Raw genomic sequence first — 55,501 nt, 5'->3', positions numbered from 1 at the left:
ACGACAATCATCTGCTGCGGGCGACCTCCAGGACGGGTGGAAGGTCCTAGCGCGAGTGTCACCGGCTTCCCTGTCAACGCAGCCGCCATGTCCTCCGTCGCTTTCGGTGACGGTAGAGGTCGGCCAATCGTGACTAGGATCTCCGCATCGCGCCAACGGTCTATGCCCTCAATCGCGTTGAAGTGCGCGGTATCGACGTTCGTCCCATCAAGCTCAATCTGCTGCTCAAGCTCCTTGTTCGTAATCACGACACCGCATCTTCCGCGCGCGAGCCTGCGAACCACGCTCGCCAACCGATTGCGCTTCCTCCCGACCCGAAGCTCTTCTTCTGGTTTGCGCTTGCCTCCATCAAGTCGCGATAACGACGCTTTGCCGACCGGCAGATCAACGACTTGCACGATGCGTTCATGCGGCGCGTCGACGTTAATATCGACTTTGAGATCGATGCGGGGCAAGAAATACCTGACAATATCGATGTTCAACGTCGCGTCGAGCACGATGATCGGGAGGTCGGCCACTCGCGGATGGATGTCCCGGCGTGCATTAACACGCAAGTATAGGACAGAGCCGTCCTTGCTTAACTTTCTTTCCGTACGCAAACGACCAGTCGCTTCTTCGGCACCGGTCAACAAGTCATGAACCGCGCGCCAAATCGCAGCGCGTCGCGGCAACTGACCTTGGAAGCGATATTGCTTGAGCAATGACGCCAGCGTCTCCTCGCTGCTGTTGGGCGCCAAATTGAAATTCACTTTGCGTCGCCATTCGAGCTTGCCAGCCGACGCGGCCGAGCCGTCTTCATAACCGTCCCCAGGCAGCAAACCCGCTGCCAGTAGCGCGGACTTTCCCAGATACGCGCCTTCAGGCGACACCCTGACTGCTTGTTGAAGCCTCTCGATCAGATCGGCTAAATGGGCGGTCGCAAAATAATCAGTAGCGCCGTTCGGGTCCCTGACCGGAAATGACTTCAACTCGGCGCCAAGCCCATCTACTGCGATCCTGCCACTCGTCGACAGGCCGGATTGCCAGAAGCTCTCGTCGATCACCACGAGCCCGACCTTCTTAATCAGTTCTGGAGGCGGACTGTACGCATACTGATGTGCAGCAAATACAATGTCAGCTCGCTTCGCTATCTGCTTTTGCTTCTGGTAGCGACATTCGTGGTAGAACGCGCAGAGAATTGGCTCGTCGCCCTTGCGCGGCTTGCGGCAGGCACTCCGTTCGACATCAGCGCCGATTGCTTCAGCGACCTCCACCGCTGACAAATTCAGGCATAGCGGCTCGCCCGTCTCGACATCATCGGCCTTTCTTGATTGCAACAACGCTGCGCTGATGTCATTTGCCACGCGCCCGCGCGCTTCAGCGCCAAGCCGATGCGTTGGAACCAACATGACCACCCGATGAGGAATGCCCCGCGCCTTTGCTTCACGCACGTATCGCGCGGCGGCAATGCGCATAGTGTCCGATTTGCCCGCGCCCGTCGTAATCCGAATTGCCGAGTGCGCAGGCAGATGGTCCGCGTTGGTTTCGTCGGTAGCCCTACTCACATGAAAGCTGATCGCATCCTGGACTTGCCGGTCGAGCGCAGCCCGCAGCGTTGCGCGGGCGATATCGACAGGCACAGCGTCCGCAGCATGGCTCGATCGGTTGGGTGCGGCATCATTGATGATGACCCCGCGAACTTCACTCATGCCGTAGCGAATTCGCAGACTGCATGAGCAGCAGATCGTTCATATCGTGGCCGGGCGCTTCCGGCATTATGCGCCGCACGCGCTTCCCGGCGGAGATCCAACGTTGACAGCAGGCGTTTGCCGCGCGCTGGCCCGTGCCGCTCTCGTCGTGGTCGACCAAGATCGTCAGGCAGTCGATATAATCCAGAACCGGGAAGTTGGTCATGCCGCCTGCAGAGATCACCGACCACGCAGGGCCGTAGCCGAGCAACATGCCTGACAAACAGGTCTCAAGACCCTCTCCAATAGTGAGTTCTCCGTCGGTCGGCTCCGAAAGCCGAATGACGCCATTCGTAGTTGGCCCTAAACTAAGCCACGAACCTGCTGCCTCTGCATTGCGGGTCAATTCCCGAACGCGAACGCTAATCGGCTCCTGCGTGACGACATCCTGAACGAGCGCAAGTATCGCAGCTCTTCGCACGACGGTCGTGCTGCGCGGCGAGAGCCGATCCTCCCAGTGCGTAAATCCCAACACATCGAATGCCGCCTCTGGCACTGCGATACCGCGCTTGATCAAGTACTGCTCTGCGGGCGTGCCACGCAGCGGCGACACGCTGCTCCAGATTTTCACCGCTCTTTCTGTCTTCTGGCTATCGTCGGGTTCCGACTTTTCAGGCTTCGGCCGCGACTTGGCGTTGACTGGCGACCATGTGGGTCCCAACAGGCTCAGCGCGTAGGCGATGGCATCAGGAACCGGGCAGCAAAGTTCGACCGTGAGAAAGTCGATAATGTCGCCGCCGACGCCTTTCTCGTGGTCGTACCACAAGCCCTGTTCACCTCCGGAGACATTCAGGACCAACGACCCTTTGCGCCCCCAGCGCCACGCTCGGCGATTGCAAAGCTTGCGGTTAGGGTCACCCCGGAACGACCGGACAATGTCGGCGGCTCGGTAACGCAGTTCTGCGCGCGCGACATCATCGAGCCGGTTCATCCGATCCGGACGAACATCTGGGTAGCTCTGCGCGGTAGACTGTGCAAGGCAGTCCGCATCAGCGCCGAGAGCATCGCGCGTCATGCACTATCCTGGTCCTGGGGGTATGGGTTTGGGAATAACTGTTCAGCCTCGCAACAATTGTATTGCGGGGTCGTTCTCGGTCAGTGGCGCCGCAGACGAGTAGACGGCGCGCGAGCGTTGAGGCGGCGTGAATGACTTCGAAGGTTTGATCAGCTAGGCCGACTATGCTGCTTTGGAGGCGAAAGGCTTGTTCATCAGAAGCGATCCGCCGCCGAAAGCCCGCGCTTTGGCTCCGATCTTGCGGGCAAGCGCATCTCGCTTCTTGATAGTGTGCAGTTCGACCATAGTGTGCGGTAACTGAGAGTACGACGCCATCAGCTTCTGAAACTCTAGGCTATCTGGCGGCGGCAAGAATGGTGCAGTCAAATCAACCCCGATCCTCAACGCGCTGACGCGGAGCGCGCGGATAACTTGGCTGACGTTGATCATGATGAGACGCTCCGGAACGAAGTCGTGCGTCTCGCATGACCTTGGCAGTTCCGGCAGGAATGCGTCTACCGCCGCACAGGACACGAAGTAAGCTCGAACGCCATCACGCTCGCGGACGAGATCCATCACGCAAAGCATTGCGTCGGTATCGGTGTCAGCTTCTGCCCCGGCGACGATCTGAAGCAAGACATCGCCAGAAATGCGCACGAGTACCGCGGCATTGCTGACGCCGTAGACCTTCGCCAAAGCGGAGGTCACCAACATGGAGACCGCATCGACCGGCAAATACCAGGACGAGGCAAAAGCGTCACGAAGGCCAAAAGCCAAGGCTATCTGGCCCCGGCGGCGCATGGACTTCAGTGCTTCCTCGCCGGTATTGGTAACGTGCAGCAACTCGCTCAGCGTTAACCGCTGCATCGAAATCCTTTCCGCAATAGTCTACGCACGCCTGGCCCGAAGGACCGGCGATTTTTTCAATTGTCAGTTGTTTTGGGAAGCGCTGCCCGAGTAGCGGTAGCGCACAAAAAAAGCCGCCTTGGATGGGCGGCTGTCCGCGAGCATACCTCCGGCTCGTGTCGCATGCGAAAGTACCCCCCTCGAAATGGGTCCGTCAATCAGTTATCAACGACTTCTGCGATCGGGAGCAAGGCTCTCCACAGAAATGTGGTCCAAGGGACACTTAAATGCGGTCAATATGACCCCATTCAGCCCGGACGCCGCGCGCCTGCCGACTGGTTCGGCGACGTGGCGAATCAACTAGTATGGGCAGCCTTGGGTGACGGAGACGTAGAGTGAACGCGCAGCATAGGAAAACGTCAGGGGCTTACTACACCCCCGACGCAGTTGTCGCTACGCTGCTTCAGTGGGCCGTACGCGATCCTGCAGATCGCCTTTTGGATCCCTCGTGCGGCGACGGCAGATTTATCGCCGGTCACCAGAACGCAGTCGGCATTGAGCAGGACCCTGCCGCTGTCGGCACCGCAATTTCCCGCGCTCCGTGGGCATTGGTGCATGAGGGAGACCTGTTCGCTTGGGCGGCCAACACCAGCGAACGCTTTGAATGCGCGGCTGGAAACCCGCCGTTCATCCGATATCAGACGTTCAAGGGTGCCGCACGCGAACGTGCTCTCGAACTTTGCCAACGCCTCGGCGCAAAGTTCTCGGGCCTCACCTCTTCTTGGGCCCCGTTCCTGGTCGCCACCGCGAGCCTTCTCAAGCCGGACGGAAGAATGGCTTTCGTCGTTCCCGCCGAGATCGGGCACGCTCCTTACGCATCGCCACTGCTAGAGTACCTAGTCGGCAACTTTGGGCACGTTCACGTGATCGCTGTGAAGGGCAAGCTCTTTCCCGACTTGTCGGAGGATTGTTGGCTCCTTTATGCGGATGGCTTTGGCGGAACGACGGCTTCTTTCCTGTTCTCTGCCGTCGAACAATTTAAGCCGGGTGGCAGGCCACCAAGGAGTGGCGTGCGTGTTTCGGTGTCAGAATGGCGCTCCAGATGGAACCGCCGGTTACGACCTTTTCTCGCCCATCCTGACGCCCGCGCATTGTATGAGGAAATCGCGTTTGATCCTCATTCGCGTCGCCTGGGTGACGTTGCATCGGTCGGGATTGGGTACGTGAGTGGCGCAAACGATTTCTTCCACCTGCGGCCTTCCGAGGCTGAGCGCCACGAAATTCCGTCCGACCTCTTGCAACCGTCGGTCAGAAATGGTCGCGCCCTCCCCGCTGGCTCGCTTACGCGGGCTATAGTGAGGAACTGGGAGCGACAAGATGAACCGATGTTGCTACTGCGTCTTTCAAAGGATCAAAAGTTACCCGCATCTGTTCGACGCTATCTGGACACAGAAGCGGGCCGCGAAGCGCGCGAAGCATACAAGTGCCGTGTCCGCGACCCGTGGTTCGCCGTGCCAGACGTTCAGATCCCGGACTTTTTCCTGACATACATGTCCGGACGCGCAGCAAACCTTGTTCGCAATGCCGCGGGTTGTACGTGCACCAATTCTCTTCACGCCGTTCGTGTTCGCGACAAAACCGCGATGATTGAGATCGTCAGAAGCTGGAGCACACCGTTTACGCAGTTAAGCTGCGAGTTTGAGGGCCACCCACTCGGTGGCGGCATGTTGAAACTGGAGCCGCGCGAAGCAGCGCAGATTGTCGTATCGGCTCCAAGCCGAGCGAAACAACTGTCCTCGCCAATTTTCTCTAAAGCGGTAGAGACGATGCAACACTGGAGGCACTATGCCGCCATCCAGTGATGCGACCGATGCTGATGTTCGCGTGTGCCAATGGAGGAGCCAAGCAGAAGCACTAACTCACTTCGCGACCTACGCTGGACCGACCCAGAGCCAGCAACACATCAAGCCACTGCATTGGTACGTTGCATGTCGCCTTGTTTTGGAAGGTGGCTTCCGGCCGGAGGAAATCACTCCACGTCCCCCTTTTGTTGTTCGTAAGAAGCGAGACGAGCTTCTGTTGGAATACGATCCCAGCGCGGCACAGGGCGGGGAAGCCACTATCTTGGGTGGCCTAAAGACCAAGAACGTCGATGTCGTCGTTGAAAAGAGCGGGATTGGGCCAGTGTTAGCCGTATCTTGCAAAGGCATGACGGGTGCGTTTCGCAATCTTACGAACCGGATGGAAGAGACCATTGGTGAGTGCACAAATCTTCACATCACTTACCCTGCCCTTGTGTTTGGCTACCTCTTTGTAATCCGCGGAAACCGATTAGAAGAGGAAGCAGTGTCGCAGACCGCTCCGGATAACGCTCCAGCGGCTCGCCAATTAGCCGGAAACGACATCGCAATCCAAAAAGGCGGTGATCCGGTCGAGAGTATCATTCGCTTTCACGCGGCTTTGCGGGAGCTTACGGGCCGCCGAGGCATTCGGAATGATGTGAGCCGGTACGAAGCTGTCTCTCTGGCCATGATCAATATGTCGCAAGGCAACGTAGGATCACTGTTGCAGGAATTCCCGCCGTTGGGCAGTCCGCTCCGCATCGAAGAATTCTTCAAGACCCTCTACTTACGTTACGACGAGCGTTTTGTTTATAGTGCACCGGATCTGAAGAAAGTAACGAGACGCCTCGAATGGTCCACGGCGTCTCCTGCACTGTCGTCTTTCAACTCAGCGAAAATTGGATATGAGGCTCGCGTGACGACCTCATCAGGGCCGGACTAACTTCGCTCAATCAATGCTTCACGGAAATTCGTTGATGCAGCAGGCTCCAGGTTACGCGCTTATACATGTCTACCCCTAAGTGCGCTTCAAGCCCTCCCAAAGATATGGTCTAGCCTTAACGGCAGCGGCCCAGCGAAATCTTCAATGAGACCGTCAGGAAAACGAGCGCGCATCGGCAGCATTAGTCCTTTCTGGTAATCAAAGAGAGAACACACCCGATGGACTATGAGCGAAGGATGTATTTTGACCAACGTTTAATGCCAACGTTCTCCGCATTACTACATTCGTACAATGATGATGAGCTTGACTCTCCGTATCGATCAACGGTGCCGTTGCTAGCCCTCGTTAAGGACAAAGCGAATACTCTCAGCGCCATCTTGAATGACTGCGCGATTTCGACAACGGGAGATTTTCATTTTGAGTTCAAGGTCAGTCACCGATCAGAAGGCCGAGGCAACTCCTCACATACCGACCTCATGATAATCTCCGATACAGCTTGCGTCGCGATTGAGTCCAAATGGACCGAACCCGCTTATGCAAACATTGCTTCCTGGCTTCGAAAGGGACGCAACAAGCTAAATCGCGAAAAAGTGCTGAGTGGTTGGCTTGACTTGCTCGGCGTAGATAGTACGCCCGTTTTCTCCCAAGAAGTCACCGGATGCGAATATCAAATGCTGCACAGAGCGGCGTCAGCATATGCCACCGCGTCCCCGCTCACCTCCAACAAGCACCCGATGCTGGCATACTTCAAGTTTACATCGCCAAATTTGCAACGCCGAGCGGCGTCACCCGACTACTACAGAGCAGCGCTCGCATCACTTCACAAACGCCTGCGCTTAACTCGCTTTCCATTCCTTCTCATTGAAATAGGACTTGCTCCGACCGCACACTTTATACAATTGACCAATCCCTCCAAAGGGACCAGGGCTTCCGTCCGCACAACGTTGGAGGAAAGCCCCCTCTTCACGTTTCCAAGCTACAAGATCGAGGTGATTGCGACCTGAAGCTAACCGCGAAGCGGGCTTTCTCTTCACTACCGACGAGCCGAGGGATCGATCATGAGTCGCCATGACATAGTTCCACCAAGCGACGACGCTCCGAAGCAAAATCCGTGGCAAGAAGACAAGCTCGGATTTCGACCATTTGCTGAGCGACTATCGAGCGTGATTACTGCGCTTGAGGCACCGAACGGCTATGTAATCGGCCTGCACGGCGAGTGGGGTAGCGGGAAGTCTACCGCAATAAATTTCGTCAACGCGTTTCTTGAGAAGAGCAACGTAGAAGGCGGAAAGCAGATAGAGATCATAGATTTTCGGCCCTGGATCGTATCCCGACATCAGGACTTGATTACTGCTTTCTTTAAAGTGCTCTCCGAGAAGCTACCTGGCGCGAAGCGACCTACGTGGATCGCGCGCGCGTTGCGGCGCGTACGAGGAGCGTCTGACCCGGTTCTCAATGCGGTCGCAACGCTGGCTGTCGTCATCGATCCAAGCGGCGGCCTCGCGTCAAAAACTGCCGCAAAGATAGCCGGAACCACTCTCAACAGCGCGATCGATCAATTTCTGCAAGAGCCCTCTCTACAAGCGGCGTACGACAAACTTCAGCAGCTTTTGCGAGAGAAGCAGAAGCGATTTCTTGTCGTTATCGATGATCTGGACCGGCTCCCCAAGGATGAGATCCGTTTGTTAATGCAGATGGTCAAGACGGTGGGCCGCTTGCCAAATGTTATTTATCTTCTCTCGTACGATCGCGAGATCGTTTGGGGCGCACTTGATGATGGAGCGGCCGAAGGACGGCGCGGCCCGAACTTCGCCGAGAAGATAGTTCAGCAGGAAATTGAGCTTCCACGCCCGTTTCAAGACGATTTGCTCAAGCTGCTTGAAGCTGAAATCGAATTTCTCCCAGCTTCCACGCCCACCAGTTCCCGTTGGATGTATTTGGTCCGGGACGGCATACGAAGGTGGATCCGGCAACCACGTGACGTGCAGCGCCTCGCCAACGCGGTGAAATTTTCGTGGCCCGCACTGAAGGGAGAGATAGATCCACAAGATTTGTTGGTGATGGAAGGGTTGCGACTTTTTAACGAGCGGATTTTTGATTGGATACGATGGAATAGAGATTGGCTCTTTAGCGATGGGCGCTTCAGAATGGCCCAAGAAGACGCCCGCAAGGAAGCGATTAAAAAATTTGTTGAAGCGTTGGACGCGGAAGAACGCGAGCCAGTGCTGACATTACTTGCTGTACTTTTTCCCTCACGTAGCAAGCTCTTTGATCAAAGCAACCGCGAGTACTACGCTGAGGTTGTCCGACGACGCGGAATTGGCTGCGAAGCGGGCTATGATGCGTATTTTACTTTGTATCCGTCGCCGAACGAGGTGTCGGCGCTTGTACTGAACGAGATTATCGAGCGGCTCCATGATAGAGCCTTCCTTGTTCAAACGGGCAAGGCTTACATCGATAGAAAAGATCGCGGCAATCGGCCAATGATTGGACGGTTATTCGAGGAGCTTTCATTTCGGCTCGCAGGGCCTAACCCGATTGCCCCCTCTCAGTCTTTACTCGACGCGTTGTTCGATATTGGAGAAGAAGTTGACCAAATCGATTGGCCGCCGGGCCTTTTCTTTGCTTCTCCTCGATCATTGTGGTCGAAGCTGGTGACAGACATATTGATCGCATTGGGGCCAGCCCAAGCCAGCACTTACCTTGAGCAGTGTTTCAAATCGACCAAGTCAACATCACTATGCGCCAGCGTATTTGTGGCGCGCGCCAGGGAACTTGGAGCGATACCAGGAGGCTCGGGCGGGCCCGTGGTTATCACAGCAACGGCACTCGCGCCCCTAGGATCAATATTGATTGCCAAAATCAGGGAAGATGCTGAACTTGGCTCATTGGCTCATGCGCCACGTCCTTGGGATATTATAAGTGCGTGGAAGTACTCGGCCGATGCATCGGAGGTCAGGAACTGGCTCAGCAACAACTTCGAGCGATCGGATTTCATGGCTGCGATTACGGAAGCCTTTGTAAGCTACACGGTTGGATCGGAACCAAAAAAGTACCAGATCAGCGAACTACCTGATCCTGACGTTTTTGATCTCAGAGCGTTTCTGAGTGCCGCCAAGGGACATTTAGAACGCGATGAGCTAGCTGAAGATGCAAGAAACCGCATTCGTGTCGTTGCGCGCGAAATCGAAAACCACTTTGCTTCGACGATAGAGGCAGAAGATCGAGACGACGAGAAAGCGAGCGGCGTTAAACAAGGAGAGTAGCTTGCTCGCGCGCTAGTCTCGCGCTGGCGCGTTAGACCTCGTCTTAGGCTTAGCTGGGACTTTTTTTAAACGGTTAAGGTTCACGCTTCTTTTCTTTGATGCTTTGGCTTGGAGTTCGTGCCAATCGCTCAGATTGAACAATTCTAATACGACTTTCCCTCCCCCGGTTACCCGGAACGTCCCACCCTGCTCCAACTCTCTCTGCCCTCCATGAAAGGCTTCACTGATCGCCTTTTTTACGGTGACCGTCGAGATCGAAGCGTCCGCTGCGATTTTCTCGATGACTTTCTTGCTCGTTTTCTTCGACATCCACCGTGTAGTACCAACGATGGGCTTGAGAAGGCCAGTCCGAGAAATCAAAAAATATCGCGGTTGATTAGATTTCTCCGCGTGCAAAACCATAACCGGGTCTTGATCGTCGCCAGGTTCAATAGCAGTTAGTTTTGACTTAGAGGAGTGATCGTCGCTCGGCGGACTTTTGCCTAGTAAACGCTGCGCATCTGCAATTGCTTTAGCACTCTTTGCAGCAGCTGAGCCGCCGGAAGCTTTTTTGACTTCGTTCGCCCCTAATGCATCTCGCAACGCTGACGTAACCTCAGCATCAATGTGATGTTCAAAAGCTTCCGCAAAATCCTGCGGGCGCACTAAATCCCATACCCCCGCTGCTTTGAGTTGAAGAGCAATTCGGAACACATCATCCAGCTCGACGGCACGGGGGTTCGTTAGGCTGAGAAGATACCGCGCGAAACTCGCGATGATCCCGCTTAATTTATCCGGTCGCTTGGTTTCTTTTTTTATCGTTTCGATGTCGCTAGGCCGCAATCGGTGCAGTCTCTCAAGCGACATTCCATTCGCTTCCATCAGCGTTTACCCCTGGGCATGAGGAAGAACTCGTGCAGCTTAATACCGTATTCGGAAAAGGCTTTCGCCGCGTTAGTCAAATGATCGCTCGTACGTCCCTCGCACAGGCCATACCTGCCGGAGGAATTAGAAATCACCCATTCGCCGGATAAGCCTAGCTTCGGGTCAAAAAGGATTTCTCCTCCTATCCTACCCGGCGCAGCCTTAATCAAAGCAGGGTGTCCCAATCTTTGCTTACCCTCCATGACCGCTGAGTTGCGCAGCCGGGGCATGACGAATTCGAGTGTAGCCTCGTCAATGATCTCTTCGACGGCGAACCAGATGCGACCGTCAACATCTACCACCCATAAAATGGGCAGTTCGCAGTAGACAAAGCGCGTAACGCCAAGTCCTTTCTCCGTTACGGTCATAAAGTCTTTAAGCAGCCGAGCCGATGCCTTCGACAGCTCATGCAGGCTGTGAGGCTGCATTTTAGCTTCCAGGGGATCAACCCGGACAGGCTCCACCGCATCTCCATACTTCGCGTTTAAGGATGCATCGGCCAGGACGGGTGGGTCGGGCGTCAACTCGTCCATAAAATGCTCTGCCAACACAATATAATCTGCAAACGCGAAAGCGCAGCGGCGCAGCCTATTCTTTAGACCGCGGAATGCTCATCGGATCTCTACAGTCCACATCCACAGGGTATATAAATACCTACCACACTCCCGGAGCGGGTTCCAAGCCAGTCGAAGTTCTGCGTGGCCGCACGGAGACAGTTCAGAATCGCGCTGACCCAACCTGCCGCTACTGGGCCATTATGCGCGAAATGCGAGCGTTGGAAACCATTTACCCCTCAAACTCTCACTCGCCGACGAGATGAACTGATAATCCGTTTATTTACAATAAGTTGGGCATAAAGTTGCGAGCGCTCCGAGCGCGCCATTGTCCAGACGGCGGCCACGAAACCATTTTCAGCAGCCGACGAAACCGGGCGGAAACAATTGGCCGGTAGCCTTCCCCAAATAATCAAAGAAATTGCGGGGAAGTGTCATGATGGAAGCGACCATTGTCGTGCTGCTGCTCCTCAGCGCCGCCGTGTTTTTTGCCCACGCCTACGACGCCCTGCATACGCATTGAGAGGATCGGCGCCGCTCAATCGGCGTGCTGTCCGCGAGGCTCCGGGCCTGTGCGAGCTGCGAACCGCGCCCGCTATCCCCGCACGCCCCTCTCCCCAAACCACCGCCGGCACGCCCGGCTGAAACTCGTCGCATCCGTGTAACCCAGCGCCGCCGCCATCTCGTCGCGCGACTGGGTGCCTGCCGCGAGCATCACCCTCGCGCGCTCGCGCAGCACGGCGTCGAGCAGCGGGCGGAAGGCGCTGTTGGCTTCCGCGAGCCGCCGCACCAAGGTGCGGCGCGAGGTGCCGATCAGGCGTGCGGCCTCTTCCTCAGCCAGGCGATGCGGCAGGCGCGATGCGATCAGGTTCTCGACGATCCGCGTCAGCGCCTCGGCATCCGAGCGCGGCTTCTCGATCGCTTCGAGCGCTTCGATCGCTTTGGCGTGCAATTCCGGATCGGCAAACGGCGACCGCCGCGCGCAAAGCGCTTTCGGCACATCGAAGCGGAAAGCAGCCGCGTTGAACTTCACCGCGCAGGAAAAATGCGGCGCCAGCTGCTCCGCGCCGGCGGGCGGCGCCCAGGGAAATTCAAGCGTCGCCTGCCCGATCGAGTCCTCGAGCAGTTGCACATACACCGCGTGGACGTTGAGGCTCACCGCCAGCGCCACGGCGTGCCACAGTGGTTCGTCCATCGCCACTGCAGGAGAGATCTCGATCTGGATCGAGCGCGCGGTCTTGCGCAGCCGGTTGCGCACGAACGGCGCGCGGGTCGACCCGAAACGCGCGCCGGTGTTCAAGGCATCGGCGATGGTCGGCGCGGTCCTGGTCGCGACGTCGAGCGCACCTTGCAGCGATGTCGACCACACCGCCGCGGCCGACAGCGGCCACAGCTCGCCATGCGCCCGCGTGATGTTGGCTGCGAGCATCACCAGCGACGACACCGGCATGTGCGCGCCGGGCTGGTCGAGTACATCCTGCTGGATTGCAGTGCCCGTCAGCAGCTCGTCGCGCTCGCTCCGCGTCTTGCCGAAGGTGCGCACCAGCGCCCGCGCATAGGCGGCGGACACCGGCGTGCGAAGGGCATCGGCCTCCGATCCCTGCATTGTGTCGGCGCCCTCCCTCGCGAACGTCCGGCCGAACAGGCTTGGCGCAAAATGCCACAAAATTGGCCTATTGGGAACTGGCGGCGCAGGCCCGGCTCGCGGCATGCTCGGCACAACAAACGGCGAATGCCGACTCGAAGCGATGCTGGAGGGAATGCGATGATCTTCAAAGGCACCAACCCGGCCGGCGATCCGGTCGAATACCGGGACGGCAAGCGCTATCTGTGGATGCTGTCGTTCATCCCGCCGCTGATCCCGTTGTTGTCCTACTGGCTGTTCCTGCGGACGCATAATCCGCTGGTGACGCTGATCCCCTTCATTTTCATCTTCATCCTGATCCCGCTGCTCGACGTCGTGTTCGGCGAGGACACTCATAATCCGCCGGCGGAAGTGGTCGCCGCGATGGAGGCCGATCCCTACTACCTGCGGCTCGCGCGCATCACCGTGGTGTTTCCCTGGATCAATTACGTCGCGCTGATCGCCTTCTTCGGCACGCAGGAACTGCCGTGGTGGTCCTATGTCGCGCTGCTGCTCGGCGTCGGCACCATCAATGGCGGCGCGCTGCTGATCGGACACGAGCTCGGCCACAAAGCAGACAGGCTCAACATCATGTTCGGCATGCTGGCCAATTGCGCGGTCGGTTACGCGCATTTCCGCGTCGAGCACAATCGCGGCCATCACACCTGGGTCGCAACCCCCGAAGACCCCGCCAGCGCGCGGTTCGGTGAATCGATCTATGCCTTCGCAACCCGCGAGCTGCCGGGCGCGTTCAAGCGCGGCTGGCGCAACGAGGCCGAGCGGCTGACCCGGCGCGGTGAGCCGATCTGGTCGGTCGACAACGAGATCCTGCAAGGATTCGCGTTGACGCTCGTCGTCGCGGCCATCCTGATTGCGCTGTTCGGCTGGAAGGTCGCGCCGTTCATCGTCGCGCATCATTTCCTGGGCTGGTACGCGCTGACCCAGGCCAACTATGTCGAGCACTACGGACTGTTGCGCGAAAAACAGCCGAACGGCCGCTACCAGGCGGTCGAGCCGCGCCACTCCTGGAACACCAACCACATCGTCTCGAACCTGATGACGTTCCATCTGCAACGCCATTCGGATCACCACGCCAACCCGATGCGCCCGTATCAGTCGCTGCGCGATTTCGACGACATTCCACGGCTGCCGAACGGCTACACCGGCATGTTCGGGCTCGCCGCGATCCCGTGGCTCTGGTTCCGCGTGATGGACCCGAAGACGCTGGCCTGGGCGGGCGGCGACAAGAGCAAATTGAATCTGGGATAGCGGTCGGCAAATTCGCGATCGCGACGATCGCCCGGCTTTCCGTTCCTGCGGCTACGCGGACCGGCGCTTCATGGCGCCGATGCCGAGGAACGAGCCGTTGACAGACGGATACTGGCTGGTGAACTCGACCATGTCAAAGCTCGGCGCCTCGAACTGTTTCAGCGCCGTCCACAGCAGCGTCGTGTCCGGACAGGCCTGGGAATGGATGTCGTGATGCACGATGATGCTGGCGTGTGAGCGCACCAGCAGATGATCCTGCAATGCACCGCGCAGGCTGTGATCTCCGTCGATGAAGACGAAGTCGGGCTTCAACTGCTCGACATGCGCCGCGACCAACGGCGAGGTTGAATAGTCCTGGATGTAGACCGGCTCGATGCCGGCCTGCTGCTGCAGCAGATCGAAATAGGTCGAGATGAACGGCGTCGGCTCGATCGGATCGAGCGCGATCACGGTCTTGAGGTCGGCACCGCTGCTCCTGAGCCATTCCGTAACCAGGATGAACATGCCGCCCCAGCGGCAGCCGATTTCCATGTAGGAGGAAACGCCCGACGCGTTGCGTGCAAGCCAGGCCAGATACGGCGCGAGCTGGCTCGGATACTGCCAGAGGTGGAGGCCCCTGCCGAAGTACGGCATAAGCTCCGGGGGCTGCTCACGCAGCAGCTCGTCGTTAAGTCCCAGCGCCGGGATGAATTCCCGTTCGAGGAATTCCACGTCCAGCCGCTGAGCCGGGGTCAATGCCGCGATGGTGCCGATCGCCTGGCGAACGAACGGCGCAAGATCGGCGAAACGCTGGTACCGGTCGGCTGGAACAAACTGGGCGTTGAGCATCGGCGCAATCACACGGACGGCTGGAGGGACACGCGGAGACCCCGGTCGTCGCGCCTCCGATGATTGAACGGATGGGATATCCGTCTCGGGCGCAGAATCTCGCAGACGAACTCAAATAGTCCGGCTGGCACGAACCGTCGCTGCGCTGCCGTCACCCACTCGGGATCTTGCGCCGCACCGCCTCGACGCCGGCATCGGTGACGCGATATCGGCGGCCCAGCTCCGGGACGATCCAGCCCTTCTCGATCATGCCGGCAATGGTGCTGGGGCCGACACCTGCGGGAAACGAACGACGGTTGTGGATCGCGTCGATCGCGACCCGCTCGAGATGGGTCGCGACATGCGACGGGCGGGCACGAAACGCCTTGGCCATGATGAGGACGGACAACACCTCGGCGCGCCGCCGCACCGCCGACGCGCTGCGGGTCAGCTCGTTGCTGATCTCCAGTGCATTCTTGCCGGCCCTGGCGAGTTCTCTGAGCTTGTCGTCCTCGTCAGGGCTCCAGCGCCGCACAATCCCCATCTACCCCTCACCGCCTGGATACCCACCTCGAACCGATGCATACGCAGGCGGCGCTGATTTGCCATGTGACTTTCGGCACCTCTTGGGGTGACGTCCGAGACTATCGCCATCAAGAGGGCCGATCGTCGCGCCGGGCGAAACGGCATTCAGTGCTTGCTGGGTTCAAGCGCAATGAGCACGCCGGTCGGCTCGGGCTCGTGCGGCCGAAGCGACGTCAGCTCCGGATCGCTCCATTCGGCGAGGCTCACGACCTCACCGGTCTGCCCCGCCATGTCGGAGCTCTGCGCGGGTTCAAGCACTTTCAGTCCGCTGGTGTCGACGAAGAATGTGTGCTCGCCGAACACGCTGTTCAGCTGCGCCACAGCCGGGTGATCGTCCGGAAGCACCTGCGCGTTCAGTTGCGTCATGGTCTGTTTGACTTGTGTCGGATTAAGCTTCATCCGCTGCTCCTTGTTGTTGGTTCCGGCCTTGAGTGTTTCCCTGGCTGGTTCCTCCCCGCCCGCGCCCCACGTCCGGAGGCTTCAAGGTCTCGAACCGATCAGGCAACGAAACGTTCCGCACGCGCGACGCATTGACCGCAAGCGCGCGGGGTTCCCCGTGCATCGATGTGAGAGGTACGGCGCCGCGTCACGCCTGCCCGCCACTCATGTGGCGGTGGGCTTGCTCTTCCGGGCGAGCCCTTCCAGATGCACGCGGCGCGCGGCGGATCTGCGTGCGCGGTCTTTGGTGCGGCAGGCCCGGCAGCGCACGGCCTTGGTGAACACGTCGCCCTTGGCGGTCTCGTACCACCATTTCTGCTGCAACGGCGTCCAGACCTCGGCCACGCCGCAGTCCTTGCAGACGAAGGGTTCGGGTCGATACGTCCCGCGTTCGACGAAATCGGGGATCGAATAGCTGTTCGAGGGCGCAAGCGCGCTCGTCACGACGGCAACTTCCCCGCGCGCCAGCGCAATCTTGTAGTCGCGCCGGCGACGCTGCTCGGCGGCTTTTTGCGCCTGCAGGCGGAGCCATTCGTCGGCCTTGCGCCGCTTCGCATCGATCTCCCCGCGCTTCTGCTTGTTGCTTTTCACGTCCGCACCGTATCGTCGAGCCGAATGCTCGGGCAGCCAGACGCGGCAGCATCAAGGATGCGCTGCAGTTCGGCCGCAGGTTTGCCATGGTAGACTCAGCATTGCGGAGCGCCAGATCAATCCGGGGGAGGCCTATGTCCGATCCCGCTCCGCCGGCCGCATGTGGATGAGCGCATCGAGAACGAGGACAAGAACTGGCCGCTGCTCGTCGTTGACGAGCTCCGTCTTGAAGATCACGACGGCGTCGCGCCGCTCCGGCCTGATGGTGATCTTCTGGATCTGCGATTGGCCGGTCAGCGTAGCTCCCGGCCGAACCGGGCTCGGCAGACGAATCTCGAAGCTCCGCCCGACAATGCCGGCCACCTTGGTCCAGATCGTCTCCACGACGAGCCGCTGATAGATCGCCATGGTGTTGAAGCCGCTCGCGATCAGGCCGCCGAACGGGCCCGCCGCAGCCGCGACACGGTCGGTATGGATCGGCACCGGATCATACTTCCCGGCGAATTCCAGGATTTCGGCTTCACCGATCGTGTAGCTGCCGAGCTGGAACGTCTGGCCCTCGGTGAGATCTTCCGCATACAGCATCGCGCGCCCCCCTCTATCGCGTGACGATAGACGAATGCCGCGGGCTTTCCATTACCTCTGAAGTCGTGACTTCACACACGCGACATCGACGGCGAAGACCCAAGCGCGCGGCGCCAGCCGCGCGCTTCACCTGAACATCCCGCGTTACTGCAGGCGGGCTGCCCGCGCCTTCGCGGCCTTAACGGTATTCTCCATCAGGCAGGCGATGGTCATCGGGCCGACGCCGCGCGGCACCGGTGTGATCGCGCCGGCGACCTGCACCGCTTCGTCGAAGGAGACGTCGCCGCACACCGCGTAACCGCCGTCCGGCTTCTCGACGCGCGTGGTGCCGACGTCGATGACGATGGCTTGCGGCTTGATCCAGTTGCCGCGCACCAGGCCCGCCTTGCCCACCGCGCTGACCAGGATATCGGCCTGGCGGCAGATCTGGCTGATGCCGCGGGTGTGGACGTGGGTCTGCGTCACGGTGGCCTGCTCCTGCAGCAAGAGCGCAGCCATCGGCTTGCCGACGATGTTGGAGCTGCCGATCACCACGGCATGAGCGCCGGTGAGATCCGGCCGGATCGATTTGATCAGCCGGAGGCAGCCGAGCGGCGTGCACGGCACCAGCGCATCGTCACCGTGAAACAGCCGGCCGGCATTGAGCGCGTGCAGGCCGTCGACATCCTTCGCGGGATCGACCGCCGCCATCACGCGCAGGGCGTCGATATGCGCCGGCAGCGGCAGCTGGATCAGGATGCCGTCGATATCGTCGCGCCCGTTGAGCGCGTCGATCCTGGCAAGCAGATCGGCCTCGCTGCAATCGTCCGGCAGGCGTTCGACCGCGCCGCGGAGGCCGAGCCGCTCGGCCATCCTGACCTTGCTCTGCACATAGATCTGGCTCGCCGGGTCACAGCCGACCAAGACGACCGCAAGCCCCGGTGCGCGCGGCAGCCGGTCCAGTTCGCTAGCAATTTTGTCGATGACAATCTGGGCATGTGCATGCCCATCGAGAAGTTTCGCCGTCATGGCACCTCCGTTTCGAAGCGGTGCCCAGGCGCGCGGCGTTCAGTCTCTGCGCTCCCCGATGGTGGCCCATCCAAGCGCCAGTCGCGCAGATGGCGTGGTCATAGCCGCCCCGCCTTGCAAAGGCAAATCACGCTCGCTTGGCCGCTCCATTGGCCGTCGCACGGCGACGATTTGCCCGTATTTTCCCCAGTGGATCAGGGCTGGGCGGATCGCGTCTGGGGGTAGGATTCGGGCAAGACTTGCGATAAGCCTCGGCGCTTGCCGGGCTTTTCCGATCCCCGGCGCCATCCTTCCGGTCATCACGCCATTTCGGACATTTTCAACATGAGACATATCATCCTCGCGCTGGCGCTCCTCTGCCCGGCTGCCGTGTTTGCTCAAGGGACCACTCCAGCCCCGGCGCCCGCCGATAAGCCGGCGGCGGCCGCCCAGCCGATGGTCGGCGACAAGCCGCTGGTCCAGGTCGGCAAGAAGTCGGCGGCCAAGAAGGGCGAGAAGCCGCCCGCGCCGGGCAAGCCGCAATCGGCCGCCCAGAAGCTCCAGGCCTGTCAGGACATCGACGACGCCACCAAGGAGCGGCTGATGTGCTACGACGAGATCTTCAAGCCGCAGCCGAAGCCGAAGGCCGCCCCCGCCAAGGGCGTCAACGAATGTCGCTTCGTGAAGGAAGAGGACGAGCGGCTGACCTGCTACAACGGCTTCGCCGACAAGATTCCACGCCTGCCGCGCTAGTCACACAGCGCGGCGCCGCCGCGCGACCCGTCCGGCAACACGGACATGAAAATGCCGCCGCAAATGTTTGCGGCGGCGGATTGATTGCCGGCTGGCGGCGCGTCCCTGCCTTACCAGGTGCCGAAGCCGCCGAAGAAGCCCATGCGCGGCTGCTGCTGGGCGACGCGGTAGGGCTGATACATGCCGGGCTGCGCCAGCCGCATCGGCTGCTGCGGATGGGCATGGTAACGCGCGACCTTGCGCTTCTTGGGTGCCTGAGGCTGGGCCTGCGCCGGCTGCTCGGCCGGCTTCGCCTCGGCCACGGCCTTCTGCGCGTCAGCCTTCTCCGGCGGAATGAACTGGGCAAATGTGTTGCGGACACGAGTCTGCGCCGATGCATCACCCGTAGCCGGCGGTACGACCGCGGCAACCGCGTTCACATGTGCCGGAACGATGATCGGCTGGTTGGTGTCGTAGACCACCCGCTCCGGCAGCTTCTGGGTCGACCTGATGCGGACCATGGTCTTGTCGACGCCCGGCGACGAGATAGTCTGGCTTTGGCCGGGAATCGTGGCCTCCTGCGGCACCACAGCGTTGACGACGAAAAGCAGCGCGAGCAGCACGCCACCAACATACAGGAAATAACGCGCCACTGGCATCTTGGTAGCTCCCCCCGCGCATCGGGCGCGGTTCATCTCAGCGCGACGACATCAGTCATCGCGCGGGCGAATTCATCGTCTGCGCATGATCACCCGGACAGTCGCCATCCCGCGCTTCCGGGTCGTTCTCTAACGGTCGGCTTATTAGTTAGTTCCTGCCTGGCCGTTGCGGTTCACCCGGGAAGTCAATTCCCGGTCACTTTTTCGAGATGCAGGGTTTAGACGCGACTGGCGGTCACGACCGTGCATTTGGCCTTGTTTGCGTTAACATTGACGAACCCGATTAGCATCCGGGGATAGGTCTTGCGGCTCCGCATGGCGATGGTGTCCGGGATCAGCCGCTTGCGCTCGGTCAGCGGACTGCCGTCGCGGCGGATGAAGGCGCAGGCGATCTCGATATCCTTGACCGCGAAATCATTGGCATTGCGCAGCGTCAGGGTGACCAGTGCCTTCGAACCCAGCCCGCCACGCTGAAACGACTGCGAGGCGATCCGTAGCTTGTCGAGCGGCGAGCGTTCGGCGCCAGGCGCGGACGGCCCGGCCTCCTCGGCCGGCTGTGCGGTGGCTACGCCGACCGTGGCTGGCTCATCGGCCGCTGCGGCCGGCGTATCCCTGGGCGCATCCTTGGGCGCGTCCCTGGGCGTATCCTTGGCAGTCTGGGCAGGCGCATCCTCCGCGGCGCGGACGATGGCGGATGACGCCGGCCAGGCATCCTGATCGCCGGCGTCGCTGGGCTCGGGGAGCATGAACCACGCGCTGATCCCGGCCAGCGCAATCAGCGGCAGCAGCAGGCTGGCGTAGAGGCCGCCCTCACCGAGACGTCCGGCAGCAACATTTCGAAACGACGCCAAGCCGATCCGCATCGTCGTGCCCTCACCCCTCGACGCCCGATCCACCGCCACCGCTATTCAAGACTGCGGAGACGGCCGCAGGTCGAGCGGCCACGCGAGACCAATCGCCGACCGCCGAAATGGTTTCATTCCGGGACGACAATCTTGCGACCGGCAGCACGGAGGGATGGCATCCCAGCCGACCGCTCGCTAAATTCGCGCGCGCCCGAGAGCGAGTGCCGCGCACCCAAGCGGCGCGAGAACAACAAGGAGTTCGCAATGCCCGTCGTCGTCACCTGGGACCATGTCCATCTGCGCAGTCCCGATCCCGAGGCCACCGCGACCTGGCTGCGCGACATTCTCGGCGGCGAGATCATCCGGGGGCCCGGCCGCATCGACGTCCAGCTCGGCGGCGCCAAGGTATTCATCGCCGAGGTGACGCAGGGCGACGGCGTCAACGCGCCGCCGGTGACGCCCTACCAGGGGCTCGATCATTTCGGGCTGACGGTGAAGGACATCGACGCGGTCGCGGCCGAGATCAAGGCCAAGGGCGTCGAGTTCACCAAGGAGCCGACCACGATCCGCCCCGGCGTGCGGATCTGCTTCATCCGCGGACCGCAGGGCATCTCGATCGAACTGCTCGAGCGCGACAAGAAGTACGCATGAGATCTCTCACCGTCATCCTGGGGAGCCCGCACTTGCGGGCGTCTCCAAGGATCGACGGCCACGTTCCGGGCCGCCTCAAGCGTTACGTCATGCTGCCGGGCATGAAGCAGCGGATCGTCACGCCCATGTAGCTCTTGATCGGCCACACCATGGCGCGGCCGGCGCGGTTGGGCTCGGTGACCACGGCCTCGTCTGGGACGTCGATCCACGTCCCTTCGAGGCGCACGCGATAATGTCCGTCCTTGGATTCCCAGTCGACATCGCTGACTGCGCTGCCGTCGGCATCAGAGCAGCACGGCCCCTTGCCGCTGCGCAGACCGTCGAACCATTCCTTGAGCGGCGAATTGGCGTAGCGGCCATCGGGATCGCGCGCCTGCGCCAACTGGGCCGCGGCGACCGATGCAAGCGCGACCAGACCAAGCGGCAGAGCCACTCGCAGCCGACGTTTGCGACGGCGGGTCAGCGTTCCGGGATCGTCATACCGGCCGGCCAAGCGGCCGCCAGCTTCCATCCTGTCTGTCATATATGTTGCTCCAGCACTTACCGGCCAGTGCAACCAGAGCTATGCATTTCGCGGGCCAGTTCGATTCGCGCGCACGGTCCGCTGTCATCGCGCCGTCACACCGCCTGGCAGGAACCGAGGGTACACGGCCACTCCGGACACCCGGGAATCAACCTGCCGCATTGCACGAGGTTGCTCGCTTTGGCATAAAAAACCAATCCGGATTGCTGCGGGGCGCGGCAGCCGGGACCATGGGACATTATGAAAAACGGGCTGTACTCAATCCACGTCACCCTGCTGGACGGACGCGTCGGCAAGGGCAGCGGCGTGATTCTTTTCCGCGACGGCCAGGTTCTGGGCGGCGACGCCTATCTCTATTACACCGGCAGCTACACGGTGAAAGGTGACGCCTTCAAGGGCGAGGTCCTGGTGCAACGCCACACCACGCCGCGCGACACCGACAACCCGCTGTTCGGCGGACCGGCACCAGTCGGCATCGGCGTTTCCGGCACCTTCACCGACACCCGCGGCAACATGGATGGAACCGCCCTGGTCGGCAAAGCGAGCCTGATCTTCCGCGCAACGCTGCACTGGCTCGCGGATATCGATTAGCGTCTTGAACGTGTGGTGTTGATCCGTCATCCTGAGGAGCCCGCGCAGCGGGCGTCTCGAAGGATCGACGGCCACCGGCCGGGCCGTGCATCCTTCGAGACGCGGCTTTGCCGCTCCTCCAGCGACAAAGGCGAAGCCTTTGCGCGGGGATGACGGTGATGGAGCTGCTGACGCGCCTGTTGCCCTTCTCCCTAGCAACACCTCACGTCGCGCCGTGGGCGTCGACATAGAGCGCGTAGATCGAATGGCAGGATGCCATGTAGAGGCGGTTGTTCTTCGGGCCACCGAAGGTCAGATTCTCGCAGCGCTCCGGCAGGCGGATGAAGCCGAGCGGCTTGCCCTGCGGGCTGAACACCATCACGCCATCGAGATCCTCGGGCTTGCCCTTGAGCTGATAGACCTTGCGGCCGCCGACGTCAGTCGGCTCCGACTGCAGCGCGCCGTTGCTGCCCCAGCCGCACCACAGATTGCCGTCGCGATCGACACGGAAACCGTCCAGCGAACCCTGGTCGGCGGCGTCGATCAGTTTGGACTTGTTGGAGACGGTGCCGTCCGGATTGACGTCGTAGCTCCAGATGCTGCGGTTCGGCGTGCCCTTCCACTCGACCACATAGAGCTTCTTCTCGTCCGGCGAGAACGCCAGGCCGTTGGGGTTGACCAGATCGGTGATGACGGCGGTCAGCTTGCCGTCGGTGCCGATCCTGAACACGTTGGTGTTGTCCTGCTCGCGCTTGGCCTTGAAGCCCTCCCACTCGCCGGCGATGCCGAACACCGGATCGGTGAACCAGATCGTGTCGTCGGACTTCACCACGATGTCGTTCGGCGCATTGAGGCGCTTGCCCTCAAAGCTGTCGGCGAGCACGGTGATCTTGCCGTTCTTCTCGGTGCGGGTGATCCGCCGCGTCACCGAATGCTCGCAGCTCACGAGCCGCCCCTGACGGTCGCGGGTGTTGCCGTTGGCGAAATTGGCGGGGCTGCGGAAGACGGTGAGGCTGCCGTCCTTCTCGCTGTACTTCATGATGCGGTTGTTGGGGATGTCGCTGAACAGCAGATAGCCGCCTTCGGGGAAATAGGCCGGCCCTTCCGCCCAGCGCATCCCGGTCGCGACCTGCTCGAGCGTAGAGCTGTAGAGCCGGTATTTTGCAAAGCTCGGATCGAGGATTTCGACGGCAGGATCCGGATAGCGCTGGTTGGGTTTGAACGGGAAAGACTGTGCCATGACACGATCGGCCGCCGCGCTCGCCATGCCCGCGCCGATGCCGGCCACCAGATTGCGCCGTGAAATCATGTCGATCCTCCCCCTGCTCGTTCCGCCCCTTCAAGGGCCAGCTGAGCGAGCCGTAGGAGCGTTGCCGCGAACGGTCCAATGCCGTTCGGGCATCGATCCATGCCGATCCAATATTGATGGCCGCGGCTGCGACCCGCGCCTCAGTGATTTTGCGCTTGCCCGGGCGCCGAATTCGGCGGGGAGATACTGACGCCCGCGCTATCCAGGCGAGCTCTGCTGATTTCGTCTCATGATCTTGAGCACCAGCAGGACGGCGCCAAGCAGCAGGAGCAGCACACCGATAACGGTCGTATCGGTCGACTCGAATGTCACTCCAACAGCGGTCAGCAGACAACCGACAATGATTGAGATCAGGCCGCCAAGCTTCTTGAGCAGAAACAAACGTCCGTCACTTGTTTGTGTCACCATGGTATGCCTCATTTCCAATGATGCCCCATGTCGTTCTCGCTTAGCCTCGGCTCACCTACGCGCGCAACGATGCTACTCCCGGACGGGAAAGTTGCAATCTGTCGTTGATAGCATGTCGCGCCGATATCGGCTGTTTCAATTCAAACTGAACCCAATTGCGTCAGCCTCGCTCACTCAATCGGGCCGGCCGACAACGGCCCCAACCGCAATCCTCTCACATATTTGATGGCCGTGTCGCAGAAGTCGCCGAACCAGAATTCGGTTGTACGTTGACACGATTGAAACTTGAGCGCTGACTGCAGAATACGCATCGTGTTCTAGAACGGAGCCGATCGCAGTTCAGTCCGTTCGGCGGAGTGATGCGATGGTGTCTCACTCGCTCGATCAACGAGAGCAGCCCTATATCTCGACCGGTCACCTGCCCGGCCCGGAGATGGTGCAGTCGCTTGTGGACGACGCCCATCGACGGTTCAAGTCCAACACCGATGGAACCGCATCGCAGGTCTATCCGGCCCTCGCCCGGGTCCCGAGCGAGCTGTTCGGTGTCTGTGTGGTTGGGACCAGCGGGCGCATCTATGGCGCCGGAGACGTCGACCACGAATTCTCCATCATGAGCGTCTCGAAGCCGTTCCTGTTCGCGCTGATCTGCGAGACGATCGGGCCTGAGGCGGCACGCGACAAGCTCGGCGCCAACGCCACCGGACTGGCGTTCAACTCGCTCGCTGCGATCGAGCAGGGAAACGGGCGCACCAATCCGATGGTGAACGCCGGCGCGATCGCGACGACGAGCCTCGCGCCGGGACAATCCATCGAGGAACGCTGGCAATTCATCCACGACGGGCTGTCGCGCTTCGCCGGCCGCAACCTCCCGCTCAACGAGGAGGTCTACGCGTCGGCGTCCGAGACCAATTTCCGCAATCGAAGCATCGCTCGCCTGCTGGAGAGCTATGACCGGATCTACAGCGACGCCAAACAGGCGACCGACCTCTATACACGGCAGTGTTCGCTGAATGTCAGCGCCAGGGACCTGGCCGTGATGGGCGCGACGCTGGCCGACGGCGGCGTGAACCCGGTGACCGGGCGGCGCGTGGTCGACGCCGCCGTGTGCCACTACGTTCTGGCCGTGATGGTCACCGCCGGATTGTACGAGACATCGGGCGACTGGCTCTACGACATCGGCCTGCCGGGAAAGAGCGGCATTGGCGGCGGCATCGTCGCGGTGGCTCCCGGCAAAGGTGGTTTCGGCACTTTCGCCCCGCCGCTGGATGCGGCCGGCAACAGCGTGAGGGGCCAGCTCGCCGCAAAATTCCTGTCGCAGCGGCTCGGCATGGATTTGTTCGTATCGCAACCGGAACAGTGAACGAATGCTCACAAGATCGGCGGGTCTGCGGCCCGACCGATCTCAACCTCAATAGAGCGGAGGATGCGATGGCAACACAGACAATGTCGATCGAGGGCATCCACCACGAAGAGCGGGCATCATGGGTTCCCATGATCGCGATTGCGCTCGGTCAGATGATCATGTCGTACAACGTCGCATCGCTGCCAGTCGCCATGGGCGGAATGGTGTCGAGCTTCGGCGTGCCGCCAACCACGGTGGCAACCGGGATCGTCGCCTATTCCATGCTTGTTGCAGGGTTCGTGATGCTCGGCGCGAAACTCGCCCAGAGATTCGGCGCGGTGCAGGTATTCCGCATCGCGGTCGTGCTCTTCTTCGTATCGCAGCTCATGATGACGTTCAGCCCGACCGCCACCGTGATGATTTCCGCGCAGGCGCTTTGCGGGGCCGCGGGTGCGGTGATCGTGCCGTCGCTGGTCGCCCTGATCGCCGAGAATTATGGCGGACGCCAGCAGGCGACCGCCCTTGGCGCACTCGGCTCGGCACGGGCGGCGGCGGGCGTGCTCGCTTTCGTCGTCGGTGGCGTGCTCGGAACCTATATCGGGTGGCGTCCGGCGTTCGGCATCCTGATCGCGGCGTCGGCGATCGTCTTCATCCTCAGCTTCCGTTTGAGAGCCGACCGGGGCCGCCCGGATGTCCAGATCGACTTGGTCGGCGTCGCCCTCGCCGCAAGTGCGATCATTCTCATCAGCTTCGGATTCAACAATCTCAACCGCTGGGGGTTGGCGCTCGCCACGCCCAGCGCGCCATTCGATCTGTTGGGCGCTTCGCCGGCACCGATCATGATCGTACTCGGCGTCGTGCTCGGGCAGGCTTTCCTGAGCTGGACGCACCGGCGACAGGCCGCCGGGAAAACGCCGCTGCTCGCGCTGCAGGTGATCGATTCGCCCGAGGAGCGCGCTGCGGTCTACGGGCTCTTCGCGGTGGTCGCGCTGGAGGCCGCGCTGAACTTTACCGTGCCGCTATATATCCAGATCGTACAAGGACGTTCGCCGATCGCCACGGCTATCGCGATGATGCCGTTCAACCTCACGGTCTTCTTCGCGGCGATGCTCATCGTCAATGTCTACGACAGGCTGACACCGCGCCAGATCGGCCGCTTCGGTTTTGCGCTCTGCACCGTCGCGCTGCTCTGGCTCGCATTCGTCGTGCGCAACGACTGGAGCGAGTTTCCCGTGCTGTTTGGCCTCATCCTGTTCGGGATCGGCCAGGGCTCCCTGGTGACGTTGCTGTTCAACGTTCTGGTGACGGCCTCGCCCAAGGAATTGGCCGGCGACGTCGGGTCGTTGCGCGGAACCGCGCAGAATCTGGCGGCCGCGGTCGGCACCGCGGTCGCCGGCGCTCTCCTGGTGGGCCTCCTGAGCACGATCGCGCTCGGCAAGATCACGGCAAGCCCGGTGCTCACGAAGGAGCTGCAGAGCCAGATTGATCTCAACAACATCACCTTCGTCAGCAATGACCGGCTGCGCAGCGTGCTGGAAGGCACAAGCGGCACGCCACAACAGGTCGAGGAAGCCGTTCGGGTCAACACCGAAGCTCGGCTGCGGGCGCTGAAGATCGGGCTGTTGATCATGGCAGGGCTGGCGCTGCTGGCGGTCATTCCAGCCGGACATTTGCCGAATTACCGGCCGGGAGAGATTCCGGACGACGACGTGGCCGACAGGCGCGAACGAGCGGCCTGACCGGAGGTCCGCAGGGAGGACGACATGACGACCTATGACAACAGTTCCACGGCAGGTCTGACGGGCCTGCCGACACCGCCTCTGTGGGCGCGCATTCTGCTCGGCATCGCGATGATCGCCGCGGGCCTCCTCGTGCTCGGGGATGTCGTGTTCTTCACCGTGGTCAGCGCGATCTTCATCGGCTGGGCGGCGATCTTCGCCGGCGGGTTCGAGATCGTGCACGCCTTCTGGACCAAGGGATGGGGCGGCTTCATGTGGCAGCTGCTGCTCGGCGCCCTCTATGTTGCGGCCGGCGTCATTCTCCTGAGCCAGCCGGTGACCGGTGCGTTGATCCTGACCTATGTGCTCGGTCTGATGCTGCTTGTCTCGGGCTTCGTCCGCGTGCTGATCGGTATCGGCCACCGACAACAGGCCGGCTGGATCATGGTGGCGTCCGGAGTGTTCGGCATCCTGGCCGGCCTCGTCATCCTGACGGGATTTCCGGCAACCGGGCTGTGGGTGCTCGGAATGCTGCTGGGCATCGATCTCCTCTCCCACGGCGTCGGATGGTTGACCTACGCCTGGCTGCCTGCCGCCCGACCCGCGTAGTGGCCCGTCAATTCATCAATGCGGGATACACCGCACCGCCCTCCTTCACAGGACGATTGCGGAATCGGCACCGGCCCTGGGACAGCGGAGATTGGATATGCCACATTTGAGAATTCCGGGCGGACTCCTCGGAGTTGTCGCGCTGCTCACCGCGATCGGAGCGGATCTCGGCGTCGTGCCCGCTGCGCAGGCTCAACAGGACTCCGCGACCCTGTTCCGGAACGTCCGCATTTTCGATGGCAAGAACAACACGCTCTCCGCGCCGTCCCATGTTCTCGTCAGGAACGGCAAGATCGAGAAGATTTCGGCTGCGGCGATCGCGGCCGATGCTCAGGTGATCGAAGGCGGCGAACGCGTCCTGATGCCCGGGCTGATCGACGCACACTGGCATGCGATGCTGGTGCGCCCGACACCGGCGAGCGCGATCGCCGGCGACGTCGGCTATAACAATCTGCTCGCGGCCGCCGAAGCGACCGATACGCTGATGCGGGGCTTCACCACCGTTCGCGACATGGGCGGACCGACCTTCGGGCTCAAACGAGCCATTGACGAGGATCTCGTGGCCGGTCCCCGCATCTATCCATCCGGCGCGATCATCTCCATCACCGGCGGCCACGGTGATTTCCGGCAGCTGTCCGATCTGCCGCGCACGATCGGCGGCATGCTCAGCCGGATGGAGAAAATCGGCGGCAGCATGATCGCGGACAGTCCGGACGAGGTTCGCGTGCGGGCGCGCGAACAACTCATGCAGGGAGCCTCGCAGGTCAAGCTCACCGCCGGCGGTGGCGTGGCATCGCCGTTCAGCCCGATCGACGTTTCCACGTTCACCGAGCCCGAGCTGCGCGCCGCTGTCGAAGCCGCCGAGAACTGGGGTACCTATGTCGCCGTGCATGCCTACACGTCGGTTGCGATCCAGCGGTCGATCGCCGCTGGGGTCCGGTGCATCGAGCACGGGCATCTGATGGACGACACGACGGCCCGACTGATAGCCGAGAAAGGAATCTGGTTGAGCACGCAACCTTTCCTCGATCTGACGGCCGCAAGTGGACTTGGGCCCTCCGAGCAGGACAAGCTGCGGCAAGTGGTTGCCGGAACCGATCGGGTCTATGCACTGGCGAAGAAATACGGAATCAAGACCGCGTTCGGCACCGACATTCTGTTCTCGAAGGCGCTGGCGGATCGACAAGGTGCGATGCTGGTCAGCCTCACGCGCTGGTATACGCCGGCCGAGGCACTGATCATGGCGACATCGACCAATGCCGAACTTCTGAACCTGTCCGGCCCGCGAAATCCATATCCCGGCAAGCTCGGCGTTGTCGAGGAAGGCGCGCTGGCCGATCTGCTGCTCGTCGACGGCAATCCCATCGACAACATCAAGCTCGTCGAAGATCCCGCGAAGAATTTCATGGTCATCATGAAGGGCGGAAAGGTCTACAAGAATCTGCTCGCCGGCGAGACCAAGCGATAGACGACAGCTTGGACGATGGAGATTGGGCTCGGACGGGGGTCAAGCCCACTCTACCAAGCCCGCCCTACTCCGCGGCCTGCTCCAGCGGAGCGACGCGCGGCAGGATCATCTGGATCCGCGTGCCATTGCCCGGCGCGGAATCGAGCGACAGCCGGCCGCCGAGGCGGTTGGTGACGATGCTGTAGACGATGTGCAGGCCGAGCCCGGTGCCGCCCTGGTCACGCCGCGTCGTGAAGAATGGGTCGAAGGCACGGCGGCGCACGTCGAGGCTCATGCCGCATCCATTGTCGGCGAAGATCACCTCGACATAGTCGTTGCCGGAGGCGTGCACCTGGATCTCGACCTCGCCGGCCTTGCTGTCCGGGAACGCATGCGCCACCGCATTGAGGAACAGATTGGTCAGCACCTGGCCATACGGTCCCGGATAGGAGTTCATGATCAGGTTCGGCTCGCAATCGACGTTGAGCGTCAGATTGTGCTTGCGCAGGCCGGGTCGCAAACTCATCACCACCTGCTCGGTAAGATCGCCGAGATCGAAGGTGCGCTGATCCGAATAGTTGCGGTCGGCGGCGACCTGCTTGAACGACTGGATCAGCTCCGCCGCGCGGTTCAGATTGGCGACCAGCTGCGACGAGGCATCCCGCGCGGTGTTGAGGAAGTCGTTGAGGCTCGAGCGCCTGAGGTCACCGCGCTCGACCTGGGCGCCGAAAATCGCGGTCTTGCGCTCCAGCGCGGACGCCACCGTCAGGCTGATACCGACGGGATTGTTGACCTCGTGGGCGACGCCGGCCACCAGGCGGCCGAGTGCTGCGAGCTTCTCGGCCTCGATCAGCGAATTCTGGGTTTCCCGCAGATTGCGCAGCGCCGCCTCCGCGGAATCCCTTGCCTTGCGCATCTCCTGCTCGGAGCGTTTGCGCTCGCCGATATCGAGCGCGACCGTGACGATGTTCTCGATGTCGCCCTGCGAGTCGAGGATCGGCAGCTTGTTGACCAGCCATTGCCGCATGTTGCCGGCGGCGTCCTTGTACTCTTCCTCATAGAAGCCGAGCTCGCGTCGCGCCGACAGCACGCGCTTGTCGTTCTCGTCGGTCTTGGCCGCGCCGTAGCGCGACATCAGCTCGGCGGTGGTCTGGCCGAGCGCGTCCTGCGGCTCGATGCCGAAGATTCCCGCCATGTAGCGGTTCATCATCACATAGCGCAGCTCACTGTTCTTGACGTTGATGACGGCGGGCACCGTGTCGATCACCATCTGCAGCATGCGGCGGCCTTCGGCGATCGCGTCTTCAGCGCGCTTCTGGTCGGTGATGTCGCGCACCGTGCCCTCGTAGCGCACCACCTCGCCGTCGTCGTTGCGCACCACGGTTGCGGAATCCGACAGCCACAGCACCGTGCCGTCGCTCGAGCGGACCTGATATTCGTAGTCGCGCACCGTGCCGTCGCGCTGCATCAGCGCCTGGTACTGCTCCCGCGCCGCCGGATCGACATAGACGGTGGTGGCGATGTCGTCGATGCCGTTGATCAGGTCCTGCGGCGTGGCATAGCCCATCATCCGCGCGAGCGCCGGATTGGCGTTGAGCAGCGTGCCGCCCGGCGTCGTGACATAGATACCCTCGACCGACGCCTCGAACAGTTTGTGGTAGCTCTCCTCGGCGAGCCGCTGCTCGGCGAGCGCGCGCAATGCGGCCTCGCGCGCGCTGTCGGCATCGACCAGGGTCTGGCGGAACACCTCGGCGGCGCGTGCGATGTCACCGATCTCATTGTCGAGGTCGGCGCCGGGGATGAACGCACTCTTCTCGCCGCCCGCGACCTTGCGGATCGAGCCCGCGATCCTGGCGAGCGGGCGAACGGTGCGACGGACCACCAGCACAGAGGCGAACAGGCCGATCAGCACCCCCGCCGTGCCGAGCACGATGCTCTGCCACTTGGCTTCAGCCAGCGTCCGCGCAAAATCGCGCGACAGCACATGGCCGCGACGGGAACTGAGCTCACGCAACAGCTCGGTGACCTTCTGAATCAACACGCCTTCGGCGCCGAGCACCTCGCGGTCGATGTCGGCGATCTGGCCCTCGCGGACCGCGATCGCGCTGATCGCCTCGGCATACTTGTCCACCGCGCTGCGCAGGGCGGGATCGGCGATGGACATCGCCCGCATGTTTTGCGCGGCATGCTCGGCGGCGGAGGTATTGTGCGCCAAGAGCGCGGTGGCAATGCCGCTCTGGATCTGCGACAGCGAGCTGGCCAGCGTCGCATCATTGCTCGCGGCGACCGCCTGGTCGAACGCGTCGCGCAGCGGCGGCAGCCCAGCGACAATCTCGGCGCGGCGGCTGAGCAGCGCCGATATCCGCTCGATCCCGCTGCGATAGGTCGCCAGCCGCTGGGTGACGCCGTCGATCATGTCCTGCTGCTCGGGCGCCAGCTCGATCCGGGTCTTTTTCAGGATCTCGCTCAGCGACTGGGCCGCCTGCGTGACCTGGGCCGACTGGTTGCCGGGCTCGGTGACGAAGTCCCGCGCCGCCAGCCGCAGCTCGTTGGTGCGGCGGTCGATATCCTCTGCAATGTCGCCGACGCTTTGCAGCCGCTGCAGCTCGGCAAAGGTCGTATCGATGTGCCGGATCGCGATCACGCTGGCGGTGGACGTGATGATGATCACAGCCAGCACCAGCAGGAAGCTGCCGAACGTCAGTTGGCCGATCGAAAGGGAGAACGCGCGCGGCGCTTGCGAATTCGGCGGCAATTCAGCGGTCATGTCATCAAGGCCGGGGGGTCCAATGCACCTCAATATACGGGAAATTACGGGGATTGGGTAAACATGCTGACGGGCCCCGCCGGCCGGTGTGACCCGTGTCACCCCGGCCGGTCGCCGGTGACCGATTCCGGCACAGGACGGCGTCGGGCCAAGTCCGGCGGAATGATGCTGTTTGGCGGATCAATCCTCAGGCGGCGACAATCTTCCGTGCAGGAATCGTCATCGCGGCCACGCCGATTACGACACAGGCGAGCCCGATCCACGCCGTCGAGCCCAGCCGCTCGCCCAGGAAAACGACGCTGAGCGCGACCCCAATCGGCACCCGAAGGTAGGCCTGCGCAGTGGTGCCGACCGAACCAAGGGTCTGGATCAGGCGGAAGTAGATCACGAAGGCGATCGCCGTCGAGAACACCGCAAGCGCGAGCAAGGCGAGCAGCGAGCTGGTCGATGGAGTCAGCGTCCAGGGCTGTTCGACCGCGAGGCTGAGCGGGATCAGGATCGCGGCGCCCGCGAGCAGCGAACCCGCCGCCGGCGCCATCGGATCGAGCCCCTTGAAGCCCCGGCTGAAGATCGCGGCGCAGGCGTAGCAGATCGTGGCGGCGACGATCGCGACCTCGGCCACGATCCCCTGCCCGAGATCGCGGAATACGTCGACCCCGACGATCAGGCAGATGCCGGTCATGCCTGCAATCACCCCGATCAGCTTGCGCGGGCTGGCGGCCTCATGGCGGGTGATCGCGGCCGTGAACAGGAAGGTGAAGATCGGCGAGGCCGAATTGAGGATGGTGGCGAGCCCGGCATCGACGAAGCGCTCGCCCCAGGCGATCAGCGTCCAGGGGATCACGCTGTTGAGGCAGGCCTGGAAGATGAAGCGGCGCCAGGTCGCGCCATCGGTCGGCATCGTCACGCCGCGCATCCGCATGATGACGAGCAGCAACAGCCCCGCGATCGCGGTGCGCGCGGCGATCAGCGTGATCGGCGGGATGGTCGCTACCCCGAGCTTGATGAAGGTGTAGGAGCCGCCCCACAGGGTGGCGAGTGCGATCAGCAGGGCCAGCTCGAACGCCATATTGAGCTGGCGCGCGTCGCCGGTCGTGGGGCCAATCACGCCGAGCTCCCGGAAAGCCAACCGGTGGTCGCCGCAAACAGGCCTTCCCGGCCGTGTTCGAGATGCATCAGGTGCGTCGCCCTGGGTACGATGACGTCGGCCTTCTTCGTCGAGCCCAACGCATTCGTCAGCCAGGCCGCGTCGGCATCCCGGCAAAGGTTGTCCCATTCACCGCGGACGATCAGCGTCGGCGCCAGCACGCGGCGTGGGTCGTAAGCGAGCTGCCCGGACATCGCGGCGATGATGTCGGCCTGCGGCCCGTTTGGAATCCGGACCGCCGGCGGGTTGCGCCCGGCCGCTCCGGCATCGCTTGCCAGATAGGCCGGGCCCCATTCGGCAAGCTCCGGCTCGATCAGCACCGGCGGATGCGACGTCGGGACGTCCTCGACAAATCGCGTCAACTGATCCGCGATGGTCACCTCGCGCCATGCACCGATACTCTCGGGGAACGGCAACCCGCTCAGTTCGCGCCGGACGATCGGCCCGAACAGGACCAGGCGGCCGACGGCATCCGGATGATCGGCAGCGAACCGGCTGGCCGCCATCGTGCCCCAGGAATGCGCGACGATATGAACCGGCGCACCAGCACGCGCCTTGCGGATGTGATCCGCCACCGCACTGACCTGAATGGCGGCTTCCGCCGCGCGGCCGAGCGGCGCGATCCCGCTCGCGGGCATCGACATCTGCGGCGGCCTGCTCGAGCCGCCGAAGCCGATGAAATCGAAACCCCAGACGTCGAAGCCGGCGGCATTGAGATGGTCTGCCCAGGATCGCCCGCCAAAGCGGTAGCCGATCGACAGCGCCGACGGAAACGTCGCGCCGTGAACGTAGAGCACGGAATCGCCGGCACCCGGCCAGTGCCGCACCAGCAGCCTGTCGCCGCTGCCCGGCAGCGTCAGATGGAATTCGCGAGATGCGGGGACTTCAGGGGATATTGCCACGTCGGCTCCTTATGCACCGGGCGGCTGGCCCGGCGCGGTGACCTGACGTGGTTATATCGGCGCTTCTTGTCGCGATACTTCGATGCTCGCCGAAGTCTGTTAGCTGTAAGGACCGGGCTCAGCCCATCGCCCCGACGTCGAACACCTCGCCGTCATAGCCCGCTTCCTTGGGGATGCGGAGCTGGCGGCCGGTGGCGGTCTTGGTCATCACCGGCATCACAGTGACGATCGACTTGCCCTCACTGTCGGCGAGCGCGGCGCCGACATTCGGCTGCTTACCGAGCTTGATCAGGTTGCGCGTGGTCGGGAACGGCAGCTTGAAGCGGCCGGTCTCGCCGCCTTCCAGCGCCTCACGCGGCGACACCCAGATCGAATCGGTCGATTCCTTGCCGTCATGCGCGCCGAGCTGCTCGGGCGGCGCGGCGGCGAGGAAGAACCAGGTATCGAAGCGCTTCGGCATGCCCTCCGGCGTAATCCAGCGCGCGTAAGGCACGAGTTCGTCGAGCGCGAGCACCATACCATTGTCGACAAGCACCTTGTGGAAGGTGATCTTGCCTTCGTTCAACGCCGCGCGATGTGCGGTCGCGATCTCGTTCGCGCGCTTGGCGTCGACCAGATCCTTCGAGCCTATCGGCCGCGCCAGCAGGATGCCGCTCTCCTCGAAGGTTTCGCGGATCGCGGCAATGCGGAAACCGAGCGCGTCGGCGTCGAGCCCTTCGCCGCCCGAATAGAGTGCGGGATCGACGGCGATCTCCTTGTCGTTCTTGTCGACGCTGCCGCCGGGAAACACCAGCGCGCCCGAGTTGAACTCGATCTGGTGATGGCGAACCATCATGAAGACTTCGATTTCGCGGCTGCCGCCGTCACGCAGCAGCAGCACGGTCGAGGCAAGGCGCGGGGCAACGATCTCGGTCATTATTATCCTGCTGCACTGGATTGCGGTTGCAGATTGGCGCGGCGGTCGACCCGCGCCACGCGGGAGAGCAGATAGTCGACCTCCGCCCTCGCCTGCGCCGTGATCACGGCACCCGGCTTGCGCTGGGCGCTGGACGAGATGATGCCGCGCTTCTGCAGCACGTATTTGCGCACGGTGAGGCCGACGCCGGGCTGCTGCTCGTAGCGGATCAGCGGCAGATGCGCGTCGAACAGGTCGTGCGCCGCATCGCGTTTTCCCGCCTTGGACAGATTGACGACATCGATCAGCAGCTCGGGGAAGGCATAGCCCGTCATCGCACCGTCGGCGCCGCGCTCCATCTCGAAATCGAGGAACAGGCCGCCATTGCCGACCAGGATCGACAGCGGCCGCAGCGAACCGTCCTTCTGGAAATTGCGCAGGGTCGAGATCTTTTCGAGGCCCGGCCAGTCCTCGTGCTTGAGCATCACGCAGGACGGCGAATCCATCACGATCTTGCGGATCACGGCGGGTGTGAACACGACGGTCAAGGTCAGCGGATAGTCCTGCAGCACCCAGGGAATGTCGTCGCCGATCGCTTCCTGCGCCTGCTTGAAATAGCCGATGATCTGGTCGTCGGTGCGCAGATGCGGCGGCGGCGCGATCATGACGCCGGCAGCGCCCGCATCCATCGACTTCTTCGCCAGCGAGCGCATCGTGGCAAAGCCCGGCGCCGAGACGCCGACGATCACCTGCAGCTTCTTCGCGCGCTTGACGAAGCGCAGCGCAACCTGCTCCGCCTCCGCGGCATCGAGCTTCGGCGCCTCGCCCAGGATGCCGAGCACCGTAACGCCGTCGCAGCCGACCTCGGTATAGAAATCGGTCAGCCGGTCGATCGACGCCTCGTCGATGCGGCCGTCGTCATGGAACGGGGTCGGTGCGATCGCAAAGGTTCCTGCGGCCTGGGCGGTGAGTTTGGTCATGGGTGCCTCGTCTGTTTCCGCCCTCTATACAGCGTCATTTCCCGGCGCGCCATTGCGCATCGGGAAGCCTTCTCCCCCCGCGCCCGGGTCACCAATTCCGGCCCGATGGCGCGCATCGGACCGGAATGGCATCCGTTTGCCCTTACTTGAACCGCCGTGCGGACTTCTTGATCTCATCCTCGGAGAAGAAGATCTCCTTGGCGTGGGTGACGATGTCCTCGGCCTTCCATCCCGTGAACGGCGGCGTCCAGCCTTCCATTTCCATCATCCGCATCTCGCGGACCCCGCGCGGGCCGGAGACGCCGAGCACCTTGCCGGTCTGGTCGCCGGAGAGATCGCTGACCATGTACAGCACGGCCGGTGCGATGCCGTCAGGACCGAGCGCCGCGCCCGGGTTCTCCTTGTAGCGCGGCAGGTCCGCGGTCATGCGGGTCAGCGCGCCCGGCGCCAGCGTCCAGATCCGGATGTTGTACTTGCGGCCCTCGATCGCCAACACATTGGAGAGGCCCCAGATGCCGCCCTTGGCCGCGCCGTAATTGGTCTGGCCGAAATTACCGATCAGACCCGAGGTCGAGGACGTGTTGACGATGACGCCGCCGCCATTATCGCGCATCCATTTGAACACCGGCTGGGTGCAGCAGAAGGTGCCCTTCAGATGCACCTTCATCACCCTGTCCCAGTTGGCTTCCTTGGCCTTGTGAAAGGTCTCGTCGAGCAGGATGCCGGCATTGTTGACCAGGATGTCGGCGCGGCCGAAATGCTTGATCGCGTCGTCAAACACCGACTGCCCGCCGGCAAGCGTTGAGATGTCGGCGCCGTTGGCGACCGCGCGGCCGCCCTCGGCCTTGATCGCGTCGACCACCTTGTCGGCCATCGACTTGTCGGAGCCCGAGCCGTCGCGCGGGCCGCCGAGATCGTTGACCACCACGGCCGCGCCCTCGCGCGCAAACAGCTTTGCGTAGGCTTCACCCAGTCCGCCGCCGGCGCCCGTGATCAGCGCCACCTTGCCGTCGAGTAATCCCATGGTTGCTTTCTCCGTTTTGTTCTTTCTTGTTTACCTCTCCCCGCGAAGAGCGGGGCGAGGGAGACAACGGCCGTCGCGCTTGGTTATGCCAGCACCGTCTTGCCGCTCTTGATCACGGTCACGCCGCGCGATTTCACCTTGGCTTCGAACGACACCACGTTGCCGTCCTTCCACAACTCCATGGTCACGGTCTCGCCGGGGAACACCGGCGAGGAGAACCGCGCCGCGTGCTGCTTGAAGGCCGAGGGATCGTAATCGGCATAGGTTTGCAGCACGCCGCGGCAGGTGATGCCGTAGGTGCACATGCCGTGCAGGATCGGCCGCGGGAAGCCGGCCTTCTTGGCGAACTCCGGATCGGAGTGCAGCGGGTTGCGGTCGCCGCACAGGCGGTAGATCAGCGCCTGGTCAGGCCGCGTGGTGATGTCGACCACCTTGTCCGGCGCGCGCTCCGGTACCTTGTGCGGCTCGGGCTGGCCATCTGACGGGCCGCCGAAGCCGCCATCGCCGCGGGCGAAGCGGGAGGCGACCAGCGTTGCGAGCTTCTCGCCCTTCTCATCCCTGAGCACGGTCTGGTGGCGGATCACCGCGCCCTTGTCCTTGCCCTTGTCGAACACGTCGAGCACGGTCGAGTCGGCGGTGATGTGGGCCGCGGTCGCGAACGGCTTGTGGAAGGTGATGTCGCGCTCGCCATCGACCACCATCACGCGGTTGAGGTTCATCTCGCCGGGGCCGGCACCCCAGGCCGCAACCGACGCAAACGTCGGCACCACCCTGAGCGGCCGCGGCGTCAGCACGCCCTCATTGACGAAGGCGAGCTCTTTCTCGTCCATCGGATCGGCGCCGAGGCCGATACCATAGGCGTAGAGCATCACGTCGCGGTCCGCGTAGCTGTATTTCTGGCCGAGATTCTTCAGGGCCATCAGCTGTTCGTATACGATCGGCATTGTTGCTTTCTCCCCGAACCTTTTCTCTCTGCGCTGCCAATTGATGTGCCCTCTCCCCTTGTGGGAGAGCGCTGCACCGGCAGTCGTCACGATCTCGCTTCGGTGAGGGGCTCGCGCCGCAGAGAAAATCGTTTCGCGGAGAGAGACCCCTCACCCACCTTCGCTTCCAGCGAAGGCACCCTCTCCCACAAGGGGAGAGGGTAATCATTACGCCGGCGTGAAGAACGGCAGCGGGGCGCCGTCGGTCGGCTTCCACACTACCTTGACCTTCTGGCCGATCTTCACCGTCTCCAGATCGCAATCGACGATGTTGGTCTGCAGCGACGGACCTTCCTTCAGCGTCACATAGGCGATCGCATAAGGACCGGTCGGCGACTTCCGCATCAGGCTGTAGGTGTAGACCGTGGCTTCGCCGCTCGACTCTTCCCACACCGTCTTGTCGGAGAAGCAGAACGGGCAGATCGCGCGCGGGAAGTAATGCGCCTCGCCGCAGGTGGTGCAGCGCTTGATCATGAACTTGCCCGCCTTCGCCGCTTCCCAGAACGGCGCGCTCTCCGGATTGGTCACCGGGGCATTGTACTTCTTGGCTTCAGACATCACGCACGCTCCAGAATACAGGTTGAGGCGGCGTGGCGAACGCCGAGCAGACCGCCGGTGCCGTGGGCGATCGCGAGGTCGCAGTTCTTCACCTGCACCTTCGGATGCGCCTCGCCGCGCAACTGGCGCACGGCCTCGAGGATCTTGGTCATGCCGCCGCGGTTGACGGGATGGTTGCTGCACAGGCCGCCGCCATCGGTGTTGAACGGCAGCTTGCCGACACCCGAGATCAGATTGCCGTCGGCGACGAACTTGCCGCCCTCGCCCTTCTTGCAGAAGCCGAGATCCTCGAGCTGCATCAGCACCGTGATGGTGAAGCTGTCATAGATCGAGGCGTATTTGATGTCCTTCGGCGTCACGCCCGCTTCCTCGAACGCGCGCGGGCCGGACCACACGCCGGCCGAGTAAGTCAGGTCGAGATCCTTGCCGCCGCGTGGACCCTTCGCCGCCTCGCCGTGGCCGATCAGGCGCACCAGCGGCTTCTTCAGGCTCTTGGCAATTTCGGGCGTGGTGACGATCATCGCGCCGCCGCCGTCGGTGACGACGCAGCAATCCATCCGGTGCAGCGGGTCGGAGATCATCGGCGAGTTCAACACATCCTCGACGGTGACGACCTCCTTCAGCATCGCATGCGGATTGTATTGCGCGTGATGCGAGGCCGCGACCTTGATCCAGGCGAGCTGCTCGGAGGTGGTGCCGTAGTCGTGCATATGGCGCATGGCACACATGCCATAGGCATTGTGCGTGGTAGCCCCGTAGGCCAATTCGAAATCGGCCTCGGCGCCGGACGCGCGCGGCGGCATCGGGCCGGTGCGCGGCTTGCCCGCCAGCGTGACCAGCGCGACCGAGCACTTGCCGGCGGCGATCGCCTCGGCAGCGTGGCCGAGATGGATCAGATAGGAACAGCCACCGGTCTCGGTGGAGTCGATGTGGCGCAGCTTCTTGGTATTGAGGCCGAGATAATCGACCATCGGCCACAGCCCGCCCGGCGCGTCGCCGGCGCAAAAATAGCCGTCGATGTCGTCCTTGGTGAGCCCCGCATCCTCGATCGCGCCCTTGGCGACCTCGGCGTGAAGCTGTGCTGTTGATTTATCCGGTGCGTGCCGGGTGGGATGTTCGTAGATCCCGGCAATGTAGGCCTTGCCCTTGATGGTCAAATCGCTCTCCGCTGGCGTTTCTTGATCCAGCGTTTTTCTGAACCGGCAACGCGACCTTGGCAAGCGCGGAAATATTCCGTCAGGCGAGACTGCAATGAGCGTGCGCTATACGCACCTCAAAAACCGACGTCGTCCCGGCGAAAGCCGGGACCAATAACCACAGGGGTGTGTGGTTAGAACGCGCCGTAGCCCCAGCGCTGCGCAACAACAACATTCAGTGGTTATGGGTCCCGGCTTTCGCCGGGACGACATCAAATATGCGGCTACGCCTACTCCGCCGCCATCTGCCGCGGCGCGGGCGGCGCGTTGGCGAGGTCGGCGGCGAGTTGCGCGTAGCGAACCTTGGCGTCGTTGACCCAGGCATTCCGCAGCTGTGCAGAAGAAGTGCACAAAACTTTAACGTGTGCGAACCGGCGCCATGCCCTATCCGCATGTGTGGTCTTTTGCGTCTCAGGTGACGATCGCTCCTGGATATGTCTCTTCTCTCACACACCCGTCGCTCGCAGATCACGAAGACAATTCTCTGGGTCGCGTTCGCCCTATTCGTCCTGTCGCTGTTCTTGCCTGCCGCTTCGAATGAACAGGTCTATCGCCTCGATCGCGTGTGTCAGAATCCCCAATGGGACTATGGATTGGCGTTCCTCTTGGTGGGACCGTTCGGCATCCTGTTTGGCCAGTTCGGATGGTTCGCAAACCCACTCATGCTTCTTGCGGCAATCACAAGAAGGGAGTTTGGTCTGGTCTTTGCAACTCTTGCCATCCTGGCGACCACCAGCACCACTCGTACGTTGACCCACTTCTGGCGCGACGGCGAACCGGACGATGTCGTGTGCGGCTTTGGCCCGGGCTACTATGCTTGGGCTGCCTGCTCGATTCTCGTGTTGATCGCAGTGTTGGTGAAGCCACCGCAAAGAACGTCGTCTGAAGCGGCAATTGCCGACTCATAGGGACGAGAAAATGCGGCACAATTCCACGAGGGCTCCGCCAATTGGGGGGCTAAGCTTCGTTAAGTTAACCCGCCCACGTAGCAAAGTACCCTACTCCGCCGCCATCTGCCGTGGCGCGGGCGGCGGGTTAGCGAGGTCGGCGGCGAGTTGCGCGTAGCGAACCTTTGCTTCCTTGACCGCCTTCTCCTTCACCGGGCCGTAGCCGCGGATGCGATCGGGCAACGACAGCAGTTCGGCTGCGATGTCGTGGTTGAGCGGCGACAGCAGGCTCAGCACCGTCGCGACATCCTTCTCATAACCGGCGATCAGGTCGCGCTCGAGCTTGCGGTCGGCGTTGTAGCCGAAGATGTCGAGCGGCGTGCCGCGCAGGAAGCGCAAGCGCGCCAGCACCCGGAAGGCCGACATCATCCATGGCCCGAAGGCGCGCTTCTTCGGGCGGCCCTGCGCATCGAGCCCGCCGCCGAGGATCGGCGGCGCGAGATTGAAGTTGAACTTGAACTCGCCCTCGAACTGGTCGCGCAGCTGCTTCTCGAAGCGGCCGTCGGTGAACAGCCGCGCCACTTCGTACTCGTCCTTGTAGGCCAGCAGCTTGGCGTAGTTGATCGCGACCGCGCGCGGCAGCGCCTCGCCATAGCCGCCCTTGGTGGCGGCGTCGCGGACCAGGTCGACCAGCTTGCGGTAACGCTTCGCCAGACGCCCGTTCTGATAGTCGGTCAGAAGCGCCATGCGGTGGGTGATGATCTCGTCCAGCGACATCGCATCCAGCGACTTCACTGGGGCCGCGTCGTCATCCTGCCCCTTCATCATCGCGGCGAGACGCGCCGGATCGGCTGCGGCCAGGCGGCCGAGCTGGAATGCCTGCGTGTTCATCTTGATCGAGACGCCGTTGACCTCGATCGCCTGCTGGATCGATTCCGCCGACAGCGGCAGCAGCCCGCGCTGATAGGCATAGCCCATCATCATGATGTTGGTGGCGATGCTATCACCCAGCAGCGCTTCGGCCGGCTTGGTGAAATCGACGAAGGCGGAGTCCTTGCGCAGCTCGGTTTCGAGCACGCTGTTGACCTTGCGGCTCTGGAAGTTGAAGTCGCGGTTGAGGATGAAATCCGCGGTCGGGATGATGTGGCTGTTGATGATGCCGACCGTGCGGCTCGGGTCGCACAGCGTGATGGTGTCCTTCGACACTGCCACGACCTCGTCGGCTGCGAGCACGAGATCGGCGGTGCCGGTCACGATGCGCGAGCAGGTCACGTCAGCCGTGTGCTCGGAGAGCCGGACATGGCTGAGCACCGCGCCGCCCTTCTGCGCGAGGCCGGACATGTCGAGGATCATCGAGGCCTTGCCCTCGATATGCGCGGCCATGCCGAGCAGCGCGCCGATGGTCAGCACGCCGGTGCCGCCGACGCCGCCGACCGCGATATTGTAGGGCCGGTCGAGCGCGGGCTTCGAGGCCGGTTCCGGCAAGGCGCCGATATCGCCGAGCTCGGTCGGCGCGCGACGCTTGAGGGTGCCGCCGTCGACCGTGACGAAGGACGGGCAAAAACCCTTCACGCAGGAATAGTCCTTGTTGCAGGTCGACTGGTTGATGGTGCGCTTGCGCCCCAGTTCGGTCTCGAGTGGCTCGACCGAGATGCAGTTCGACTGCACCGAGCAGTCGCCGCAGCCTTCGCAGACGGCGGGATTGATCAGCACGCGCCGTGCCGGGTCCTCCATCAGGCCGCGCTTGCGACGCCGGCGCTTTTCGGCCGCGCAGGTCTGCACGAACACGATCGCCGAGGTGCCCTTGGTGTCGCGGCACATCTTCTGGACGTTCTCGAGCTCGTCGCGATGGAACAGCTTGACGCCGGGCGCAATGGTATCGGCCGGATAGGCACTGGGGTTTTCCGAGACCAGATAGATCTCACGGATGCCTTCGGCGTGTAGCTGGAAGCTGATCTGCTGTGGCGACAGGTCGCCGTCATGGCGCTGGCCGCCGGTCATCGCGACCGCATCGTTGTAGAGGATCTTGTAGGTGATGTTGGCCTTGGAGGCGATCGACTGGCGGATCGCAAGGATGCCGGAGTGGAAATAAGTGCCGTCGCCGAGATTGGCGAAGATGTGGTTCTCGTTGGTGAACGGCGCGATGCCAACCCACGGCACGCCCTCGCCGCCCATATGGGTGAAGGTCTCGGTCGAGCGGTTCATCCACAGCGCCATGAAGTGGCAGCCGATGCCACCGAGCGCGCGGCTGCCTTCCGGCACCTTGGTCGAGGTATTGTGCGGGCAGCCCGAGCAGAAATACGGCGTGCGGCTGACCGGTGCCGTCGCCTGCATCTGGCTCGACTGGCGGCCGTTGAACCAGTCAGCCTTGGCGCGCAGCATCTCGGCGATTTCGGGATTGAGATTGAGTCGAAGCAGCCGTTCGGTGAGCGAGCTCGCAAGCGAGGCGACGCTGAGCTCGGCGGCGAAGGTCAGGAAGCGCTTGTCGTGATCGTCCATCTTGCCGACGATGCGCGGGCGGACGTCGTCGCGCCAATTGAACAGCTCCTGCTTGACCTGGTTCTCGACGATCTCGCGGCGTTCCTCGACGATGAAGATCTCCTCGAGGCCGACCGCGAAGTTGCGGACCCCTTCCGGCTCCAGCGGCCAGGGCATGCCGATCTTGTAAAGCCGGATGCCGATCTTGGCTGCGATCTCGGGTGTGATGCCGAGCTCGCGCAGCGCCTGGCGGATATCCTCATAGCTCTTGCCGGACGCCATGATGCCGTAGCGCGCGTTCGGCGAATCCATGGTGATGCGGTTGACCTTGTTGGCGCGGGCAAAGGCGATCGCGGCAAAGCCCTTGTAGTCCTGTAAGCGGCGGTCCTGCTCGAAGCGATCGTCGGGCCAGCGGATGTTGAGCCCGCCCGGCGGCAGCTCGAAATCGGTCGGGATGATGAAGGGCGTCATCTCGTCAGTGAGGTCGATTTCGGCCGTGGTCTCGACCGTCTCGGTGATCACCTTCATGCCGACCCAGCAGCCGGAGTAGCGCGACATCGCGATACCCAGCAGGCCCATCTCAATCATTTCATGGATGCTGGAGGGGTAGAGATACGGCATCAGCGCAGAGATGAAGGCGTGGTCGGACTGATGCGGGACGGTGGAGGACTTTGCGCCGTGGTCGTCGCCGGCAAGGCAGAGCACGCCGCCATGCTTGGCGGAGCCCGCCGCATTGCCGTGGCGGAAGACGTCGCCGCAGCGGTCGACGCCGGGGCCCTTGCCGTACCAGATGCCGACCGCGCCATCATATTTGGCGCCGGCCGACAGGCCGAGCTGCTGCGAGCCCCAGATCGCGGTGGCCGCGAGATCCTCGTTCACGCCGGGCTGGAATTTGATGTTGTATTGCTCGAGATGCTTGCGGGCGGCGAACAGCTGCTGGTCATAGCCGCCGAGCGGGGAACCTCGATAGCCGGAGATGAAGCCCGCCGTGTTGAGGCCTGCGGCACGGTCGCGTCTGATCTGCGCCATGGGCAGGCGGACCAGCGCCTGGATGCCCGTCATGAAGACGTGGCCGGTGCCCTGGGTATATTTCTGATCGAGGCTGATAGGCCCTTGGTTGATTCCCATTTAGCCCTCTTTGCGCTGGTCGCGACGCCTGCTTTTTAGCTAGTCATCCGAGCTTGTTAGAACCAGTCTATGTCGGATTTTCCGGCTCGCGCGACACAATTCTGGGCGACCAAGCCCGTCGCCCAAAAATCGCAATTTCGTGCCGGGAATATCGGAGCGCCGTTTCGGTTTCTGTCGCAGGACAGGCCCGCGGCGAAATGGCGTGACGCGTCTTGTGGACCGGAAGGTGCGGAAGGTGAATGGATGCGGCGACGACATCGAACGACGGATGCGATTCTGGTCAGCCTGCTGTTGTGCAGTGCGTTCGCGGCGCGCGAATGTGCCGCAGCGCCGACCGACGACGTCATTGCCCGCGGCAAGGCGCTCACCATCGCCGGCGACTGCGCGAGCTGCCACACCGCCGACCCGGCCAAGCCGTTCGCCGGAGGCAAGCGGATCGACACGCCGTTCGGTCCGGTGTTCTCGCCGAACCTCACCCCCGACCGCGATACCGGCATTGGCGGCTGGAGTGACGACGATTTCCTTCGCGCGCTGCGCAACGGCGTCGCGCCGAACGGGAAGCGTTATTACCCCGCCTTCCCCTACCCGTATTTCACGAAGCTGATCCGCGACGACATTCTGGCGATCCGCGCCTACCTCGCGACGCTTGCGCCGGTCAGCAACAGGGCACCACCGCCGCAGCTGCGCTGGCCACTGTGCTACCGCATCCTGATGCGGGCCTGGAACGCGCTGTTCTTCACACCAGGCATCATCCGGCCGGACCAGGGCAAGGGCACGGAATGGAATCGCGGCCGCTACCTCGTCGAGGCCCTCGGTCATTGCGGCGCCTGCCACACGCCGAAGAATGCCTTCGGCGCCGATAGGCGCGACCAGGCGTTCGGCGGCAGCATGGTCCAGGGCATGTTCGCGCCCAGGCTCGACGGCGCCGCACGCAGCGGGCTGAAGTCATGGAGCGCCGATGACATCACCGAATATCTGCAGAGCGGCCGCAATGGGCACAGCCATGCCGGCCCCTTGATGTCCGAGGTGGTGCTCAATTCGACCTCGAAGATGAGCGACGCCGATGTGCGCGCGATCGCCGCCTATCTGAAGAGCCTGCCCGCCGGCGCGCCGGAGCCGGAGGTCACCCCGCCCTCGCCGGCGCAGATGAGCGACGGCGAGCGCATCTACCGCGGCGCCTGCGTCGCCTGCCATGAGCTCGACGGCTCGGGTAGCCCACGAATCTATCCGCCGCTGCCGGGCAACGCCAATCTGCAATCGGTCAATCCTGCGAGCACGCTGCGCATCATCCTCGACGGCGCCCAGACGGTGACCACGCCACGCGCGCCCAACGCAGGCTCGATGCCCGCCTATCCGAAACTGACCGACCAGGAGGTCGCCGACGTTGCGACCTACATCCGCAATTCCTGGGGCAATGCGGCGCCAGCCGTGACGGCGGACGAGGTCGCCAAGGCGCGGACAGCAAAATGAAGGCGCGAATGGCGAAATAGTCGATCACTCCTCCTCGGCATTGAATACGAATTTCGGCATCCCCCATCTGTAACGGATCGCAAGCATCCGGAACGTCAGGCCGACGGCCAAGGTCAGCACGGTCCAGAGCTGGTCGTTCAGATGCAGCCCAACGCCGACCGCGTAGAACAGCCCTGTCACCACGGAGACGCTGGCGTAGAGCTCGCTGCGAAACAGCAGCGGCACCTCGTTGCAGAGGATGTCGCGCAGCACGCCGCCGGCGCAGCCGGTGATCATCCCGGCAACGATCACGATCGGCAGCGAGGTGTCGACCTGCCAGGCCACGTCGCAGCCCGCCATGGTGAACACCACGAGCCCGATCGCGTCGAGCACCAGGAAGGCGAGATTGAGCCTGACCACCAACCGCGTCAGCACGATGGTGGCAAAGGCGCCGGCGGCCGCGACCGCGAGGTCGATCGGGTGCTTGACCCAAACCAGCGGATAATGCCCGAGCAGCACGTCGCGGATGGTGCCGCCGCCGAGCGCGGTGATCGCACCCAGCATGCAGACGCCGGCCCAATCCATGCTGCGCCGCCCCGCCGCCAGCGCCGCCGTCATCGACTGCGCCGCGACCGCGATAAAGGAGAGCACATTCAGCACCGAATCGGTGGGCGGCATGGTCCACATTGAAAACGCCTCATGGAACAGGTTCGGAACCCGGAATCGCCGGTTCCAGCATGAACAGGTTGCAACATTGGCGCGGAACATCCGCACGCGCCAGCCATTGTCCCCTGCGTTTAGCCGAGAGCGCTTAGCCTTGGGGGGCTAACGGAGGAACTTTGCAATGGCTTACAACCCTGACGATCCGTATCGCGCCAACCTGACCGATGACGAAATCCGCCGTCAGGCGCGCTTCAACAGCCTGGACAACGAGCTGCAGCCGGATCCGGAACTGCAGGAGGGACCGGCCAGCGGCACCAAGGTCGCGATGTTCGCAGTTGCGGTGGCCGTGGTGCTCGGCGCGCTGTTCTACGGGTTGAATAATACGTCGGTGCACGAGGCCGGCACGACCCCGTCGACACAGACCGCGCAGACCCAACCGGCCAATCCGGCCGGGGCGCCTCCCGGCATGCGCGACGTGACGCCGAAGCCGAACAGCCAGCCCGGCGTGACCACGGGCGCGGCGCCGACCCAGCCGGCGACCCCGCCGTCTGATATGAACAAGTCGGACATGAACAAGCCGGCCGCCCCGCCGGCCGAGAACGCAAAGTAACGGGTGATACAACTGACCAGGCGCGAGCGGCGGGCCCAGAGGGCCCGCCGCTTTTTTGCGTGAACGTCTACTTGAACATCTTGTTGAGCTCGCCGCCGGGATAGCCGTTGGCGAATTCGGTGAAGGTGCCCTTCTCGGCCATCTCCTTGGCCGCCTTCATGACGCCGCTCCAGGCCATCCGCGCCAGCGCGCCGCCGACGCTGATCCGGCGCACGCCGAGGTCGGCGACCGCTTGCAGCGTCAGCTCGGACGCGCCGCCGATCAAGAGATTGACCGGCTTCGGCGCCACCGCCTTCACGACAGCGGCAATTTCCTCTTTGGTCGAGATGCCCGGTGCATACAAGACGTCGGCCCCGGCGTCCGAATAGGCCTGGAGCCGCTCGATTACCAGGTTCAGATCCTTCTTGCCCCACAGGAACGCCTCGCAGCGGCCGGTGAGCAACACGCCGCTGTTATCGGCATCAATCGCCTTGCGCGCCGCCCTGATGCGCTCGACCGCGAGCTTGTGCTCGTACAACACGTTGGCAGTATCACCCGTGGAGTCCTCGATCGAGAGCCCGGCGACGCCGGTCTTGACGCCGCGCGCGACATTGGCGGCGACCTTGTCGGGTTCGACGGCGAAGCCGCCCTCGAAATCCGCATTGACGGGGATATCGACGGCCGCGCAGATCGCGGTCAGGTGGTCGCAGACGTCGTCGACCGTGACGCGGTTGTCGGCCTTGGCGATGGTCCAGGCGAAGCCCGCGCTGGTCGAGGCCAGCGCCTTGAAACCGAGATGTTGCAAAGCGCGGGCGCTGCCGACATCGAACGGGTTCGGAATGATGAAGCACCCGCTCTCATGCAGCTTCTTGAAGGCGGCTCGTTTGTCAGCAGTTGGCAGTGGCATGGGTCGCTCCCTGATGTCGTTGGCCGCGCACAGATAGGCACGCAGGCTTGGCGGTACTAGTGCGGCTCGTGCACCGCACGACTATCTTTTGGCGCCTGATCGCGTTCGTTCAAACCGTAGTCCCTGATCACGCTCGCAACGCGCAGGCGATAGTCGTCAAAAATCCGCGCGCGGCCCTTGGCCTGGGTACGGCGATGCTCGATGGTGTTGCGCCATGCCGCCACTGCGGCTTCGTCGCGGAAGAATGACAGCGACACGAACTTGCCCCGCTCGGTGATGCTCTCGAACCGCTCGACCGAGATGAAGCCATCGATCTCCTGCAGGATCGGCTTCAGCTCGGCGGCCAGATCGAAATATTGCTGTCGGTGCTCCGGCTTCGGCCAGACTTCGAAGATCACGGCGATCATGGGCGCCTCCGCTCCGTTGTTGTCGCGCCACTATAGCTCGACCTTGCGCAGAAATGTGCGCTCCTCCGCGAGAATGAAGCGGTTTTCTTCCGCGAAGTTGAAGTTTGCCACGCCCTCCTTGTCCTGGCGCAGCCGCGCGCGATAGGCCTCATAGGCGGCGAGGCTTTCGAACGAGATCAGCGCGAAGCCGATATTGTTGGTGCCCTCATGCGGCATCCAGTAGCCGAGCAGATCACCGCCGCAGCGCGGGATGATCGAGAGCCAGTTCCGCGAATACTCCTCGAACATCGCGCGCTTGAACGGATCGAGCTGATAACGGATGAAGACGGTGACGGTCATTGAGATGTCCTCTGTTTTCAGTCAATGCGAGCGCAGTGACGCAATCCATGGGCCCACTCGCGTTGGCATGGATTGCTTCGTCGCTGCGCGCCTCGCAATGACGGCACGGTGAAGACTACCCGCTTGTCCGGACGCGATGCTTCGGCTATCATCGAACTATGAAAGCAGGACCCGACATCTCCCGGATCGCCGCTTTGGTCGGCGATCCCGCACGCTGCAACATGCTGACCGCGCTGATGACCGGCCGCGCGCTGACCGCGAGCGAGCTGGCGCAGGAGGCCGGCATCACGCCGCAGACCGCGAGCTCACACCTCGCCAAGCTCGAAGCCGGCGGGCTGATCGAGCCCGAGAAGCAGGGCCGCCACCGCTACTACCGCCTCTCCGACCCCGACGTCGCCGACGTGCTCGAAGGCTTGCAGGGCATCGCCGCCCGCGCCGGCCATATGCGCGTGCGCACCGGGCCGAAGGATCCGGCGCTGCGCCGCGCCCGCATCTGCTACGACCATCTCGCCGGCGATCTCGGCGTGCAGATGCTCGACAGCATGAAACGGCAGAAGCTGGTGCGCCAGAGCAAGCAGGCGATCGAGCTGACCGGCGAAGGCAAGCGCTTCATGGCCGAGGAACTGCAGATCGACGCCGATGCGCTGACGCATCCGCGCCGTCCGGTGTGCAAGGCTTGCCTCGACTGGAGCGAGCGGCGGCACCATCTCGCCGGCACGCTGGGGGCAGCGATGATGGACCGCTTCACCGCATTGAAATGGGCCGCGCGTGATGCGACGCCCGGCAGCCGCGTGGTCAATTTCTCGCGCAACGGCGAGAAGCGGTTCGCGGCGCTGTTCGGCGCGGGCGAGTAGCGTCGCGCTGCCGCGCCGGCATCGCCACGGTCATTCGCGCGCCGATGGATCACACTTGTCTCGCTCTCCGATACTTTTGCGCCCTCTCTGCGCTTCACTGCACGCGCCTGCGAAATATTTCGAAATGATATTGAGCATGCTTGCGGCGGACTGACGCAGGTGTGAGCTGCAACATTCATGTTGCATTCAGCCCGCAACATTATGTTCGGCGACATCGGGCACGGCTTCTGCAATGATCCCGCCGGGCGAATCGGTAATCTCAAAGTTTGTTGCGGTGCCGCAGCGCGGCCCAAATAAAAGGAGAAGTCATGAAGTATCTTTTTGCAGCAGCCGTTTTGGTGACGACCGCATTCGCCGGCATCAGTGCAGCGGATGCGGCCGGTGGCTGCGGCCCGGGCTGGCATCGCGGTCCCTATGGCGGCTGCGTCCGGAATCGTGGTCCCGTCGTCGTCGCACCAGGCCCGGTCGTGGTTGAGCGCCCCGTCGTCGTCGCACCCGGCGCGGTCGTGGTGGCGCCGCGCGTCCGCGCTTGCCCCTATGGCTTCGCCTGGCGCTACGGCCGTTGCCGCCCGATCTGATCGCGGCACATCCCGAGCAAACAAAACCCCGCCTCGCGCGGGGTTTTTCTTTTGTGATGACCGCGGAAGGCACGCTGCTGCCCACCGTGGTCAAAGGCTTACCAATTGCGGAAGCAGTGACGGCCGAACGGGCCCGAGTGCCAGCCGGGCGGGCAATTGTACATCGGACGGCAGCCGCCATAGGGACCGCGGTGCCAACCCGGGCCGCAGCCGCCGGCAACGCGAATGGTGTTGTCGGATGCGGCCTGGGTCGGATTGAGCGGCGCGATCGGCATGGCCTGTGACGCAGACATCGCCGCCAGACCAAGTCCAAGCGCAAGCGCGGACGCAGCAAGAATTTTCATCAGCAATCCTTTCCGTTGAAACCACTGCAGTTGAAGCTACGTCTCGCGCGGATATCAGGCGGTTCAATCACCAGCGGCGCCAATGATGATGCCTGTGCCAATGGTGATGCCTCCACCCCCAATGCCTGTGGTGCCAATGCCGGTGATGCCAGTGCCGATGGTGCCAGTGGCGGTGATGCCAGCCGTGATGGCCATGACGCCAATGCACTTGCTGAGGCTTCAGGCGGCCGACTTCGTCACTCGTGGTGACGGCCGGATGCGCATCGCTGCCTGCCGGCGAGCGTGCGTCCTGGGTGAGAGGAAGCGGTGCGAGCGGCGCGGCCTGGACGGTCGCTGTGAAGGCGGCCGCACAGGCAGCGACGGCGAAGGCGATCTTCAGAAAATCCCTGCGTTCCATCGAGTTTCCCTTTGTTGCTGGGTTGGACCTACCAAGTCAGTGAGTTTTTTCGCCGCGACCTGAACGCTTGCTGAACCACGCATTCACGTTTGACGGAACTCGATGCGTTGTCGACGTTGTGACGTCACACAAGCATCACGACGACGACGCCTCGTCCGCGAGCACCAGCTCTTGATGTCGACATACGCGCGCGCGTCCTGCCCGTCATGCACACTCCGACCGTTTCGCGAAGGCCCGAACCGAACTAGCATCGCACACCACAACAACATCTCCGGGAGGCCGCCATGAAGTCAGGACAACCGCTCAAGGATGCCAGCCACCTCTACGAGGTCGAGCGCCGCGCCCTGCACGCCGCCCGTCCCGGCTTCCGCATCGTGGAGCTGCAACTGTCGCCGACCCAAAAGGTGCCGTGGCATACCCACAGCAACATCTCCGACACGTTCTATGTGCTGGAAGGCCAGATGCGGCTGTTCCTGCAGGAGCCGAAAGAGGAAGTGAACCTGAAGGTCGGCGAGGTCTACGCCGTCCGCCCGACCCGCCCGCACCTCGTCACCAACGCCGGCGCGACATCGCTGACGTTCTTGATCCTGCAAGGTGTCGGCGAATACGACTACGTGCCGCTGGCGGGGAAGTAAGGAGCGACATCTTCCACCGTCGTCCCGGCGAAGGCGGGAACGACGCCGAGTATGTGTTGTCGCAGTGAGTCAAACGTCCGCATTCGCCCGCGGCGGTCATTGGCGTAGCGCAGCACTGCCTTGACTGCGCCGGAGCGTCTGCGACGGCAGTTCTCCAAACAATGAATTGTACGTTCGCGATAATCGCCCCAGTTCGGTGAAGCCATGCTCCAAGGCGACATCCGTCACGGACTTCGCGTCGCCTCGCGCGAGAGCGCTATAGACGGCATGAAGCTGCTTGCGACGAAGATAAGCGATTGGACCGACGCCCAGGGTTTCCTCGAACGCGCGGTGCAGGCCACGCCGCGATACGTTCAAGGCGCGGCAGATTTCCGAGATGTGAACCGGTCGCGCGGACCGCGCTTCCAAATAGCGCTCGGCGTCGCGAACCAGCTTCGAATAGTTGCGAACCGCCCGCTCGCGAACGGGAGGCAGGGCACGCAGAACGGCCACCGAGATCGCTTCAATGATCGACCGCCTCCAGAAGTCCGTCGCGGCAGGTGAGAGCTCGGCTTGAGTCTGATCGAGGCACGCCACGATGTCGTTCAATCGACGCTGCACCATCACGCCTACCTGCGGATCCGGCTGCAGCCATCGCCGTGCAATCCAGAACTCGGGGTCGCTCAGGCGCGGCTCACCGCCGAGAACCGTGGCCAGATCGCCGGGGTCGACGGAAATTGCGGCATAGGAGGCGCGACCGAAATAGGCGATGTCATGTTCTGCGCCCGGAGGGCAAAAATAGATGCCGCCCGGAGAGGCATCGAACGGCCCGCACCGCACCTTCTCGGTAAAGCCGAACGGCAGCACAAGGGTCAGGCGCTTGCCGCTGAAAACGCCGCAACTGCGCAGACCGACCGTGAAACCACCGACGATGGCCGTGAAGTCGCCCAATCTTGCGACCGTCCGGGTTTGCCATATCCGACCTCTGCCAAGCTGCGTGACTTCGTATGCGCTGCCCTGACTGCTCACGGGAAATCGTACAAGATTGTCGTGAGACGTAGTCGTGACCACAAGATTTGCTTGCGTCATCTTGCCGATCCCCAATTCAGGACTGCCTGGACCGTCGCTCCGTGATCAGGATCGTTCATTCCCGGTGCGCCCCGGCATTCGATCCCGGTGACGTGGGTATAGGCCGCGCGCGAATGCCTTCCTGCCAGTGACGATGGTCATCTGATACGCGCCGCGATTTGATTTGCCCGACAGCCAAATCAGCCACCCGGCCATCCCGCCGGCACGGCCCAGACGAGCCCCCGCCACGGCTCGCCGCGCGACGTCAGCGTCGTGAAGTCGCGCGCGGGGTCGCGGACAAGATCGAGCCTCGTCATAACGGCCTCGGAGCGCGCGTTGTCGGGACTGGTGTAGGACACGATCTCGCCCAGGCCGACGTGATGAACGGCATGCAGCAGCGCGGCCCTCGCGCTCTCCGTCGCGTAGCCGTGTCCCCAGGCGTTGCGGGTGAAGCGCCAGCCGATCTCAGCATGCGCGCCGAGCGGATGATCGCTCGACAATCGCGGCATCACGCCGGCATAGCCCAGGAATGCACCGTCGAGCGTCTCGACGGCCCATCGCGACGTGCCGTGATCGCGCTGTGCGGCAACGTATCGCTCGAATTTCCGGTCGCTCTCTGCCCGGCTGACGGGCCCGCCATAATCGGCCATGACCTCGGCATCGTCATGCATCGCCGCGAACGCGTCGCGATGGCGGTCGTTCCAATGGTGGAGTCGAAGGCGCGGCGTCTCGATCATGCGCGTGCTTTGGCTCTCGTTGGTCCAAGAGCAGTTGGTCCAAGAGCAATGGATTGCGTACGCCGTCCGGAGACTGAATTCGCGGAGCGTGTCTCTACGATACACGCTCCGCTTCATTTTATCCCATCGCCTGTCGGCGAAGAAAGTTCCGAAGGCGCGGCGCCCTCGCGATTGTCATCTTACCGGCAAGGATAACGCCGGCCGTCCTTGCCCTGGAACGTGCCGCTGCCGGGATCATAGGAGCGGTACCGCTGCGCGCAGTAGGCATCATGCTGCTGCGCTGCTGCGGCAGCGTCCTGCTGAGCTGCGGCGTTCGCCGCACCGGCGATAATGGCGCCGCCGATCAGGCCGCCGATCAATCCGCCCACCGCCGCTCCGCCGCCTCCACCGCCGTCGCAATAGCCATGATGACACCAAACCTTGTGCGTGGCAGACGGGACCTGTGCCTGCAAATCGCCGGGAACCAACGGCGCGGAATACGCCGGAAGCGATGTCGCAAGAACGATGGCCGGGATCAAAGCCGTGGCAAAGCGTGAAAGCACGTGACAACTCCATTTCCATAAGCAGAACGTCCCAGATACCGCATTCGCTCGGGTTTTCAATCCGCGAAGTGTGGTTCCATGCTGACAAACTTTTTGGTTGCATGGCTCTCCGTGATTTGTATTGCGAGCACACCGGATCGGGCGCGCGTTCTGCCGGCTGTGAGTCGCAGTTGGATGCGTGATGTCGGTCACATCAGCTTCAGCGGCGCATCATGCACCAGCCGAAGATCGATATTGCCGATCAGCCGCGCGCGACGCGCCTCGGCGGTGCTGATGGCGGCCTCGGTCTGCTGCAAGGTGCTGACATTCGATCCGAGCGAGACGATGCCGCCGAGCACCAGCGCGATCGATCCGAGCGCTGCGGTCTCACCAGAACTGAACAGGCCAAGCAGCGCAGCGAGCAGCAACGCAAACCCACCGCCGATTGCCACCTTCGACCCGAGAATGATCCGCCGGGACCGTTCGGCGCTCTCGGCCAGATCCTCGATCTGCGCCTCGATCTCGGAAATCTCGTCGGTCGGATCGTCTTCGGTCATCGGATTCGAACCTGCGGAGCGGGTCAGGCGACGGCGGAAGCCGTAACCCGCCGGGTGCATTTTCGCAAGGAACCGCTACGCTTCACAAGCATGCCATCCGATCAAGGCTCAAATCGATGCTGGCCCGCTCAACGCTTGATGACCGATGCAACCCGCTGCGGATCGCGCGGAGCGAAGGCGGCGGGTACGTTCGCTAACCCTCCGCACGTTCTTAGGACACCGGCACAACGCACGCAGGGATAGGCCCAGCCGACATCGCTGACTCGCGCGAAGAACCGTCAACGCTGGCCGATGGGTTTGAATGACCGGGCAAGACCTCGACACGAACAGACACTCGCTCCCGTCCTCGATGGTCGATCGCTTCGTATCGGAGGCTATCCGGTCCGCTATAACCAGATCGGGCTCGGTAAAAAACGCTTATGCCGCGGACCCAGCGCCCGATGCAAGCTCGATCCAGCCCCGAGTCGCTTGCCACCTCGAAATCCTCGATACGGTAACAAACAGCCCCATATTTGGGCGGCTTTATGAGCAAGAGCTCTGGGAGCTCGATCGGCGCGCATGTCTTGTCGGCAAATGCGTAACCATTGATAACGGCCTCTTCTGACGTCCGGGCGGTAACCGTCATCTCGGTATCTCGCGCGAAGCACGCTATGTTCATCGCAAGTAATGCGGACACCACACCCAATATCAGGTCGCACGATCGATTGGCGCTCTGCCACAGCCTCGATCGTCGACGCCACATTGCCACGGTCGTCTCCATCCCTCACAACGGCAGATTGTCGTGCTTCTTCGCCGGGATCTCGACCTTCTTGTCCTTCAACATCGCCAGCGCCCGCGCGATCCGCTTTCTTGTCGAATGCGGCATGATGACGTCGTCGATGTAGCCGCGCTCGGCGGCGATGAAGGGCGACAGGAAGCGGTCTTCGTATTCCTTCGTGCGCGCCGCGATCTTGTCGGGGTCGCCGATGTCTGAGCGGAAGATGATCTCCACCGCGCCCTTGGCGCCCATCACCGCGATCTGGGCGGTTGGCCAGGCGTAGTTCATGTCGGCGCCGATTTCCTTCGACGCCATCACGTCGAAGGCGCCGCCATAGGCCTTGCGGGTGATGATGGTGACGAGCGGCACCGTGCACTGCGAATAGGCGAACAGGAGTTTCGCGCCGTGCTTGATCAGGCCGCCATATTCCTGCGCGGTGCCCGGCAGGAAGCCCGGCACGTCGACGAAGGTGACGATCGGGATGTTGAAGGCATCACAAAAACGAACAAAGCGCGCGGCCTTGCGCGAGGCATCCGAGTCGAGCACGCCCGCCAGCACCATCGGCTGGTTGGCGACGAAGCCGACGGTGCGGCCGGCGATGCGGCCGAAGCCGGTGACGATGTTCTTGGCGAAGGTCTCCGAGATCTCGAAGAAGTCGCCCTCGTCGACGACCTTCAGGATCAGCTCCTTCATGTCGTAGGGCTTGTTCGGATTGTCCGGGATCAGCGTGTCGAGCGACATGTCGAGGCGACCGATATCGTCGAAGCTCGGCCATTCCGGCACGCCGTCGGTGTTGTTCGACGGCAGGAAGTCGATCAGCCGGCGCATCTGCAACAGCGCGTCGACGTCGTTCTCGAAGGCACCGTCGGCGATCGAGGAGCGCGTCGCATGCACCGAGGCGCCGCCGAGTTCCTCGGCGGTCACTACCTCGTTGGTGACGGTCTTCACCACGTCGGGGCCGGTGACGAACATGTAGCTGGTGTTCTTCACCATGAAGATGAA

The 55,501-nt window shown here is 62.7% G+C and carries 56 protein-coding genes, 1 pseudogene and 1 riboswitch (1 of these 58 cut by a window edge); of the genes and pseudogenes, 18 read left to right on the top strand and 39 right to left on the bottom strand.

What is annotated here, in order from left to right; translation table 11 throughout:
• The 3 genes from JQ616_RS38985 to JQ616_RS38975 form a co-directional block, all read right to left on the bottom strand.
• Positions 1-1,688: the 5' portion of a hypothetical protein gene (locus tag JQ616_RS38985; RefSeq protein ID WP_212023488.1), read on the bottom strand. It extends 745 nt beyond the left edge of the window; the window shows 1,688 of its 2,433 coding nt (coding positions 1-1,688); it begins with the start codon at positions 1,686-1,688; its stop codon lies beyond the left edge, outside the window.
• The gene (locus tag JQ616_RS38980; protein ID WP_212023487.1) at positions 1,681-2,742 is read right to left on the bottom strand and encodes a toprim domain-containing protein; all 1,062 of its coding nucleotides are present in this window, start codon (positions 2,740-2,742) and stop codon (positions 1,681-1,683) included. The genes JQ616_RS38985 and JQ616_RS38980 overlap by 8 nt, the downstream gene beginning before the upstream one ends.
• Positions 2,743-2,904: 162 nt before the next feature.
• On the bottom strand, positions 2,905-3,588 hold the full coding sequence (locus tag JQ616_RS38975; protein ID WP_212023486.1) for a hypothetical protein: 684 nt from the start codon (positions 3,586-3,588) through the stop codon (positions 2,905-2,907).
• A 374-nt stretch (positions 3,589-3,962) separates the two neighbouring features.
• On the opposite strand from JQ616_RS38975, the gene JQ616_RS38970 reads away from it, so the two are divergent.
• From JQ616_RS38970 to JQ616_RS38955, 4 genes are all read left to right on the top strand, one after another.
• The gene (locus tag JQ616_RS38970) at positions 3,963-5,429 is read left to right on the top strand and encodes an Eco57I restriction-modification methylase domain-containing protein (RefSeq protein ID WP_212023485.1); all 1,467 of its coding nucleotides are present in this window, start codon (positions 3,963-3,965) and stop codon (positions 5,427-5,429) included.
• Positions 5,413-6,351 carry a hypothetical protein gene (locus JQ616_RS38965; protein ID WP_212023484.1) on the top strand — a complete coding sequence of 313 codons (939 nt, stop codon included), beginning with the start codon at positions 5,413-5,415 and terminating at the stop codon, positions 6,349-6,351. The genes JQ616_RS38970 and JQ616_RS38965 overlap by 17 nt, the downstream gene beginning before the upstream one ends.
• Before the next feature lie 236 nt (positions 6,352-6,587).
• The gene (locus JQ616_RS38960; RefSeq protein ID WP_212023483.1) at positions 6,588-7,355 is read left to right on the top strand and encodes a DUF6946 family protein; all 768 of its coding nucleotides are present in this window, start codon (positions 6,588-6,590) and stop codon (positions 7,353-7,355) included.
• A 54-nt stretch (positions 7,356-7,409) separates the two neighbouring features.
• Positions 7,410-9,617, top strand: coding sequence for a KAP family P-loop NTPase fold protein (locus JQ616_RS38955; protein ID WP_212023482.1), 2,208 nt, complete (start codon positions 7,410-7,412; stop codon positions 9,615-9,617).
• Between the two features lie 12 nt (positions 9,618-9,629).
• On the opposite strand, the gene JQ616_RS38950 is transcribed toward JQ616_RS38955, so the two are convergent.
• The 3 genes from JQ616_RS38950 to JQ616_RS38940 all read right to left on the bottom strand — a co-directional run bounded on the left by JQ616_RS38950 (position 9,630) and on the right by JQ616_RS38940 (position 12,680).
• Positions 9,630-10,478 carry a hypothetical protein gene (locus JQ616_RS38950; protein WP_212023481.1) on the bottom strand — a complete coding sequence of 283 codons (849 nt, stop codon included), beginning with the start codon at positions 10,476-10,478 and terminating at the stop codon, positions 9,630-9,632.
• On the bottom strand, positions 10,478-11,053 hold the full coding sequence (locus tag JQ616_RS38945; RefSeq protein ID WP_212023480.1) for a hypothetical protein: 576 nt from the start codon (positions 11,051-11,053) through the stop codon (positions 10,478-10,480). Before JQ616_RS38945 ends, JQ616_RS38950 begins: the two co-directional genes overlap by 1 nt.
• Positions 11,054-11,669: 616 nt before the next feature.
• Positions 11,670-12,680 (bottom strand): AraC family transcriptional regulator, encoded by a 1,011-nt coding sequence (locus JQ616_RS38940; protein WP_212023479.1) that lies wholly within the window; start codon positions 12,678-12,680, stop codon positions 11,670-11,672.
• A gap of 159 nt (positions 12,681-12,839) precedes the next feature.
• Between JQ616_RS38940 and JQ616_RS38935 the strand changes: the two genes are divergently transcribed.
• Complete coding sequence (locus tag JQ616_RS38935) at positions 12,840-13,967, top strand: alkane 1-monooxygenase (protein WP_212023478.1); 1,128 nt, start codon at positions 12,840-12,842, stop codon at positions 13,965-13,967.
• 51 nt (positions 13,968-14,018) lie between these two features.
• Here the strand turns inward: JQ616_RS38935 and JQ616_RS38930 are convergent, their stop codons facing one another.
• The 6 genes from JQ616_RS38930 to JQ616_RS38905 all read right to left on the bottom strand — a co-directional run bounded on the left by JQ616_RS38930 (position 14,019) and on the right by JQ616_RS38905 (position 17,981).
• Positions 14,019-14,795, bottom strand: a complete 777-nt coding sequence (locus tag JQ616_RS38930; protein WP_212023477.1) for a hypothetical protein — start codon at positions 14,793-14,795, stop codon at positions 14,019-14,021.
• A 151-nt stretch (positions 14,796-14,946) separates the two neighbouring features.
• Positions 14,947-15,318, bottom strand: a complete 372-nt coding sequence (locus JQ616_RS38925; RefSeq protein WP_212023476.1) for a hypothetical protein — start codon at positions 15,316-15,318, stop codon at positions 14,947-14,949.
• 146 nt (positions 15,319-15,464) lie between these two features.
• Positions 15,465-15,758: a hypothetical protein gene (locus tag JQ616_RS38920; protein ID WP_212023475.1), complete on the bottom strand. Its 294-nt coding sequence runs from the start codon at positions 15,756-15,758 to the stop codon at positions 15,465-15,467.
• Between the two features lie 204 nt (positions 15,759-15,962).
• The gene (locus JQ616_RS39745; protein ID WP_212023474.1) at positions 15,963-16,388 is read right to left on the bottom strand and encodes a zinc-ribbon domain containing protein; all 426 of its coding nucleotides are present in this window, start codon (positions 16,386-16,388) and stop codon (positions 15,963-15,965) included.
• Positions 16,389-16,520: 132 nt separating this feature from the next.
• A complete protein-coding gene (locus JQ616_RS38910) occupies positions 16,521-16,973 on the bottom strand; it encodes a MaoC/PaaZ C-terminal domain-containing protein (protein ID WP_212023473.1) in 453 nt (150 codons plus the stop codon).
• 144 nt (positions 16,974-17,117) lie between these two features.
• A complete protein-coding gene (locus JQ616_RS38905) occupies positions 17,118-17,981 on the bottom strand; it encodes a bifunctional 5,10-methylenetetrahydrofolate dehydrogenase/5,10-methenyltetrahydrofolate cyclohydrolase (RefSeq protein WP_212023472.1) in 864 nt (287 codons plus the stop codon).
• 15 nt (positions 17,982-17,996) lie between these two features.
• Positions 17,997-18,076, bottom strand: a riboswitch (ZMP/ZTP riboswitch).
• 229 nt (positions 18,077-18,305) lie between these two features.
• Between JQ616_RS38905 and JQ616_RS38900 the strand changes: the two genes are divergently transcribed.
• Positions 18,306-18,713, top strand: a complete 408-nt coding sequence (locus JQ616_RS38900) for a hypothetical protein (RefSeq protein ID WP_212023471.1) — start codon at positions 18,306-18,308, stop codon at positions 18,711-18,713.
• 110 nt (positions 18,714-18,823) lie between these two features.
• Here JQ616_RS38900 and JQ616_RS38895 read toward each other — a convergent pair whose 3' ends face one another.
• Positions 18,824-19,351, bottom strand: a complete 528-nt coding sequence (locus JQ616_RS38895) for a hypothetical protein (protein WP_212023470.1) — start codon at positions 19,349-19,351, stop codon at positions 18,824-18,826.
• A gap of 218 nt (positions 19,352-19,569) precedes the next feature.
• Complete coding sequence (locus tag JQ616_RS38890) at positions 19,570-20,214, bottom strand: hypothetical protein (RefSeq protein WP_212023469.1); 645 nt, start codon at positions 20,212-20,214, stop codon at positions 19,570-19,572.
• Between the two features lie 246 nt (positions 20,215-20,460).
• On the opposite strand from JQ616_RS38890, the gene JQ616_RS38885 reads away from it, so the two are divergent.
• The gene (locus JQ616_RS38885; RefSeq protein ID WP_212023468.1) at positions 20,461-20,847 is read left to right on the top strand and encodes a VOC family protein; all 387 of its coding nucleotides are present in this window, start codon (positions 20,461-20,463) and stop codon (positions 20,845-20,847) included.
• Between the two features lie 82 nt (positions 20,848-20,929).
• Here the strand turns inward: JQ616_RS38885 and JQ616_RS38880 are convergent, their stop codons facing one another.
• Positions 20,930-21,370, bottom strand: coding sequence for a hypothetical protein (locus JQ616_RS38880; RefSeq protein WP_249137871.1), 441 nt, complete (start codon positions 21,368-21,370; stop codon positions 20,930-20,932).
• Between the two features lie 240 nt (positions 21,371-21,610).
• On the opposite strand from JQ616_RS38880, the gene JQ616_RS38875 reads away from it, so the two are divergent.
• Positions 21,611-21,961, top strand: a complete 351-nt coding sequence (locus JQ616_RS38875; protein WP_212023467.1) for a GrlR family regulatory protein — start codon at positions 21,611-21,613, stop codon at positions 21,959-21,961.
• A 202-nt stretch (positions 21,962-22,163) separates the two neighbouring features.
• On the opposite strand, the gene JQ616_RS38870 is transcribed toward JQ616_RS38875, so the two are convergent.
• A complete protein-coding gene (locus JQ616_RS38870) occupies positions 22,164-23,207 on the bottom strand; it encodes an SMP-30/gluconolactonase/LRE family protein (RefSeq protein ID WP_349630111.1) in 1,044 nt (347 codons plus the stop codon).
• A gap of 240 nt (positions 23,208-23,447) precedes the next feature.
• On the bottom strand, positions 23,448-23,657 hold the full coding sequence (locus tag JQ616_RS38865; RefSeq protein ID WP_212023465.1) for a hypothetical protein: 210 nt from the start codon (positions 23,655-23,657) through the stop codon (positions 23,448-23,450).
• 364 nt (positions 23,658-24,021) lie between these two features.
• On the opposite strand from JQ616_RS38865, the gene glsA reads away from it, so the two are divergent.
• The 4 genes from glsA (at position 24,022) to JQ616_RS38845 (ending at position 28,794) form a co-directional block, all read left to right on the top strand.
• Positions 24,022-25,017 (top strand): glutaminase A, encoded by a 996-nt coding sequence (glsA, locus tag JQ616_RS38860; RefSeq protein ID WP_212023464.1) that lies wholly within the window; start codon positions 24,022-24,024, stop codon positions 25,015-25,017.
• Positions 25,018-25,085: 68 nt separating this feature from the next.
• The gene (locus JQ616_RS38855) at positions 25,086-26,738 is read left to right on the top strand and encodes an MFS transporter (protein ID WP_249137869.1); all 1,653 of its coding nucleotides are present in this window, start codon (positions 25,086-25,088) and stop codon (positions 26,736-26,738) included.
• Between the two features lie 24 nt (positions 26,739-26,762).
• Positions 26,763-27,326: an HdeD family acid-resistance protein gene (locus JQ616_RS38850; RefSeq protein ID WP_212023463.1), complete on the top strand. Its 564-nt coding sequence runs from the start codon at positions 26,763-26,765 to the stop codon at positions 27,324-27,326.
• Between the two features lie 97 nt (positions 27,327-27,423).
• Positions 27,424-28,794, top strand: coding sequence for a metal-dependent hydrolase family protein (locus JQ616_RS38845; protein ID WP_212023462.1), 1,371 nt, complete (start codon positions 27,424-27,426; stop codon positions 28,792-28,794).
• A 64-nt stretch (positions 28,795-28,858) separates the two neighbouring features.
• Here the strand turns inward: JQ616_RS38845 and JQ616_RS38840 are convergent, their stop codons facing one another.
• The 9 genes from JQ616_RS38840 to JQ616_RS38800 form a co-directional block, all read right to left on the bottom strand.
• Positions 28,859-31,540, bottom strand: a complete 2,682-nt coding sequence (locus tag JQ616_RS38840; RefSeq protein ID WP_212023461.1) for a PAS domain S-box protein — start codon at positions 31,538-31,540, stop codon at positions 28,859-28,861.
• 187 nt (positions 31,541-31,727) lie between these two features.
• Positions 31,728-32,609 carry a DMT family transporter gene (locus JQ616_RS38835; RefSeq protein ID WP_212023519.1) on the bottom strand — a complete coding sequence of 294 codons (882 nt, stop codon included), beginning with the start codon at positions 32,607-32,609 and terminating at the stop codon, positions 31,728-31,730.
• A gap of 35 nt (positions 32,610-32,644) precedes the next feature.
• Positions 32,645-33,589 carry an alpha/beta hydrolase gene (locus JQ616_RS38830; RefSeq protein WP_212023460.1) on the bottom strand — a complete coding sequence of 315 codons (945 nt, stop codon included), beginning with the start codon at positions 33,587-33,589 and terminating at the stop codon, positions 32,645-32,647.
• Positions 33,590-33,707: 118 nt separating this feature from the next.
• Positions 33,708-34,505 (bottom strand): NUDIX hydrolase, encoded by a 798-nt coding sequence (locus tag JQ616_RS38825; protein WP_212023459.1) that lies wholly within the window; start codon positions 34,503-34,505, stop codon positions 33,708-33,710.
• 2 nt (positions 34,506-34,507) lie between these two features.
• Positions 34,508-35,464, bottom strand: a complete 957-nt coding sequence (locus JQ616_RS38820; protein WP_212023458.1) for a dihydrodipicolinate synthase family protein — start codon at positions 35,462-35,464, stop codon at positions 34,508-34,510.
• Between the two features lie 142 nt (positions 35,465-35,606).
• Positions 35,607-36,488 carry an SDR family oxidoreductase gene (locus JQ616_RS38815; protein ID WP_212023457.1) on the bottom strand — a complete coding sequence of 294 codons (882 nt, stop codon included), beginning with the start codon at positions 36,486-36,488 and terminating at the stop codon, positions 35,607-35,609.
• Positions 36,489-36,571: 83 nt separating this feature from the next.
• Positions 36,572-37,432, bottom strand: a complete 861-nt coding sequence (locus tag JQ616_RS38810; protein ID WP_212023456.1) for a MaoC family dehydratase — start codon at positions 37,430-37,432, stop codon at positions 36,572-36,574.
• 207 nt (positions 37,433-37,639) lie between these two features.
• Positions 37,640-38,029 carry a Zn-ribbon domain-containing OB-fold protein gene (locus tag JQ616_RS38805; RefSeq protein WP_106318237.1) on the bottom strand — a complete coding sequence of 130 codons (390 nt, stop codon included), beginning with the start codon at positions 38,027-38,029 and terminating at the stop codon, positions 37,640-37,642.
• On the bottom strand, positions 38,029-39,186 hold the full coding sequence (locus tag JQ616_RS38800; RefSeq protein WP_163153354.1) for a thiolase domain-containing protein: 1,158 nt from the start codon (positions 39,184-39,186) through the stop codon (positions 38,029-38,031). Before JQ616_RS38800 ends, JQ616_RS38805 begins: the two co-directional genes overlap by 1 nt.
• A gap of 473 nt (positions 39,187-39,659) precedes the next feature.
• Between JQ616_RS38800 and JQ616_RS38795 the strand changes: the two genes are divergently transcribed.
• On the top strand, positions 39,660-40,133 hold the full coding sequence (locus JQ616_RS38795; RefSeq protein ID WP_212023455.1) for a hypothetical protein: 474 nt from the start codon (positions 39,660-39,662) through the stop codon (positions 40,131-40,133).
• Positions 40,134-40,223: 90 nt separating this feature from the next.
• Here the strand turns inward: JQ616_RS38795 and JQ616_RS38790 are convergent, their stop codons facing one another.
• Complete coding sequence (locus JQ616_RS38790; protein WP_212023454.1) at positions 40,224-43,718, bottom strand: indolepyruvate ferredoxin oxidoreductase family protein; 3,495 nt, start codon at positions 43,716-43,718, stop codon at positions 40,224-40,226.
• Between the two features lie 243 nt (positions 43,719-43,961).
• Between JQ616_RS38790 and JQ616_RS38785 the strand changes: the two genes are divergently transcribed.
• A complete protein-coding gene (locus JQ616_RS38785) occupies positions 43,962-45,188 on the top strand; it encodes a cytochrome c (protein ID WP_212023453.1) in 1,227 nt (408 codons plus the stop codon).
• A 24-nt stretch (positions 45,189-45,212) separates the two neighbouring features.
• Here the strand turns inward: JQ616_RS38785 and JQ616_RS38780 are convergent, their stop codons facing one another.
• Complete coding sequence (locus JQ616_RS38780) at positions 45,213-45,854, bottom strand: trimeric intracellular cation channel family protein (RefSeq protein ID WP_212023452.1); 642 nt, start codon at positions 45,852-45,854, stop codon at positions 45,213-45,215.
• Between the two features lie 157 nt (positions 45,855-46,011).
• Between JQ616_RS38780 and JQ616_RS38775 the strand changes: the two genes are divergently transcribed.
• Positions 46,012-46,440 (top strand): hypothetical protein, encoded by a 429-nt coding sequence (locus JQ616_RS38775; protein ID WP_212023451.1) that lies wholly within the window; start codon positions 46,012-46,014, stop codon positions 46,438-46,440.
• A 67-nt stretch (positions 46,441-46,507) separates the two neighbouring features.
• On the opposite strand, the gene JQ616_RS38770 is transcribed toward JQ616_RS38775, so the two are convergent.
• From JQ616_RS38770 to JQ616_RS38760, 3 genes are read right to left on the bottom strand one after another with little or no spacing between them, the layout of a single operon-like run.
• Positions 46,508-47,326, bottom strand: coding sequence for an isocitrate lyase/PEP mutase family protein (locus JQ616_RS38770; protein WP_212023450.1), 819 nt, complete (start codon positions 47,324-47,326; stop codon positions 46,508-46,510).
• A 56-nt stretch (positions 47,327-47,382) separates the two neighbouring features.
• A complete protein-coding gene (locus JQ616_RS38765; RefSeq protein WP_212023449.1) occupies positions 47,383-47,733 on the bottom strand; it encodes an antibiotic biosynthesis monooxygenase family protein in 351 nt (116 codons plus the stop codon).
• A 30-nt stretch (positions 47,734-47,763) separates the two neighbouring features.
• Positions 47,764-48,072, bottom strand: coding sequence for an NIPSNAP family protein (locus tag JQ616_RS38760; RefSeq protein ID WP_212023448.1), 309 nt, complete (start codon positions 48,070-48,072; stop codon positions 47,764-47,766).
• Between the two features lie 158 nt (positions 48,073-48,230).
• Between JQ616_RS38760 and JQ616_RS38755 the strand changes: the two genes are divergently transcribed.
• Both JQ616_RS38755 and JQ616_RS38750 read left to right on the top strand, forming a co-directional pair.
• A complete protein-coding gene (locus JQ616_RS38755; protein ID WP_212023447.1) occupies positions 48,231-48,926 on the top strand; it encodes an ArsR/SmtB family transcription factor in 696 nt (231 codons plus the stop codon).
• A gap of 308 nt (positions 48,927-49,234) precedes the next feature.
• A complete protein-coding gene (locus tag JQ616_RS38750; RefSeq protein WP_092114950.1) occupies positions 49,235-49,504 on the top strand; it encodes a GCG_CRPN prefix-to-repeats domain-containing protein in 270 nt (89 codons plus the stop codon).
• 98 nt (positions 49,505-49,602) lie between these two features.
• Here JQ616_RS38750 and JQ616_RS38745 read toward each other — a convergent pair whose 3' ends face one another.
• The 3 genes and pseudogenes from JQ616_RS38745 to JQ616_RS39595 all read right to left on the bottom strand — a co-directional run.
• A complete protein-coding gene (locus tag JQ616_RS38745; protein WP_212023446.1) occupies positions 49,603-49,848 on the bottom strand; it encodes a GCG_CRPN prefix-to-repeats domain-containing protein in 246 nt (81 codons plus the stop codon).
• Positions 49,849-49,911: 63 nt separating this feature from the next.
• A complete protein-coding gene (locus JQ616_RS39740; RefSeq protein ID WP_283812722.1) occupies positions 49,912-50,043 on the bottom strand; it encodes a hypothetical protein in 132 nt (43 codons plus the stop codon).
• Between the two features lie 157 nt (positions 50,044-50,200).
• A pseudogene (locus tag JQ616_RS39595) lies at positions 50,201-50,245 on the bottom strand (hypothetical protein); the annotation flags it as partial.
• A gap of 284 nt (positions 50,246-50,529) precedes the next feature.
• Here JQ616_RS39595 and JQ616_RS38735 point away from each other — a divergent pair.
• Complete coding sequence (locus JQ616_RS38735) at positions 50,530-50,880, top strand: cupin domain-containing protein (protein ID WP_212023444.1); 351 nt, start codon at positions 50,530-50,532, stop codon at positions 50,878-50,880.
• A gap of 96 nt (positions 50,881-50,976) precedes the next feature.
• Here the strand turns inward: JQ616_RS38735 and JQ616_RS38730 are convergent, their stop codons facing one another.
• The 5 genes from JQ616_RS38730 to JQ616_RS38710 all read right to left on the bottom strand — a co-directional run.
• Complete coding sequence (locus tag JQ616_RS38730) at positions 50,977-51,810, bottom strand: AraC family transcriptional regulator (RefSeq protein WP_212023443.1); 834 nt, start codon at positions 51,808-51,810, stop codon at positions 50,977-50,979.
• A gap of 317 nt (positions 51,811-52,127) precedes the next feature.
• A complete protein-coding gene (locus JQ616_RS38725; protein ID WP_212023442.1) occupies positions 52,128-52,664 on the bottom strand; it encodes a GNAT family N-acetyltransferase in 537 nt (178 codons plus the stop codon).
• Positions 52,665-52,843: 179 nt separating this feature from the next.
• The gene (locus JQ616_RS38720) at positions 52,844-53,206 is read right to left on the bottom strand and encodes a BA14K family protein (RefSeq protein ID WP_212023441.1); all 363 of its coding nucleotides are present in this window, start codon (positions 53,204-53,206) and stop codon (positions 52,844-52,846) included.
• Between the two features lie 188 nt (positions 53,207-53,394).
• A complete protein-coding gene (locus tag JQ616_RS38715; RefSeq protein WP_212023440.1) occupies positions 53,395-53,742 on the bottom strand; it encodes a hypothetical protein in 348 nt (115 codons plus the stop codon).
• A 763-nt stretch (positions 53,743-54,505) separates the two neighbouring features.
• Positions 54,506-55,501: acyl-CoA carboxylase subunit beta (locus tag JQ616_RS38710; RefSeq protein ID WP_283812718.1), on the bottom strand; the 996-nt coding region annotated here is incomplete at its 5' end.

Source organism: Bradyrhizobium tropiciagri (assembly GCF_018130545.1).
In the GTDB taxonomy this organism is placed as follows: domain Bacteria; phylum Pseudomonadota; class Alphaproteobacteria; order Rhizobiales; family Xanthobacteraceae; genus Bradyrhizobium; species Bradyrhizobium tropiciagri_A.
This window is presented reverse-complemented; position numbering and strand designations above follow the sequence as displayed.

Coding starts and splice junctions, on each gene's coding strand:
- JQ616_RS38725 (WP_212023442.1), bottom strand. CDS start 52,664: ATGATCGAGACGCCGCGCCTTCGACTCCACCATTGGAACGACCGCCAT.
- JQ616_RS38900 (WP_212023471.1), top strand. CDS start 18,306: ATGAGACATATCATCCTCGCGCTGGCGCTCCTCTGCCCGGCTGCCGTG.
- JQ616_RS38945 (WP_212023480.1), bottom strand. CDS start 11,053: ATGGACGAGTTGACGCCCGACCCACCCGTCCTGGCCGATGCATCCTTA.
- JQ616_RS38930 (WP_212023477.1), bottom strand. CDS start 14,795: ATGCTCAACGCCCAGTTTGTTCCAGCCGACCGGTACCAGCGTTTCGCC.
- JQ616_RS38755 (WP_212023447.1), top strand. CDS start 48,231: ATGAAAGCAGGACCCGACATCTCCCGGATCGCCGCTTTGGTCGGCGAT.
- JQ616_RS38820 (WP_212023458.1), bottom strand. CDS start 35,464: ATGACCAAACTCACCGCCCAGGCCGCAGGAACCTTTGCGATCGCACCG.
- JQ616_RS38885 (WP_212023468.1), top strand. CDS start 20,461: ATGCCCGTCGTCGTCACCTGGGACCATGTCCATCTGCGCAGTCCCGAT.
- JQ616_RS38750 (WP_092114950.1), top strand. CDS start 49,235: ATGAAGTATCTTTTTGCAGCAGCCGTTTTGGTGACGACCGCATTCGCC.
- JQ616_RS38855 (WP_249137869.1), top strand. CDS start 25,086: ATGGCAACACAGACAATGTCGATCGAGGGCATCCACCACGAAGAGCGG.
- JQ616_RS38940 (WP_212023479.1), bottom strand. CDS start 12,680: ATGCAGGGATCGGAGGCCGATGCCCTTCGCACGCCGGTGTCCGCCGCC.
- JQ616_RS38825 (WP_212023459.1), bottom strand. CDS start 34,505: ATGACCGAGATCGTTGCCCCGCGCCTTGCCTCGACCGTGCTGCTGCTG.
- JQ616_RS38840 (WP_212023461.1), bottom strand. CDS start 31,540: ATGACCGCTGAATTGCCGCCGAATTCGCAAGCGCCGCGCGCGTTCTCC.
- JQ616_RS38955 (WP_212023482.1), top strand. CDS start 7,410: ATGAGTCGCCATGACATAGTTCCACCAAGCGACGACGCTCCGAAGCAA.
- JQ616_RS38785 (WP_212023453.1), top strand. CDS start 43,962: ATGCGGCGACGACATCGAACGACGGATGCGATTCTGGTCAGCCTGCTG.
- JQ616_RS38775 (WP_212023451.1), top strand. CDS start 46,012: ATGGCTTACAACCCTGACGATCCGTATCGCGCCAACCTGACCGATGAC.
- JQ616_RS38965 (WP_212023484.1), top strand. CDS start 5,413: ATGCCGCCATCCAGTGATGCGACCGATGCTGATGTTCGCGTGTGCCAA.
- JQ616_RS38980 (WP_212023487.1), bottom strand. CDS start 2,742: ATGACGCGCGATGCTCTCGGCGCTGATGCGGACTGCCTTGCACAGTCT.
- JQ616_RS38910 (WP_212023473.1), bottom strand. CDS start 16,973: ATGCTGTATGCGGAAGATCTCACCGAGGGCCAGACGTTCCAGCTCGGC.
- JQ616_RS38865 (WP_212023465.1), bottom strand. CDS start 23,657: ATGGTGACACAAACAAGTGACGGACGTTTGTTTCTGCTCAAGAAGCTT.
- JQ616_RS38835 (WP_212023519.1), bottom strand. CDS start 32,609: ATGGCGTTCGAGCTGGCCCTGCTGATCGCACTCGCCACCCTGTGGGGC.
- JQ616_RS38880 (WP_249137871.1), bottom strand. CDS start 21,370: ATGACAGACAGGATGGAAGCTGGCGGCCGCTTGGCCGGCCGGTATGAC.
- JQ616_RS38905 (WP_212023472.1), bottom strand. CDS start 17,981: ATGACGGCGAAACTTCTCGATGGGCATGCACATGCCCAGATTGTCATC.
- JQ616_RS38925 (WP_212023476.1), bottom strand. CDS start 15,318: ATGGGGATTGTGCGGCGCTGGAGCCCTGACGAGGACGACAAGCTCAGA.
- JQ616_RS38850 (WP_212023463.1), top strand. CDS start 26,763: ATGACGACCTATGACAACAGTTCCACGGCAGGTCTGACGGGCCTGCCG.
- JQ616_RS38895 (WP_212023470.1), bottom strand. CDS start 19,351: ATGCCAGTGGCGCGTTATTTCCTGTATGTTGGTGGCGTGCTGCTCGCG.
- JQ616_RS38875 (WP_212023467.1), top strand. CDS start 21,611: ATGAAAAACGGGCTGTACTCAATCCACGTCACCCTGCTGGACGGACGC.
- JQ616_RS38975 (WP_212023486.1), bottom strand. CDS start 3,588: ATGCAGCGGTTAACGCTGAGCGAGTTGCTGCACGTTACCAATACCGGC.
- JQ616_RS38890 (WP_212023469.1), bottom strand. CDS start 20,214: ATGCGGATCGGCTTGGCGTCGTTTCGAAATGTTGCTGCCGGACGTCTC.
- JQ616_RS38810 (WP_212023456.1), bottom strand. CDS start 37,432: ATGCCGATCGTATACGAACAGCTGATGGCCCTGAAGAATCTCGGCCAG.
- JQ616_RS38790 (WP_212023454.1), bottom strand. CDS start 43,718: ATGGGAATCAACCAAGGGCCTATCAGCCTCGATCAGAAATATACCCAG.
- JQ616_RS38960 (WP_212023483.1), top strand. CDS start 6,588: ATGTATTTTGACCAACGTTTAATGCCAACGTTCTCCGCATTACTACAT.
- JQ616_RS38815 (WP_212023457.1), bottom strand. CDS start 36,488: ATGGGATTACTCGACGGCAAGGTGGCGCTGATCACGGGCGCCGGCGGC.
- glsA (WP_212023464.1), top strand. CDS start 24,022: ATGGTGTCTCACTCGCTCGATCAACGAGAGCAGCCCTATATCTCGACC.
- JQ616_RS38765 (WP_212023449.1), bottom strand. CDS start 47,733: ATGATCGCCGTGATCTTCGAAGTCTGGCCGAAGCCGGAGCACCGACAG.
- JQ616_RS38935 (WP_212023478.1), top strand. CDS start 12,840: ATGATCTTCAAAGGCACCAACCCGGCCGGCGATCCGGTCGAATACCGG.
- JQ616_RS38715 (WP_212023440.1), bottom strand. CDS start 53,742: ATGACCGAAGACGATCCGACCGACGAGATTTCCGAGATCGAGGCGCAG.
- JQ616_RS38780 (WP_212023452.1), bottom strand. CDS start 45,854: ATGTGGACCATGCCGCCCACCGATTCGGTGCTGAATGTGCTCTCCTTT.
- JQ616_RS38805 (WP_106318237.1), bottom strand. CDS start 38,029: ATGTCTGAAGCCAAGAAGTACAATGCCCCGGTGACCAATCCGGAGAGC.
- JQ616_RS38770 (WP_212023450.1), bottom strand. CDS start 47,326: ATGCCACTGCCAACTGCTGACAAACGAGCCGCCTTCAAGAAGCTGCAT.
- JQ616_RS38950 (WP_212023481.1), bottom strand. CDS start 10,478: ATGGAAGCGAATGGAATGTCGCTTGAGAGACTGCACCGATTGCGGCCT.
- JQ616_RS38870 (WP_349630111.1), bottom strand. CDS start 23,207: ATGGCGAGCGCGGCGGCCGATCGTGTCATGGCACAGTCTTTCCCGTTC.
- JQ616_RS38920 (WP_212023475.1), bottom strand. CDS start 15,758: ATGAAGCTTAATCCGACACAAGTCAAACAGACCATGACGCAACTGAAC.
- JQ616_RS38735 (WP_212023444.1), top strand. CDS start 50,530: ATGAAGTCAGGACAACCGCTCAAGGATGCCAGCCACCTCTACGAGGTC.
- JQ616_RS38760 (WP_212023448.1), bottom strand. CDS start 48,072: ATGACCGTCACCGTCTTCATCCGTTATCAGCTCGATCCGTTCAAGCGC.
- JQ616_RS39740 (WP_283812722.1), bottom strand. CDS start 50,043: ATGGCCATCACGGCTGGCATCACCGCCACTGGCACCATCGGCACTGGC.
- JQ616_RS38745 (WP_212023446.1), bottom strand. CDS start 49,848: ATGAAAATTCTTGCTGCGTCCGCGCTTGCGCTTGGACTTGGTCTGGCG.
- JQ616_RS38795 (WP_212023455.1), top strand. CDS start 39,660: ATGTCTCTTCTCTCACACACCCGTCGCTCGCAGATCACGAAGACAATT.
- JQ616_RS38845 (WP_212023462.1), top strand. CDS start 27,424: ATGCCACATTTGAGAATTCCGGGCGGACTCCTCGGAGTTGTCGCGCTG.